38 protein-coding genes and 1 pseudogene (1 of these 39 running past the window's edge) are annotated in these 40,793 nt (G+C 36.0%); 18 read left to right on the top strand and 21 right to left on the bottom strand.

What is annotated here, in order from left to right; translation table 11 throughout:
• The 6 genes and pseudogenes from JO178_RS14290 to JO178_RS14265 all read left to right on the top strand — a co-directional run.
• Positions 1–1,468, top strand: a 1,468-nt coding sequence (locus JO178_RS14290; RefSeq protein ID WP_291937187.1) for an RHS repeat-associated core domain-containing protein, incomplete at its 5' end; no start/stop codon positions are given.
• 556 nt (positions 1,469–2,024) lie between these two features.
• Positions 2,025–2,995: pseudogene (locus JO178_RS14285) on the top strand (IS3 family transposase); the annotation flags it as partial.
• 127 nt (positions 2,996–3,122) lie between these two features.
• Complete coding sequence (locus JO178_RS14280; RefSeq protein WP_365866778.1) at positions 3,123–3,344, top strand: HNH/ENDO VII family nuclease; 222 nt, start codon at positions 3,123–3,125, stop codon at positions 3,342–3,344.
• Positions 3,331–3,819, top strand: coding sequence for an ankyrin repeat domain-containing protein (locus tag JO178_RS14275; protein WP_291937184.1), 489 nt, complete (start codon positions 3,331–3,333; stop codon positions 3,817–3,819). Before JO178_RS14280 ends, JO178_RS14275 begins: the two co-directional genes overlap by 14 nt.
• A 500-nt stretch (positions 3,820–4,319) precedes the next feature.
• Entirely contained in the window at positions 4,320–5,213 is an 894-nt protein-coding gene (locus tag JO178_RS14270) for an RHS repeat-associated core domain-containing protein (RefSeq protein WP_291937207.1), read from the top strand.
• Positions 5,213–5,659: a hypothetical protein gene (locus JO178_RS14265; RefSeq protein WP_291937181.1), complete on the top strand. Its 447-nt coding sequence runs from the start codon at positions 5,213–5,215 to the stop codon at positions 5,657–5,659. Before JO178_RS14270 ends, JO178_RS14265 begins: the two co-directional genes overlap by 1 nt.
• 476 nt (positions 5,660–6,135) lie before the next feature.
• Here JO178_RS14265 and JO178_RS14260 read toward each other — a convergent pair whose 3' ends face one another.
• The 7 genes from JO178_RS14260 to JO178_RS14230 all read right to left on the bottom strand — a co-directional run bounded on the left by JO178_RS14260 (position 6,136) and on the right by JO178_RS14230 (position 12,834).
• Entirely contained in the window at positions 6,136–7,230 is a 1,095-nt protein-coding gene (locus JO178_RS14260) for an ABC transporter substrate-binding protein (RefSeq protein WP_291937178.1), read from the bottom strand.
• A 265-nt stretch (positions 7,231–7,495) separates the two neighbouring features.
• Positions 7,496–8,662 (bottom strand): M28 family peptidase, encoded by a 1,167-nt coding sequence (locus JO178_RS14255; RefSeq protein ID WP_291937174.1) that lies wholly within the window; start codon positions 8,660–8,662, stop codon positions 7,496–7,498.
• Between the two features lie 199 nt (positions 8,663–8,861).
• The gene (locus JO178_RS14250; RefSeq protein ID WP_291937170.1) at positions 8,862–10,043 is read right to left on the bottom strand and encodes a M28 family peptidase; all 1,182 of its coding nucleotides are present in this window, start codon (positions 10,041–10,043) and stop codon (positions 8,862–8,864) included.
• A 180-nt stretch (positions 10,044–10,223) separates the two neighbouring features.
• The gene (gene rplT, locus JO178_RS14245) at positions 10,224–10,568 is read right to left on the bottom strand and encodes a 50S ribosomal protein L20 (RefSeq protein ID WP_034694451.1); all 345 of its coding nucleotides are present in this window, start codon (positions 10,566–10,568) and stop codon (positions 10,224–10,226) included.
• A gap of 118 nt (positions 10,569–10,686) precedes the next feature.
• Complete coding sequence (gene rpmI, locus JO178_RS14240) at positions 10,687–10,884, bottom strand: 50S ribosomal protein L35 (RefSeq protein ID WP_002979658.1); 198 nt, start codon at positions 10,882–10,884, stop codon at positions 10,687–10,689.
• Between the two features lie 373 nt (positions 10,885–11,257).
• The gene (locus JO178_RS14235; protein WP_291937110.1) at positions 11,258–11,824 is read right to left on the bottom strand and encodes a hypothetical protein; all 567 of its coding nucleotides are present in this window, start codon (positions 11,822–11,824) and stop codon (positions 11,258–11,260) included.
• 188 nt (positions 11,825–12,012) lie between these two features.
• The gene (locus JO178_RS14230; protein ID WP_291937107.1) at positions 12,013–12,834 is read right to left on the bottom strand and encodes an alpha/beta hydrolase; all 822 of its coding nucleotides are present in this window, start codon (positions 12,832–12,834) and stop codon (positions 12,013–12,015) included.
• 278 nt (positions 12,835–13,112) lie between these two features.
• On the opposite strand from JO178_RS14230, the gene JO178_RS14225 reads away from it, so the two are divergent.
• From JO178_RS14225 to JO178_RS14210, 4 genes are all read left to right on the top strand, one after another.
• Complete coding sequence (locus JO178_RS14225) at positions 13,113–14,597, top strand: hypothetical protein (protein ID WP_291937103.1); 1,485 nt, start codon at positions 13,113–13,115, stop codon at positions 14,595–14,597.
• A gap of 28 nt (positions 14,598–14,625) precedes the next feature.
• Complete coding sequence (locus JO178_RS14220; protein ID WP_291937204.1) at positions 14,626–15,255, top strand: hypothetical protein; 630 nt, start codon at positions 14,626–14,628, stop codon at positions 15,253–15,255.
• 537 nt (positions 15,256–15,792) lie between these two features.
• The gene (locus tag JO178_RS14215) at positions 15,793–18,000 is read left to right on the top strand and encodes an ATP-binding protein (protein WP_291937102.1); all 2,208 of its coding nucleotides are present in this window, start codon (positions 15,793–15,795) and stop codon (positions 17,998–18,000) included.
• A gap of 2 nt (positions 18,001–18,002) precedes the next feature.
• A complete protein-coding gene (locus JO178_RS14210; protein ID WP_291937098.1) occupies positions 18,003–18,632 on the top strand; it encodes a response regulator transcription factor in 630 nt (209 codons plus the stop codon).
• An 83-nt stretch (positions 18,633–18,715) separates the two neighbouring features.
• On the opposite strand, the gene JO178_RS14205 is transcribed toward JO178_RS14210, so the two are convergent.
• Both JO178_RS14205 and JO178_RS14200 read right to left on the bottom strand, forming a co-directional pair.
• Entirely contained in the window at positions 18,716–19,282 is a 567-nt protein-coding gene (locus tag JO178_RS14205) for a hypothetical protein (protein WP_291937095.1), read from the bottom strand.
• A 77-nt stretch (positions 19,283–19,359) separates the two neighbouring features.
• The gene (locus tag JO178_RS14200) at positions 19,360–20,433 is read right to left on the bottom strand and encodes a resolvase (RefSeq protein WP_291937092.1); all 1,074 of its coding nucleotides are present in this window, start codon (positions 20,431–20,433) and stop codon (positions 19,360–19,362) included.
• Between the two features lie 158 nt (positions 20,434–20,591).
• Between JO178_RS14200 and JO178_RS14195 the strand changes: the two genes are divergently transcribed.
• On the top strand, positions 20,592–21,158 hold the full coding sequence (locus JO178_RS14195; protein WP_291937090.1) for a hypothetical protein: 567 nt from the start codon (positions 20,592–20,594) through the stop codon (positions 21,156–21,158).
• A 140-nt stretch (positions 21,159–21,298) separates the two neighbouring features.
• Here JO178_RS14195 and JO178_RS14190 read toward each other — a convergent pair whose 3' ends face one another.
• From JO178_RS14190 to thrS, 3 genes are all read right to left on the bottom strand, one after another.
• Positions 21,299–22,870, bottom strand: coding sequence for a T9SS type A sorting domain-containing protein (locus JO178_RS14190; protein WP_291937087.1), 1,572 nt, complete (start codon positions 22,868–22,870; stop codon positions 21,299–21,301).
• A 341-nt stretch (positions 22,871–23,211) separates the two neighbouring features.
• On the bottom strand, positions 23,212–23,712 hold the full coding sequence (gene infC / locus JO178_RS14185; RefSeq protein WP_185097810.1) for a translation initiation factor IF-3: 501 nt from the start codon (positions 23,710–23,712) through the stop codon (positions 23,212–23,214).
• Positions 23,713–23,877: 165 nt separating this feature from the next.
• Positions 23,878–25,797 (bottom strand): threonine--tRNA ligase, encoded by a 1,920-nt coding sequence (thrS, locus tag JO178_RS14180; protein ID WP_291937078.1) that lies wholly within the window; start codon positions 25,795–25,797, stop codon positions 23,878–23,880.
• A gap of 92 nt (positions 25,798–25,889) precedes the next feature.
• On the opposite strand from thrS, the gene JO178_RS14175 reads away from it, so the two are divergent.
• Genes JO178_RS14175 through JO178_RS14165 form a run of 3 tightly spaced genes read left to right on the top strand, consistent with a single transcriptional unit; the run spans position 25,890 to position 28,061 of the window.
• Positions 25,890–26,102, top strand: a complete 213-nt coding sequence (locus tag JO178_RS14175; protein ID WP_291937075.1) for a hypothetical protein — start codon at positions 25,890–25,892, stop codon at positions 26,100–26,102.
• Positions 26,069–27,073, top strand: coding sequence for a DUF4932 domain-containing protein (locus tag JO178_RS14170; protein WP_291937070.1), 1,005 nt, complete (start codon positions 26,069–26,071; stop codon positions 27,071–27,073). The genes JO178_RS14175 and JO178_RS14170 overlap by 34 nt, the downstream gene beginning before the upstream one ends.
• Positions 27,048–28,061: a membrane dipeptidase gene (locus JO178_RS14165; RefSeq protein ID WP_291937066.1), complete on the top strand. Its 1,014-nt coding sequence runs from the start codon at positions 27,048–27,050 to the stop codon at positions 28,059–28,061. Before JO178_RS14170 ends, JO178_RS14165 begins: the two co-directional genes overlap by 26 nt.
• 59 nt (positions 28,062–28,120) lie before the next feature.
• On the opposite strand, the gene JO178_RS14160 is transcribed toward JO178_RS14165, so the two are convergent.
• A complete protein-coding gene (locus tag JO178_RS14160) occupies positions 28,121–29,665 on the bottom strand; it encodes a hypothetical protein (protein ID WP_291937063.1) in 1,545 nt (514 codons plus the stop codon).
• A 148-nt stretch (positions 29,666–29,813) separates the two neighbouring features.
• Here JO178_RS14160 and JO178_RS14155 point away from each other — a divergent pair, with 148 nt between their 5' ends.
• The 4 genes from JO178_RS14155 to leuB are packed head-to-tail and all read left to right on the top strand — an operon-like array spanning position 29,814 to position 34,126.
• Entirely contained in the window at positions 29,814–30,977 is a 1,164-nt protein-coding gene (locus tag JO178_RS14155; protein WP_291937060.1) for a 2-isopropylmalate synthase, read from the top strand.
• A 30-nt stretch (positions 30,978–31,007) separates the two neighbouring features.
• Positions 31,008–32,396 (top strand): 3-isopropylmalate dehydratase large subunit, encoded by a 1,389-nt coding sequence (gene leuC, locus JO178_RS14150; protein ID WP_291937057.1) that lies wholly within the window; start codon positions 31,008–31,010, stop codon positions 32,394–32,396.
• A gap of 16 nt (positions 32,397–32,412) precedes the next feature.
• The gene (gene leuD, locus JO178_RS14145; protein ID WP_291937055.1) at positions 32,413–33,021 is read left to right on the top strand and encodes a 3-isopropylmalate dehydratase small subunit; all 609 of its coding nucleotides are present in this window, start codon (positions 32,413–32,415) and stop codon (positions 33,019–33,021) included.
• Positions 33,002–34,126, top strand: a complete 1,125-nt coding sequence (leuB, locus tag JO178_RS14140; protein ID WP_291937054.1) for a 3-isopropylmalate dehydrogenase — start codon at positions 33,002–33,004, stop codon at positions 34,124–34,126. Before leuD ends, leuB begins: the two co-directional genes overlap by 20 nt.
• A gap of 95 nt (positions 34,127–34,221) precedes the next feature.
• On the opposite strand, the gene JO178_RS14135 is transcribed toward leuB, so the two are convergent.
• The 8 genes from JO178_RS14135 to JO178_RS14100 form a co-directional block, all read right to left on the bottom strand.
• The gene (locus tag JO178_RS14135; protein ID WP_291937047.1) at positions 34,222–34,407 is read right to left on the bottom strand and encodes a hypothetical protein; all 186 of its coding nucleotides are present in this window, start codon (positions 34,405–34,407) and stop codon (positions 34,222–34,224) included.
• A 73-nt stretch (positions 34,408–34,480) separates the two neighbouring features.
• Positions 34,481–34,621, bottom strand: a complete 141-nt coding sequence (locus JO178_RS14130; protein WP_291937043.1) for a hypothetical protein — start codon at positions 34,619–34,621, stop codon at positions 34,481–34,483.
• A 17-nt stretch (positions 34,622–34,638) separates the two neighbouring features.
• Positions 34,639–35,244 (bottom strand): DUF4230 domain-containing protein, encoded by a 606-nt coding sequence (locus JO178_RS14125; RefSeq protein ID WP_291937041.1) that lies wholly within the window; start codon positions 35,242–35,244, stop codon positions 34,639–34,641.
• 3 nt (positions 35,245–35,247) lie between these two features.
• Positions 35,248–35,811, bottom strand: coding sequence for a thioredoxin family protein (locus JO178_RS14120; protein WP_291937038.1), 564 nt, complete (start codon positions 35,809–35,811; stop codon positions 35,248–35,250).
• A 3-nt stretch (positions 35,812–35,814) separates the two neighbouring features.
• Positions 35,815–36,282: a nucleoside triphosphate pyrophosphohydrolase family protein gene (locus JO178_RS14115; protein ID WP_291937035.1), complete on the bottom strand. Its 468-nt coding sequence runs from the start codon at positions 36,280–36,282 to the stop codon at positions 35,815–35,817.
• A gap of 183 nt (positions 36,283–36,465) precedes the next feature.
• Positions 36,466–36,822: a hypothetical protein gene (locus tag JO178_RS14110; protein ID WP_291937032.1), complete on the bottom strand. Its 357-nt coding sequence runs from the start codon at positions 36,820–36,822 to the stop codon at positions 36,466–36,468.
• 76 nt (positions 36,823–36,898) lie between these two features.
• Positions 36,899–37,603, bottom strand: coding sequence for a glycohydrolase toxin TNT-related protein (locus JO178_RS14105; protein WP_291937030.1), 705 nt, complete (start codon positions 37,601–37,603; stop codon positions 36,899–36,901).
• 418 nt (positions 37,604–38,021) lie between these two features.
• Positions 38,022–40,793: the 3' portion of a reprolysin-like metallopeptidase gene (locus JO178_RS14100; protein WP_291937027.1), read on the bottom strand. It continues 159 nt past the right edge of the window; the window shows 2,772 of its 2,931 coding nt (coding positions 160–2,931); its start codon lies beyond the right edge, outside the window; the stop codon is at positions 38,022–38,024.

Raw genomic sequence — 40,793 nt, 5'->3', positions numbered from 1 at the left:
CCGCTTTAAGCAATTGCAGAACAGCCTTGTTGCTGAACAGATTGATGCCTTAACCTATACCTATGCCAACGCCAATACCAGCAACCGCCTGATCAGGGTCAATGATGCTTCCGGAAACCCGACAGGTTATCCCGTAGGTGGAAATGCCATCCCGTATGATGCCAATGGCAATATGATTTCCCAGATGGATAAAGGAATCAGCAGTATGGCTTATAACTTTCTGAATTTACCAACTCAGATCATCCGGAATACAGGAAATACAGGCTATCTCTACCGTGCAGACGGAACCAAACAAAGAAAAACCTACGGCAACACCGTTACCGATTATATAGACGGCTTTCAGTATGTTAACGGGAAATTGCAGTTTGTACCTACCGATGAAGGTTATTATGATTTTGTACAAAATAAGTATATTTACAACTATACAGATCACCTTGGAAATGTAAGATTAAGTTTCCTCAGGGGAGCCAGTGGCGGCGCAGAGATCATTGAAGAAAACAACTATTATCCTTTTGGATTAAAGTACGGGGGCTACAACAGTATCGGCTTAGGAAATCCTAATTATCAGTATAAGTATAACGGGAAGGAACTGCAGGAGACTGGAATGTATGATTATGGAGCGAGGATGTATATGAGTGATATTGGAAGATGGGGAGTAGTGGATCCGTTGGCGGAACAGTATCGTAGACACTCTACTTATAATTACGCAGTAAATAATCCTATTCGTTTTATAGATCCGGATGGACGAGGAGTAAATGATTTTGTTAAAAGAGAAGATGGGAGTATTTATTGGGATAAAAACGCAAACTCTCAGGCTACGACAAAAACTGGAGAAACTTATTTAGGAAAAACACTGAGCTTTAATTTTACAAGTTACATTGATGGAAAAAGTTGGGATGGACCTTTAAATGGCATTGTGGATGCATCAGGTGTTAAATTAACAAGTACATTAACATTGACCGGAAGAGAAAATGATGCTGGTGAATTAACAAGTTTGGTTGGAAATTTTAAGTCTGAACCTGGTGAAACTCCGGTAGGTGAACCAAGAATGTACTATCCTGGGGAGGGAGGAAGCAATAATGTATTCGATATGAAAACTATTTCAACAGGAATTAATGTAAATTTTGAACAACATGCAAGTGTATCTCGAATTGAAGAAGTTGGTTTAAATGCAGCTGGGTTTAAAATAGTTGATGTTGCTCAAAAACTAAATATTAATTATAACAGCAGTAATGGTAATCTTTCTGTAGATGCATACACTAATATATTCCCCTCAGCAAGTTTAACAGTTTCTGGTAATGGCAATACTTCTAAATTAATGCAATATAATCAACCATCTTTTCCTGGAACTCATGCAGCTCCTCTAAAGGGATATTCATCTACATTTGTAGGTTCAGGAACTGTTTCTACAAAGCAGGCTGTGTATGATTACTCTTACTACCCATCAAGATTTTACAAAAGAAATTAATATGTTTAAAATTACCCTTACCAATAGTTTTTTGTATCTAATAATAAAATACATTATTTTCTTTTCTCTGCTTGCTTTTATAGGGGATAGATTTAAGAATATTGTATTAAATAATGCAGAAACATCAACCGAAATGTTTAAACTTACGTTAAATTATATTTTATATGTGTTGATATATATGATACCATTAATATTAGTTTTTATTTTTCCTCTATACTTTACATTGAAAATAAAAAAAGGAATATTTTTTTTATTTTCTATAGTATTGCTTTTTATAGCTGAATATTGTTTTTATACATATTTGTATGCTTCTTCCAATAAAATTTTAGGAATCTACAATATCATAATAAGCGTAATTTTATTATGGATATTTTTCTATAAATCTATACGGTTAAAATTTACAAGAATATAAAACAAAAAACCCACTGCAATTGCGGTGGGTTTTTATTTCTTTGTCTCGTCCTGAAAAAGGTTGACTAAAAAGCTATAAAAACAGTCATCCTAATGAAATTTAAAAAAACGTCATCTCCTGTACAAGAATACAGCGAGGCATTCCAGAAAGTTTATAGAAATCGCGGAACGTGAGCTTAAGATCGATATTGTAAAAAAGTCTGGTTCCAATCAATCCAGGAAATAAGGACAGATACAGCTCTTTCACTGGAAACTATCTGTCGATTGTTTGGATATAGCAAGCAAGCTTATTATAAAAGGAAAAAACAATCCACTTTAAATAATAATGATGCTAGAATTATAGAACTGATAGTATCAATTCGTAAAAAGATGCCTAAAATAGGTACCCGAAAGCTTTATTTTTTACTTAAAAATGATTTTGAAAAAGAGAAAATTCATGTAGGAAGAGATGGGTTGTTTAAGCTTTTGCGAGCAAATTATCTTTTAATTCCCAGAAGACACAGCTACTTTAAAACAACGAATTCCAGACATTGGATGAGGAAATATCCCAATATTATCAAAGAAAAAGAGCTGAAATATTCAGAGAAAGTTTGGGTTGCAGACATTACTTATCTGAAGACTAAAGAGAAGAACTATTATCTTCATTTAATTACTGATGCGTATTCTAAGAAAATTGTAGGATATGAATTGAGTGATAATTTACAGACTAGTACCACATTGAAAGCATTACAGCAAGCTATAAAAAATCGTTTGTATAAACATTCACTAATTCATCATTCAGATAGAGGACTACAATATTGTAGTAAAGAATATACTGAAATACTAAAGAAAAATGATATTCTTATAAGCATGACCGAAAACTCGAATCCTTATGAAAATGCTGTAGCAGAAAGAGTAAATGGCATTCTGAAATATGAGTTTGGATTGATTAATACTTTTGAAAACTTTAAAAATCTCTCACAACAACTTGAACAATCAATTTACTGCTACAATAACTTAAGACCTCATTTTTCATTGAATTATAATATCCCAAGTCAAGTACACATGAAAAATAATGTGAAATTAAAAACTTATAAAAAGCAAAATCAGAATAGGAAAAGCCCTACTCTGATTTAACTATATTTGAACTATTAAACTAGTCAACCTTTTTCAGGACTAGTCATATACTAAAAGTCGACCTTCTTATGGAAAAGACCAAGTAGAAAATACTTGGGAGAGTGCTAAAGGGAAAAATGACAAAGTAATAGACCCAAATACAGGTGAAGAGATTATTTGGGATAAATCAGTAAAACCTAGATCGTGGGATATGGGACATAAACCAGGAAAGGAATATAGAAAATTACATGAAAAATATATGAATGGTGATATTACAAAAGAAGAATTTTTAGAAGAATATAGAAATCCCAATAATTATCAACCGGAATCAAAATCATCAAATAGAAGTCATAAATATGAACAAAACTAATACAAGAGGGGTTTTTAGGTATGTAACCTGTAAAGACTTAGATAATTTAAAAATTGAAGTTAATGATGGGAATGTTAATTCTTTTACTGAAGAATATGGAAGAAATCTTTTGCAAGAGGCTATTGTTGACGAATCCTTTGAAATTTTTGATTATCTATTGACCTGTGGTATAGATGTTAACCATTCGGATAAAAATGGTCAAACACCACTACATTTTAGTGTGGTCTATAATAATTATGAGATAACCAAGAAGTTATTAAGTATTAAAATAATTGAGATAAATAAAAAAGATAAATATGGTAATAATCCATTGTGGACGGCTGTTTTCAATTCTAAAGGTTATTATGAGATTGTCAAACTGATGATGCAACATGGAGCAGACCCTGCTTCAAAAAATAATAATAATAAATCTCCTTTAGATTTAGCAAGATTAATTAAAGATGAAGAACTGGAGAGGATTTTGTTTTCTGAATAAAACTTTTGAATAAAAAGATTACTCCAATATAGTGCACTGGATTGGGAGTAAAATAAAGTAAATAACTATTCACGCGAAAAAGACGGGCAAGGACCAAGATTTCAAAATAGAAACTCCAGAGGGCATTTTTTATACCATCAAAAATATTGGAGACGGAGATTATTTAGCTGTCAATACAAAAGGAGAAGTCTATGAGCTTTTACATGATCCGTATAGTATAAGAAAAAAGGCATCCAACATACGGGAGTTATTACAATCTATAATTTAGTAGAAATGGAACCCGTTATAAAAATACGGGTTCTTTTCTTTCAGTTATGATTGTATCTGTTTTTTTTAACGTGGAAATATCCGCTTATACTACTTTAAAGGAAACAGCGGTGGCGCGGAGATCATTGAAGAAACTGACGAAGGAAGTTCGACGATTCCTATAAAATAATAAGCAGGGACAGAGTCAAAACAATTATTATCCTTTTGGGCTCAAGCATCAGGGGTATAATACTATAGGACTTGCAAACCCTGCCTATAAGTATGGTTATCAGGGACAGGAGCTTCAGGAAACTGGCTGGTACTCCTTTACATGGAGGAATTATATGCCGGATGTTGGTAGGTTTTTTAATATTGATCCACTTGCAACTAAATATCCCTACAATAGCCCTTATGCTTTTCAGGAGAATAAATTAGGAATGGGTGTTGAATTAGAAGGTTTAGAGTTGCTGAAAAATCATACTGGATTTTTTGCCATTCACGGAAATGAAATGCAAGTAAAAAGAGCCCCTATATCACAAACCAGAGTAGGGCAAGATGGCAATAGATTTGCTACATTTACAGCAGGAGATATTGGTTTGTCAACAAGTGGTTACAATCCTAACGGAGCAAGAATTTCCACAGGAACTACTGGATTAAGACAAGATTCATATAAATATGATGGACCAACACCTTCTGGAGAAAAAATGGAAAGCATTCGTGGGAATGACCGTCCAACAAATATCTGGACAAAAATATATGATAAAGGAATAGATAATGCAGGTAAATTATCTAGTGGTATAAAAGAGTTGTACAAATTAGGAGATTTGACTGTTAATATTCCTGATGCTATGAAAAGCCTTAAAGAATATCCACAAGCTATAAATGATGTTAATGCTGTAAAATCTCAAGCAATGACTATGGATCAGGCAATTAAATATGTTGATGGAAGTGGAATTGAAATGACCCAGCAGACGCGAAACGACGTGGTAAATTATGTAAATGATGGAACATTACCAAATCCTGGCGCAGGTTTAATGCCAAATTCTTTAATAATCCAAAATGGTGATCAAATTATGAAAGACAATGGAATACAGATACAACCTCTTGATCAACAGTTACAAACAGAAAACAAAAAATTATCTCAATAATGAGAACAACATTAATCTATTTAGTTATTATTTTTTCTTGCATTGGTTGTGTATCACAAGACCAGAAAGATAAAGAACAAATAAAAAAAACTGTTATTAACTATTGGAACGCTGTTAAAAATAATAATTTGCAGACATATAATAGCTTAATTTATGATTCAGAAAACTACCCAGGAGTAACATCTTCGGAATTGTTTTTTTTGAACAAACATTATAATGAGATTAACTCTAAGAAAGACTTATTGAATAACATTAAGATAAAGGATACAACAGATATTATTCCAAGTGTTAAAATGAAATACGTTCAATATGTCTATAAAAAAGAAAATGACATTAATAATTTAAAAAAACCTTTAATTATAACTTTGATGTTTTATAAACCCAATGGACTTGATAAGATATACACGCCTGTTATTTTACAAAACCATATAGGTTGGGATAAATAGAAAACCATCCCGCTGCGCAAAATCTCCCCTCGCTGGCGCGAGCTTCTAGCTCGTGTCCTAAATGACAAATAACAATAAGCAAAGCTAACTTTTATGTGTTAGCTTTGTTATTTACTCCCATTCTTTAATTTTATACTATGGGCAGAAAATATAAATTTCATGAAAAGGAGGGAGCATATTTTATAAGTTTTGCCCCGGTATTCCGGATTGATATTTTTACCAGAATAGAGTATTTTGATATTGTCATTAAGTCGCCTTTAAATTGTTGTGATGATTATCAGGAGATATTGGAAATAGATGTAAATTTATAAAAGGATGTTTGATGAGCACGAGCAAGATGCTTGCGCCAGCGAGGGAGACAATAATGTAAAATGGGTTATAATCACGAAAATAAATTAATAAAAAACAGGTAATTTCAAATGATTGCCTGTTTTTTATACTGATCAGCGTTATGATAATTTTGAAAAACTATTCTTTTACAGTAAGTCCAGAATAGCAGGATCTGTTAATGGAGAACCACCTTGTACAGGACCTATTTTAGCTTCTATCTGTTTAGAAAAAGCATTCAGTGAATTTCTGTCGAGCATAAACTTAATAAATTCTTCAGGTGAGGTATTGGGATATGTTTTATAGCTGTTATAGCCGGCTTTAGTAGGAAGATCATCTCTTACAGACCATTCTACCCATTGGTTTTGCATTTTTTTAGAAAGCATCCAGGTTACATATAGCTTTGCTGCGGCTTTATGTCTGGTTGCTTTAAAGATAGCGGCTGTCTGTGCCCAGGTAAGAAAAGGATCTTCAGAGGGGAGCACTACTTGTGCTCCGCCATCTATAGAAGTGTCGAATACCCCGGCGGATGCTATAGTGGCTAATTTATTTCCTTTTCTTACCTGAGCTTCGGGAGCTGCTGTTCCTCTGATCCATTGGGGATTTTGCTTGATAAGCTGATCAATATAATTCCAGCCATACTTATCCACAATTTTTTTATAAAGATACAATACGGCATCATCGTCATGCGGATATGTGAGGATTATTTTGTTTTTATATAGCGGGGTCAGCAGGTCAGTATACGATTGTGGAAGATGCTGTACCTGCTCCCTGTTGGCCAGCATAGCAAAAGTTACCATATAAACAGGGGTAAATGCACCTTCAGGATCTTTAAGACCGGCCGGAATATGATCCCAGCCTTCAGGTTTAAAATTTTCCAGCAGCCCTCTGGCTTTCCATCGATGAAAATCATGAATGGTCTGAAGATGAGTGATATCCGGAGTCAGATTGTTATCAGCAAGCTGTTGATCTATTTCCGCATCTAAAACTTTAGAGAGATCTACTCTGATTTTTATACTGATATCCGGAAAATCCTTTTCCCATTCATTTTTTATCCAGTCCATTTGTCCCGGAGCATCACCACCACTCCAAATGATGATTTCATTTCCTTCAGCTTTTGCTTCATGGTACAAACGCTGAATTTCATCCTGTTCTTTTTGAACAGAATCTGCAGAAGTATGGTCATCATTACAAGACAATGCCATACAGGAAACTGCTGTGATTACGAAAAAAATTCTGATCATTGTGTTCGTTTTATATTAATCAATTATAATAATAACGTTTTGTATTGTAATTGATTGTTTTTAAGTGTGTTAAATTTTTGTAAACTCAAGGGGCAGCTTTTTGTTGTACAAAGCTGTGATCAGTTTTACCGGATGATTTTATATTTAAGAAGAAAAATTCGCTGAGACATCCAAACAATATAAAATTGATGACTGAAGTATAAAAATAACCAGACTGCATCAAAGAAGATACAGTCTGGCTTAAAAAAAATATGAGGTTTCGGGTTTATCTGTCGATCAGAATATTCTTCACAAGCGTCTGATCTCCGCTTTTTAAAATTCCTATATACATTCCTTTTTCCAGACCGGACACATTGATTTTGGTTTCATTGTTTACTTTAAGGAAAGTTCTTCCTGTCGGGTTGGTGATTTCAAAACTGAAACGGGTGGTTGTGTCGGGTAATTCAATATTCAGAATACTGCTGGCAGGATTAGGGTAGATTTTTACTCCTTCTAAAGTAGCAGCAGATTTATTGACAGTTAAGGCTACAGAAGCTGTGGCAAAATGTTGTAAAGCCCCTACAGCTGCTTTTCCGATATTATATACATATACAGGATCTACGTTGGCAAAAGTATCTTTTGAAGTATGTGGAAAACTGCTTTCTATCCTTTCATAGAAACCGGTAATCACATCGCCTTTTTGCTCGAAAGGGATATAATCCGTTCTTTCAGCAGGGTCTACTTCTGTCTGTAGAGGAGAGTAGAGCGCGGTACAGTTTCTGAGCTGTTGGGTGATCGCAGCAGAAGCCGCATTATTGGAAGTAAGGCCACCCTGATCTTCATCACAGTACACGGTATTATTATTGTTCCCTTTGACACCACCTACCTGATCAAGGTTAAAGACAAGCTTGATATCCAGCTTGCGGACACCTCCCTGATAGACTACATTATTTACATAATGAGTGCTTCCGATAAGACCTTGTTCTTCTCCGGAGAAATGAATAAACTTAATGGAGTATTCTGTAGGAACATCTTTTAATATTCTTGCCGCCTCGAGAATAATAGATGTGCCGCTGCCATTATCGTTGACTCCGGGTCCGTTTATCGTATCAAAGTGTCCGCAGATAATCACAAATTTATTAGGATAAAGAGTACCTGTCTTAGTAATGATCAGGTTTTTGGAAGTCTTTGAACCATAGGTAAAAGGACTTTCTACCATCTGGCTTGCCGAATAGCCGTAGGAAAGGTATTTGTTTTTAATCCAGGTTAATGTATTGGCATTGGCCTGAGATCCTGTGGTTTTGATTCCTAAATTACCAAACTCCTGAAGATTGGTGGTAATATTGGCCTGGGTCACCATATCCGCTCTGTTTTTGTAAGCCTGGATAAAACTTTGTGCAGCAATGCTCTGAATCATGAATGCTGTACACAAAAATGTTGTCATTCTTTTCATATAATTTATTTTGGTTGTGGATTACGAATATAATAAATAAATCACATCATTGTGTTTAATAATTACAAAAAACTGCTGAATTTTTTAATTATTGCTATTGTATGCATTTTATCCGTGCACCTTTGGCCGGTAAAGAAGTTGGGGATAAAAAAAGCCTTCGAAACTGTTTTCGAAGGCAGATATATTTTTGTAATTCCTGTTATTTGTGGATCAGAATCTTTCTTACAACAGTCTGATCACCGGTTTTTAAAACCCCCAGATAAGCGCCGTTTTCCAGTTTTGAAACATTGATTTGGGTTTCGTTGGTGGTTTTCAAAACAGAACGTCCCGGAAAATCTGTGATTTCAAAGCTGAAATTTCGGGTATTAGGATCAGGAAGTTCTATCGTAAGAATATCTTTTACCGGATTGGGATATATTTTTACAGACTCCAGAGTCTTTATCTGATTTTCTTTGGTACCCAATGCTGAGTTGGCTGTAGTGGCTACTGCGTAATGTTGTAGCGCTCCTAAAGTTGCTTTCCCTATATTATAAATATACACGGGATCAGTATTGGCAAAAGTATCACTGCTTGTATGCGGATAATTACTTTCTATTCTTTCAAAGAATCCGGTAATCACTTCTCCTTTTTCTTCAAATGGCATATAGTCTGATCTTTCTGCGGGATCTACAGCGGTTAATAGAGGAGAGTAGAGTGCTGTACAATTTCTAAGCTGTTGGGTGATATCAGCAGAGGCTGCATCATTGGTGGTAGTTCCGCCCATATCCTGATCACAATAAACTGTATTGTTGTTGTTCCCACTTTTTCCGCCTACCTGATCAAGGTTAAAAACCAGCTTAATATCTAACACACGGGTATTTCCCTGATAAGCTACATTATAGGCATAATGATCACTGCCGATTAACCCCTGTTCTTCTCCGGAGAAGTGAATAAACTTAATGGAGTATTCTGTAGGAACATCTTTTAATATTCTTGCCGCTTCGAGAATAATAGATGTGCCGCTGCCATTATCGTTGACTCCGGGTCCGTTTATCGTATCAAAGTGTCCGCAGATAATCACATATTTATTCGGGTATAAGGTACCTGTTTTAGTAATAACCAGATTTTTAGAAGTTGAGCTGCCGTAAACAAAAGGATCCTCTATAATCTGCCCGCTGGTATAACCATAAGAAAGATATTTGTCTTTAAGCCAGTTCAGGGCATTGGTATTTTGTATGGTGCCTGTTTTCTTGATTCCGAAACTGGCGAATTCCTGAAGATTATTGATGATATTGGTCTGGGTTACCATTTCTGCTCTATCCTTATAAGCTTGGATAAAACTTTGGGCTCCAATACTTTGTGCAATGGCAGAGACCAATAAAAGAGTGGCGATTTTCTTCATGAGTATAATAGACTTTTTTTTTTGCTAATATAATTAAAAAAAGCGTCTTTTATTATAAAATTCAGACTGTTATTGGTGTTTTACTAATTGTTTTGGGGTGATAATAAGAATGGTATTCTAAAATAAAAAAATCCCGGGAAATCCCGGGACTTATATTGATAACAAAAATAGTATTCTACATTATTTTACTTGATCTACAACTGCTTTGAAAGCTTCAGGGTGATTCATTGCTAAATCGGCTAAAACTTTTCTGTTAAGCTCAATGTTGTTCTTTTTAAGAGCTCCCATAAACTGAGAGTAAGACATTCCGTGCTCTCTAGTTCCCGCGTTGATACGAGTGATCCAAAGTGCTCTGAAGTTTCTCTTTTTCTCTTTTCTACCACGGTAAGCATATTGCATTGCTTTTTCTACCGCGTTTTTAGCTACAGTCCAAACATTCTTTCTTCTTCCGAAAAAACCTTTAGCTTGCTTAAAAATTTTCTTTCTGCGAGCTCTTGAAGCTACCGCATTTACTGATCTTGGCATAATTTAAATTGTTTTTTTGAAAAGGGCGGCAATATAATTGCACTTATTAGCACCGTTTCAGGGTTAAAATTTTGAATTTGTTTTGAATTCTTATAAACCGAATATAGATTTATAAAAACTACTTAATTGCTAATTGACGTTGAACGCTTTTTTCGTCCACTTTAGCTACGTAAGAAGTAGTAGTAAGATTTCTCTTCTGCTTAGTTTCTTTCTTAGTTAAGATGTGGCTTTTGTAAGCGTTTTTTCTTTTGATCTTACCAGATCCGGTAAGAGCAAAACGTTTCTTAGCACCTGATTTCGTTTTTAATTTTGGCATTGTTTTGCTTTTTTATTGTTTTTGTTATCAATATCTGTTTTGGATACCCCTAAGGACATTAGGAATAATAGTGTGCAAAGGTACAAAAAAATGTGGACAAATCATCTGTTTTTTTCAGATGGTTCTATTTTATGTTAATCATAAGGATATTCGTTAACGTTCACACGTGTTATCAGTGCTCTTTCTTCGTTGTTACCTCTCCAATCACTTTTATTCTGAAACCGGCCTGAATAAACGGACTCTATTTTCTAAAGACTTTATTTTAACAGGCGGATTGGGAATACTCCAGTTAACAGCGGTATTGGAAGACTTTAGGAATATGTAAAAACCGATTTCCGTTTATCGTATAGAAACGGAAATCGGTTAGATGATATTAATAGAAATCTTCCACAATTATATCATTCCTTTCTTCATTATTTCCACCCAGAATAACTTTAATTCTGTATCCCGTAGGAATGGCAGCTCCCGCTCTTGAATAAAGCTGAAGTTTAAAGTGCGGGTTGTTCACATAATAGTTGACGGCGGTATTAGAATTCCAAATTGGAATATTGTTATTGGTGTAAATTACAAGATTCCCATCGGTCTGTGCAACAAGTCTTGAGCCTCCCACATCAGTTCTATGGGTATTAGAATGCCATAATACAGTTCTGTATCCCTGTCTTTCTCTGTAAAGAACCAGGTTGTTGTCATTCTGCATGATCAATCGATAAACATTATTATCGTGTTCTAATACAAGAGACTGCTCTGTGTTGAGTACCTGTGGATGAATAGGACCGGATTCTTTGAGGAGTTTAAGAGTTGTAAGACCAATACGAGAAGTGGTATTCCCCTTTACTACAGTCTGCTTTTCAGTTGGCATTACCTCATCACGGGTTTCATCCTGAGCACAAGATGCCAAAAGCATTGAAAGACTTAAAAAAGTCATTAATTTTAATTTCATGGTTATTTTTTTTGACGGTACAAATATATGAAATTTTAAATTAATTCACTGTATTACGATTTTTTAATTTTCATAAATGTAATGTTTATAGGCTTTAACAAATGTTTTTAAGACACTATTTGGTGTCATTGATTAAAAAAACCGCAACGAATAAAGTTGCGGTTTCGTAATTATGTGGGATTAATTAATTATGATTTAAAAAAAGCTAAAAGATCTTTATTGATGGTTTCTGCTTCGGTGGTTGGCATTCCGTGCGGGAAACCGGGATAAGAAATCAGTTTTCCGTTTTTGAGCAGGGTAGCAGCTACCTTACCGGTCGTTTCAAAAGGAACTATCTGATCATCCTCACCATGCATTACCAGTACGGGAACATCTACGCTTTTAAGATCTTCAGTAAAATCTGTTTCAGAAAAAGCTTTCACACAGTCATAATGTGCCTTGATAGAACCGCTCATTCCCTGTCGCCACCAGTTTCTCTGAATGCCTTCAGAAACTTTTGCTCCTTCTCTGTTGTATCCGTAGAAAGGGAAGGTGATATCTATGAAAAACTGCTGTCTGTGCTTAGCCGTATTATTACGGATATCATCAAAAACAGAGATAGGAACACCATTCGGGTTATTTTCATTCTGTACCATGATCGGCGTTACCGCACTTACCAGAACAGCCTTGGAAACTCTTCCTTTACCGTGCTTAGCAACATATCGGATAACTTCACCACCCCCGGTAGAGTGACCTACGTGAATTACATCTTTTAAATCCAGTGCTTCAACGATTTCTGCAACATCAGCAGCATATGTATCCATATCATGCCCGTAAGGAGTCTGCTCTGATCTTCCGTGCCCTCTTCTGTCATGAGCAATGACTCTGTACCCCTGCTCCAGGAAGAAAAACATCTGAGCATCCCAGTCATCGCTGGAAAGCGGCCATCCGTGGTGAAAGAAGACAGTCTGTCCTTTTCCCCAGTCTTTGTAATAAATTTCTGTTCCGTCTTTTAATTTTAGTGTGCTCATAGGTTCTTTTTTTAAGGATTAATGAATAGTGTATTTGATTTTTATATAATCACAAATGTAGATGGAAAATCTTCCCCAGATCTTGATCTAAGATAATATTTTGATAACAATATAAAGGCGAACGAATGTATGATTAACGTTAATTTAACAATGCAGATACAGAATCTGACATTGGATGAAAAGGATCATATTCATCACACAATCTAGCTGATAATCGGGATTGTTTTATTGTTCAATTCTCTCTAATATTGATTTTTAAGATCCATAAATTTGAAAATTTGAAAACAACAGTATTGAGTGTCCTTTTTATGGCAGCTTCGGCCATAGCCTGCACTCAGGAAAAACAAGAGATTTCCCCGATATTTCCTTCAAAAATAAAAGCAATAAACAGTATTCCGTTTTTAACGCTACAGCATGAATTTATCTATGTGGATAAAACAAGTCTGAAAGCTGTTACCAATCAAAAATTCCGAAATGCATCCGTATTTACGTCTACGGGGTTTGCTGTTGTTGAAAATGAAAAAAAAGAATATGCCGTTATAAACGAAAACGGGAAATTTGTTTCGGGTTTTTCAGCAGACAGCATGAGTTTAAATGTGGTAAACGGGCTTACATTTTATAAAAAAGCCATTGAATACGAAAAGAAAATGCCCGTCTGGAAATGGGACTGGAATATTTTGGGAAGCGGTATCAAAAAAGAACAAACCTATCATAGAATTGAGATCGGAGTGCTGGAAACCGGGCAGATTTTACTCAATGATGATGTTCCGTATCTGGAAGATCAGTATGATCTGAATTTTATTTCTGCAGATAAAAACCACATCTTCTGGAACGGAATACTTTACGAAATCAAAAAAGACCGTTTACATATCATTGAAAAAGGGATTGCGGAATTGCTGGAAAATCAACGTTTTATCAAAGGTTCCTATGCAGGTTTTTCCATATACGGACTGAATCAGAAAACAGCAATTCACAACGAATTAAAAGGGAGTGAAAGACTTTCCATCCGGTTTGGAAAAGAAAATATAATATTGAATGAAGTGAATAAAGAACGCTATGAGCCGGAAGTTCCTAAACTTTTAACAGACAGCAAAACCCATGATGCTTATCCTTTCCCACAATATGAAAAGGTATTTCCAAAGGAAATTACAAACGCAACCGCTTCACAAATTGATTTCATAAAAAAAACTTCATTAGTATATTCTATAACCAATTCCCCTTATTTCCTGCTGGGTGTTTTTAATGATGATCATGATGTATGGGCGTTCGACTGGTTGTATATCGATACCAAAGGTAATGTTACCGATTCGGTTTCTTTTTACAACTTTAAAGTGCTGGATCAGCTCGGAGACGTGATCTGGCCAGACCGAAAAATGATTTTACCCAATCAGTTCATTAACAAAAACTGGAAATTCGGAAAAATAAATTCTTATAAAGGAATGAATGATTTATATCTTATTCCCATTGAAGACGAAAAACAGGTGAGAACAAAGGGTTTGTGGAATGCCGGGAAAATGAACTGGGAAATCAAGCCGGAATATAATGATATCTCGGTTTTGGATCCGGAAAAAGGAATCTATGCTTTGCAGAAAGAAAAAGAAGGATTATACACACTTTATGACAATAAGAGTAAAAAAATGATAGGATCAAATGCCTATCAATCCATTAATTCGGATGGTATGGTGACTGTAAAACTAAACTCAGGGAAAACTATTTATTACTATATTGATATGTATTCCGGAAAAGAATACAAAGAAAATTAAATAATACATTGAAAATATTAAAACTATGATGTTGAGAAAGCTATTACCTGTGGCCACAGGTATTGTAAGTGCATTATCCTTTGCCCAGATAAGGACAGCGGCGTATTTTTCTTCAGATAAAAAATACAGGGAGATTATTGAGGAGGTCGGAAATCCATTACCCGGAAGTCCGGTGATGATTGTACAATCATTTGTCCCTAATCATGGAAGCTATGTTTGGTTTCTGAATGAAAGCAAAGCTAAGAAACCTACTTATTTAGGTGGGAGTCCAAAAGATTTACATTCGGCTATTTTTCTGGAGGATCATGGCGGGCTGCTTTCCAAAATAACCTTTAAAGACTTTGCAGAAGGCTTGGCGCAGCCAAAGTATATGATAAACTTCTGTGAAATTGGAGACGCAGACCGCAATGGGTTCCCGGAATTTTACCTTACTTATTTTGAAGAATCGGACGGATTGGATGCCAAACCATTGAAAGTGATTGTATATACAAGCTCAGATGGAAAATCATTTTCGAAATCAAAAATTACCGGATGGATTCCATTTCAGGAAGAAGATCAGTATCGTGACATAAAGGATGAGAATTTTAAATTATTACCTAAGGAAATAAAGCTGAAAGCAGAGAAAATATTAAAAGAAGCCAAAAAGGGAATCCAATAAAATATTAAAAATCACTATTATCAGGGATATTTCCATCAGGTTTCTTTTATTATCTTTATTTCAGAAAATTAGAGAAAAATAAAACAGCATATATGGCGAAGTTACAGAAAGTCTGTATTCTGATTTCATGGTAAAAGGATTACCAGACATACACTGAGTAAAATAATGCTTGAAAAATTTAAAAACTGATTCAGAAAATATAAAACCGGACCGGAAACCGGAAAAATTTATAATTATGGGCTGCCATGCTCTTATTGAAAATATTAAAAACAGCTGTAGTTATTCTCCATTATAATGATCAGCTGCCTTTTACAGCTTTCTTTTTCATACCCAATAAATGATAAAATTCTTATTTCGAACAAACACAATAAAAAATAGGGGTAAAAACAGTAGCCAAATGAATTTGAGTGAAGAAGAAGCTGTAAAAGTAATAATAGATTTTGATCGGATTGCCGTTTCAGCTATTTTTGAACTTTCCGATATTTATCTATATTTACGGTCTTTACTACCATATAATTTAATAAAGATAAGAATTTGATGTACAGGTTATTATTGGTGTCTGCTTTACTTGTTTTTCCATTTTTTGTTCAGGCGCAGGATGTTTTAAGCAAATTAGAAAAGGAATACGACCATGCTTCAAACAATTTGACAGAACACTTAAACCTGGCTCCCAAATATGCTACCGCCTTATTTTTCCATAACGATAAACACAAATCCTATCAGATTTTAGAGGCCAATATTTCCATCGCAACAAAACAGGCTGATGGAAAATATGCCACTATACTATATGCGGTACAAGCCATGAATTATCGGCTTGATAATAAAGCCGCTGAATCGTCAAAAAGCCTTGATATGGCAAAACGGTATAGCCTAAAAACGAATAATAACGAGGCGAAAGGCTACTTTCAATATGCGAAAGGCTGGATTCTTACACGTAATAATAAAACAACGGATGCCGTTGCTGCTTACCTTAAAGCTATTGATTACTATGAAAATTCATCAACGACTTCTACACTGTACGGAAGATTTGGTAATGCAGCCAAAGAATTATCTGCTATTTACTCCAACCTCAATGAATACCAGCTGGAAGAAAAATACAGCAAACAGTTTTTATTACTGGCATCCAGACAAAATGACCCTAACCTGATTTTCGATGCCTATATGCGGATGGGCTATGTATATGAACAGAAACACACTCAAAACCCATCCAATGAAGTATTTAGAAATAAAGCTGAACAGTATTACCTGCAGGCTATTACGACTTTCAACAAAAATAATGAAGCAATGTTCAACAGGAGCAGCCTTTCGTATGCTGCTATCAATTTAGCGAATCTGTATACTGATTTTGATCGTGATAAGGCAATGAAATATGCCCGGTTAGCCAATAAAGTGAGCCTGGAAACCGGTGATGCCATTCATATTGCTTCTTCATTCGGAATCCTGGCAGAACTGGCCATACAGGATAAAAATTATGATCTGGCGAAGGCCTACTTTCTCAAAGCTTCCGTGGAAATCGGGAAAAGCCCCGTCAGAGATCATAATATAGAATTGTCTATTCTGGAATCTCTATCAAGAATTAGTGAGGAACAGGGTAACTACAAAGAAGCTCTTACTTATTATAAAAGTTATGTTGATCAATATAAAAGTGTTTACGATCAGGAAAAACTGGATATCACCAAAAGGTTAGAATCACAGTTTGATAAGGAACGTCAGGAGCAGAAATATATAAAATTGCAGCTGGAAAGTGATAAGAAGGCACAGGAAATTAAGTTGATTAATATGTTGCGGGGACAACGTGAACAGGTGTACAATAACTTAAAGCTGGTAGAAGAAAATCAACGGGAACGGCTGAAATTCTCAGAGCTCGAATCAGAGAAAAAAGAACAGAAGCTTCGCTTGGCAAAGCTCGAAACAAAACAAAAAAATGATGATATCAACAACTATAAAAAGCTGTTGGCATTTAAGGAAAAGATCAATACATACTATGTTTTTTTTATTATTTTTTTCATCGTTTTAATTCTTTTATTGCTTTATGCTTTTAAACAGCGTGCTAAATCTATGAAGCAAAGAGATGAACTGCATGCCCTGGCTCTGGAAAAAGAGAAGCAAAATTCAAAAATTTCCACACTTACAGCATTACTTGAAGGACAGGAGCAGGAACGAGGCCGTTTAGCCCGCGATCTTCACGACGGATTGGGAGGTTTGCTTTCAGGCACCAAACATCAGTTATCTTATTTGGACCTTCATCATTCTGAAAATATAGAAGAAGGAATTTCAAAATCGATTGACCAGCTGGATGGTGCCGTAGAAGAGCTGAGACGTGTAGCACATAATTTAATGCCTGATTTATTAATGAAATATGGTTTGAAAGTGGCCATTCAGGATTTTGCCTCCCGTATTTCCAATAATGCATTAGATATTCATACCGAATTCATTAGTTACAGCAATTCCATATCACAGGAAAAGCAACTGATCCTGTACAGAATCATTCAGGAACTGGTCAACAACGCCATAAAACATGCCAATGCTTCTGAAATTATTATTCAGATAAGTGAAGAAGAAAATACATTAAACCTTACGGTAGAGGACAACGGCGATGGGTTTGATCCTGCAAACCTTAACATTAGAAAAACAGCTGGTTTTCATAATATAGAATTGAGAATCCAATTTTTAAAAGGAACGATGAATATTACTTCCGAACTGAATATTGGTACCAGTATAGAACTTCAAATTCCTATTCATTAAACATGATAAAAGTAGCCATCACAGACGATCACCCACTTCTATTAGAAGGGCTGAAAAATATTTTAGGCAATAGTGATACGATAGATGTTGTAGATTGTTTCAGAAACGTTTCTGAAATGAACACAGGCCTCGCAAAACAAGCCATTGATATTTTATTGCTGGATATCAATCTGGCAGATATCAACAGCATTGAACTCATCAGGCCTCTCAGAAAAAAATATGAAAATCTCCAGATTGTCATCCTTAGTGTTCACAATGAACTCCCCGTAATTAATAGTACGCTGGCTGAAGGTGCATTAGGATATATTCAAAAAAACGCTTCGGTTTCTGAAATTCTTGAAGGTATAGCCAGTGTATATGAAGGTAAACGTTTCCTATGCTCACAAACCAGATCTGTTCTGGAGAAAAAATCAGCGGATGGTTTACATCAGGTTCCGAAACTGACACGCAGGGAAAAGGAAATTCTGGCAGAAGCCGCGAAAGGACTTACTACCAACCAGATGGCGGAAAAGCTTTTTATCAGCCCGCATACCGTGGAAAGCCACAGAAAAAATCTGATTGAAAAATTTCAGACCTCAAATCTGAGTTCGGCCATTAAACTGGCAATAGAATACGGCTTGATTATTGAATAAAATATTCACCATGCAAAAAGGCCCGCTTACATCGTAAAAGCAGGCCTTTTCTATATATAATCAAATAATTAGGTGTGTAAAAATTAATCTCTGAATCTCAACGCAGCCTGGAACAGGTTTTTCTTTCCTGTTAAATCGTAATCGCTGTTATACTCAGGTTTATACATTAAAATATAGACCCTTCCGTCAAAATCTTTTAAATTGATAGGGTAATCTGCCATGATGTCATAAAACCTTGTAATAGTACGTGTTGCAATCCATTGTTTAGCATTGCCCTTTGGGTTTTTATCGAATCTGTGATCTTTTACATCAGTATAATACCAATAGGATGGTGCCGAATCCATTAAAAACAATTCTTTGTCTTTGTTATACATTTCCTCTGCCATACCTGTATTCTGAAACCAGGGAACTTCTGCATTGAAAAGGCCCAGGGCTCCTGCATAAATATCTTTATCTGTAGTGGCTCCTACTAAAAAACCTTCCAGATTGGCTGAAGTAATCTCAAATTGAAAAGTTGATTTTTTCAGATCATAAACATCATTAACAGGTTCAATTACTTTTCCGTTTTGTTTAATCACTACTTTTATTGATTGCGCGAAAGTCATACAACTTAGTAAACAAAAAAGGATTGCTACACTTAATTTTTTCATAGGATCTCTTTACATAATTGCTGCAAAGATATTGGACTTTATTTCCATATACACTGGCTGATTTCAGGGGTTTTTGACTATAATATATCCTCTTTTAACTGGATTTTTATAAAAGCAGTCTTTCGCTTTTTACCATTAGCAGGAGCTGAATTTAGCGGATAGACTTCTGCATAAAAAGTATCATTATCTGCCCAGAATGCCTTTTTATCATCTGCTATTTTGAAGTTCGTAAAATTTACATATAAAAGATAGTCCTGTTTATTTGTTTTCGGGGAGTAGGTAGAGATCGTAAAATTACTTCCCACATCATGATTGGATGAGATATAGGTAATCCAGCCTTTAGCAGGAAGGATCTGCGGATAACCTTCTGTACCCAGTTCAGACATACCTGCATTTTTTATACTGTAAAAAGAATGGAAAGAATCTACAACTTCGTTAGAGTTTTCTTTGAAAACCTCCAGATTTAAATAGCGTGATTGTCCCACATATTCATAAGAGAGCGGTCCTGTTTCAGTAGGTATATTTTCATGCTGTGTAATGATCGCTTTACTATCATTTTCTGTGTATACCCACTGATTATTCTGTAGCTGTATATTCGGATTTTTCACCAATTCTTCATCGATTCTTTTTTTTGAATGGGTGTTAAATTCCTGTTCTGAAATCTCTGTGATCATACCCCATTTTTTAAAAGATTTGTTCTTAAAATCTGTTGATCCTTTAAATGTACTGCTTCTGATCTCATACAGGTTAACATCTTTTAAGGTCAGTTCAAATGCGGCAGTGAATTCTGATTTTAAAACAAAAGCCTCAATACTGTTTGAAATATTGTTCTTAATGCTGTAATGGATAGAGTAGAAGTCCTTAAATTCTTCAAATCCATAATAATTATCGAATCTATTATAAGCCATTTTCAGGTGGGCCGCATCTTTATCCGGGCTTACAAAAAACTGCACAGAATCAAGCTTGGTAAATAACTGATACGGGACCTCCTGAATATTATCCACCCCTTTTATTTTTTTGAAATCGGCAAGGGTTATTGTTTTTTGCTTAACTTTAGTTTCTGTCTTGTTGGTTTCTGACGTTTTATTCTGTTGATTACATCCCACAAATACAATCATGGATGATATAACGATTTGATTTAATAATTTCATTTTTTATATTTTGGACAAATGTATCTGTATTCAGACCAGTAGCCAACAAAACCGCCTGATATAGGTGATAAATGGCTGAAAACAGGGATATATTGAACGGTAGAATTTGGACAATTTTACAAAACGATAAACCAATTATTATAAATTATTTTAAAATGATGAAAAACGTAATAACCAGCTTTTCCATTGCGATAACATTGTTAACTTCCTGTTCACCCGCTACAGAAAAAAAAGGGGATAAAACTGCTTCTCCAGATGTAAAAACAGTTCCGGTTCCGGTTTCTAAAACTGATCAAGAAAAGAAAAGTGTATCAGAATTAGAAATACCCAATGATTTTACATCGCTAGTTCCTATTGATATATTGAATGGTAAAAGCACAAATGTGTATGATAAATATGGGACAGAGTTCTCCGGAAACTGTTATTCATGCGATCTGGCAAGCCTGTCTATAACAAAGAAGCAAATCAGATGGAGCAATGTCTGTGATGAAAAAGATACCTTTGAAATTCGTGATTTTTCATATTCTACAGAAGGAAATAAAACTATTTTCAAAACACCGGAAAGAACTTATATTTTAACCCGGATTGAGAAAACTCCTGTTTACGAATTGGCTATAGAAGGCCAGGATCTGAAGTTGAATAATAAAAGAATCTCCAAGTATTTCACCACCAAAAAAGCATTGCCTCTTTTCAAAGAGCATGACTGTGGGGATTTTGAGGGGTAAAACTTTTCCGCGAAAATACACCATGTCATTAGTTAAAATGAGATGGTTTTCCGCATAGTAAATTGTAAGGTATATCCAAAACGAAAAAAGTTCTCTACAATGTGTAGAGAACTTTTTTCGTTTAACTTTATTTTGAGTTATCAGTTTTTAATAAACTTAGAACTATGTGTTTCTTTTGTATTTTTTACCTGGATAATGTAGTTTCCGTGTATCAATTCAGAAACATCAATACCTTTTTTCCCATCTACATTATCTTTTGATAATAACAGTTTCCCGTTAGTATCATAGATCATTACTTTTCCTTCGGAATTGAATTTTAAAATATCCTTTACAGGATTAGGATAGAATAATAAATCCTGTTGAGTAAGAGCAGCTTCTTTAGTAGATAAGTTGCTGGAAGTATTTTTAAACTTTACAATAGCCGTTTTGATAAATGAATTGGTTGCAGCGTTTTTAAGAGTTGCACTTACATAGATTTGTGTCATATCAGAATTGGTTCCTGCATCTACAAAGGTCTCAAAAGCTGTAGGGTCAATATCATGTATGACATAGCCGTTTGTTCCAAATGTGCTGTCTAAGGTTCCATCGGTATTAAAACGTGCTAAAAATAATTCTTTATCCTGAGTGGTCGTAGAATTTATGATATAAGTTGTGTTCCCCACCAGTAAGATTTTACCATCCGGCTGTATAAACATTTTTCTAAAAGTAATTTTATAATTGGTGATAGATGAAAAAGCGGCAGAAACATCCAAATACCCCGTAAAATTAGTATTGCCGAAAGAGTAGTCTAAATTACCAAATTTATCTGTTTTATAGATTCGGTAGTAGTACAATGACGATCCATTATTATAAGAATTGTCTACAGCCATTGCATAAAGGTTATCCTGTGCATCCAGCTGATAGTCTACACCGGCGTTACTGCCACTATCTGAGCCCTGAGAAGCATAAAAATTAAAATTGTTATGCTGACCGCCCTGAGAAGTATACTTTGCTACAAATGCCTTTGAACCCTCCCTATGACTAACACCTGAATTATTATTAATTTTATATAAACCACCACCAACAAAGTAACTTCCGTCAGAAGCTTTAAGGACTTTTGCTGCGCCTGTACCCATATGAACTCCCGTACTACCCGTTATTGCTGGGATATACACCGGTGAAATGGAAAAGCCTGAGGTACCTGTTTCATTTTTTAAAACGACAACACCACGACCTCCCATATAATACCCGTCACTTGCCAGAATGAAAAAAGAATTATTGTCGTTGTTGTTGGAAAGGTGAATACTTGGCTTCTCCAGACAAGGAGAACACCCTGAATTGTTAAAGTCAATACCATTATTTGCTGAAGTGCCAAAAGTAGTATCCGTAGTGCCGTCTGAATTTAGCCTTTTTACTCTGGTAGTATATAAGCTGTTGGCTTCCTGTGTTAGCAACTTTCCATTAGAGTAGAGAAATATGCTGTTATAAGGGTTTGGATTTGAAAAAACACCCATTGTGCCAAAAGTAGGGTCTAACGCACCGGTATTCGTTAGCTTTTTTATTTGGTTATTAACCATTAAAAAAACTTTGCCATCATTTGTGACCTGGATATTAGGGGCGCCACTCGGTGCATCATAACGTACTCCGTTGTTGCCAAAAGTTAGATCTACCTGACCACTTTGTCCATAGAATGAGCCAGCTGAAAAAAATGCTAGAAATAGTAAATGTCTCATGAATTTTATAAAATTTTAGTTTTCGGGTTATTAGTTGGATGCAAAAATATGATTTTTTTTTGAGTAAAATGATGACTATAAAACAAATATTTGCAAGAAAAAACTAAAATAAAAAGTAAATAAGTAGAATTCTATTGATAGAAAAATAAATGACTTCAAAGGGAAAACCTGTAATTGGAGAATATCACGATTTCTGTCTCATCGGAGATACTTTGGAAAAGATTTCAACTAATTTTCATCGTATGGCAGGTTATATGGTTTTTTTAGCTTTTTCAGGACGAGAAAAATGCATAAAAAAACCTCAAATTGCTTTGAGGTTTGTATGTAAAATAATGACTTAATTATTTTGCTGGTTTTTTAGGACTCATCATCATAATCATCCTTTTTCCTTCAAGTTTAGGAAGCTGGTCTACTTTACCCACATGCTCAAGTTCCTGAGCCAGTTTTAAAAGCAAAATTTCTCCCTGGTCCTTAAAGATAATCGAACGTCCTTTAAAAAATACGTAGGTTTTTAATTTAGAACCTTCTTCCAGAAATTTTTCAGCATGCTTCTTTTTGAATTCATAATCGTGATCATCAGTCTGAGGTCCGAAACGGATCTCTTTTACAACCACTTTTACTTGCTTAGCTTTAAGTTCCTTCTGTTTTTTCTTTTGCTCATATAAGAATTTTTTATATTCTAATATCCTTGCAATAAAAGGTTCTGCCTTATCAGAAATTACTACTAAATCCAATTCCTGATCCGCAGCAATTTGTCTTGCTTTGTCAATTGGATAAATTCCTGGCTCTACGTTATCGCCCACCAAACGAAGCTCTCTCACACGAATTTTATCGTTGATCAAGTGTAAGTCCTCTTGTACCGGACGTCTTTGTGGGCCCCTGTTGTTAAATCTTTGTGCTATTGTATTATAATTTTATGGGTTAATTACTTAATTAAATTGATTTAAAGATTGAAAAATTGAAAGATTCCTATAATTTTTAAAATCCTTCAGTCTTTTAATTTTAAATTAAATTGCCGCTTCTTTTTTAAAGTAGGCAACGAAATCTTCCAGTTTCATTACTCCAAGATCTCCTTCACCACGTCTTCTTACAGAAATCGTGCCTTCTTTTTCTTCATTTTCTCCTACGACAAGCATGAAAGGAATCTTCTTCAATTCAGCATCACGGATCTTTTTACCTGTCTTCTCGTTTCTGTCATCAATCTGACCGCTAATATCGTGATTTTCCAAAAATTGTGAAACTTTTTTTGAATAATCTACATATTTTTCACTGATCGGTAGAATAATAAACTGATCGGGGCTTAACCATAACGGGAAATCACCTGCTGTATTTTCCAACAGAATCGCAATGAAACGCTCCATAGAACCGAAAGGTGCTCTGTGAATCATTACCGGTCTGTGCTTTTCGTTATCATTTCCGATATAATGAAGATCGAATCTTTCCGGAAGGTTATAATCCACCTGGATGGTTCCCAGCTGCCATTTTCTTCCTAAAGCATCCTTCACCATAAAGTCTAGTTTAGGACCATAGAATGCCGCTTCACCGTATTCGATAACTGTTTTTAATCCTTTTTTCTCTGCTGCATTGATGATCGCACTTTCGGCTTTCTCCCAGTTTTCATCAGAACCGATATACTTTTGTTTGTTGTCAGGATCTCTTAATGATACCTGAGTTACAAAGTCTTCAAATCCTAACGATTTAAATACATAAAGTGTAAGGTCAATTACCTTTTCAAATTCTTCCGAAAGCTGATCCGGAGTACAGAATAAGTGAGCATCATCCTGAGTAAATCCACGAACCCTTGTCAATCCGTGAAGTTCTCCGCTTTGCTCATATCTGTAAACAGTTCCGAATTCTGCATATCTTTTCGGCAGGTCTCTGTAGCTCCATTGTGAAGTTTTGTAAATTTCACAGTGGTGAGGACAGTTCATAGGTTTCAGTAAGAATTCTTCTCCTTCATTCGGAGTTTTAATCGGCTGAAAGCTGTCTTCTCCATACTTATCCCAGTGTCCTGAAGTTACATATAATTCTTTGGCCCCGATGTGCGGAGACATTACAAATTCATAACCTCCCTTTTTCTGAGCATCGGAAAGGAAATTTTCAAGTTTTCTTCTGAGAGCCGTTCCTTTTGGCAACCAAAGCGGTAAACCGGCACCTACTTTTTCAGAGAATGCAAATATTCCAAGTTCTTTACCTAATTTTCTGTGGTCTCTTCTTTTTGCTTCTTCCAGTCTTTCAAGATATTCAGTAAGATCTTTCTGTTTAGGGAAAGAAATACCATAGACTCTTGTCAACTGAGGGTTCTTTTCATTACCTCTCCAATAAGCTCCTGCTGCATTTAATATCTTAACCGCTTTCACGATTCCTGTATTCGGAATATGACCACCACGGCATAAATCTGTAAAGTTATCATGCGTTACAAAAGTGATTTCTCCATCATTAAGATTAGAGATCAATTCAACTTTGTACGGATTGTCCGCATAAGTCTTTAAAGCATCTTCTTTAGAAACCGGATATAGTGAGAATGTAGAGCCTTTCTTTGCATTTTCCAAGATCTTTTTCTCAATCTTTTCAAAATCTTTTTCAGATAAACTTTCATCCCCGAAATCTACATCATAATAGAATCCGCTTTCAATAGCAGGACCGATGGTCAACTTAGCATTCGGATAAAATTCAAGGATTGCCTGCGCCAACAAGTGGGCAGAAGAGTGCCAGAAAGCCTTCTTTCCAAGATCATCATTCCAGGTCAAAAGCTGTACCGTAGAATCCGTGGTTATAGGTGTGGTCGTTTCTACTTGTTTGTCATTAACAATTGCAGAGATGGTATTTCTAGCCAATCCCTCGCTTATAGATTTTGCCACATCTAGGGGAGTAACTGCTCCCTCGAATTCTTTGACACTATTGTCTGGAAGTGTAATTTTTATCATTGTTTACTAAGAAATTTTAAGATGCAAAAATACGCATTTTTTAGATAATATACTATATTAGTACCTATTTATAATGATAATTAATATTAAACATGAGAAAGATATTTATTGTTTTTGCTTCACTGGCTTTTACATCAGGCTTTACACAAGAAAAAAAGGCTAAATTTTCAGTGTCTTACAATAGAAATATTGAAACCTATTTCCTTGCAGAAATACTTTCAGCAGATCATAGAAAAAACAATAAAGATTTTGAACTTTATAAAATAAAAGAATGCTCTATCAGCCTGTTGTTAAGGAAGCTTTAGAGACCTTCGGATATTTGAAAAACTTTGATATTGCTGTTTCAACAGCCAGGCTTAATGATATTTTACTGGAAAAATATGGTTCCGGAAATGACATTCTGATGAAACCCCTAATGTACCACCGGGAATTTCCGTCCACAGAATGGATTAATGATTATCAGTATGAAAACAATAATCTGACAAAAGAGCAAAATAAAGAGGCAACCTTATTAATCAGAAATTATCTCTCAGAGCTTTCAAAATTTTATATAAAAGAAAATATCGGCGAGTTTTTTAAAAAGAAAAATAACTTTTATACAGGAGCTGTTAATGAATATAATAAACAAATCCCGTCCGGTTTCATCAATGCTATGGAAATGTTTTATGGTGAAGGTTTTAACGGGTATACGATTCTTGTATCTCCTATAATGATGTGGCTTATTTCGGAAAATGAAGGCCGGGGAATCGCCACGGAAGTTATTTTAAAATCAGGAAAGAAAAATATTTATGAGATTGCAAGCCCTTTCGTAAAAGTCGAAAAACCAGGACAATTTGGATATGACAACCAGTTTCAGGCCAGATTTTTAAGTGTTCATGAATTTGGACATTCTTTTGTTAACAGGCAAGTATATAAACATACAGATCAACTTCATAAATTTAAAGACCTATTTGAAAAATCAAATCTAAAGGAAACAATGATTAAAACAGGTGGATATGAAGATTATCAGACTTGTGTGGCAGAACATCTGGTGAGGCTCGGGGAAATTCAGACCGCAAAGATTCAGAAAGATTTTGAAAGAGCTAAACGTTTAAAGGATTATCATATCAAAAATAACTTTATATTTCTGCCACAATTAAATGAGAAAATAAAAGAATACAATGCGAACAGAACAAAATATAAAACGTTTGCAGACTTTGTTCCCCGGCTTCTGGAAATCTTTGAAAACAGCAGCGTTAGATTTATAAACAATGAACTCGATACAATCCAAAAATAACACCCCAAATTATCATATGAGCACTATGAATATTGATTTACACTGTGACTTATTGTACTATTTACTTGATCCCAATGCTACCATTGACGATCTGGAGATAGGCTGTTCGCTCCCTTATTTAAAAGAAGGGCAGGTGAAACTGCAGATTATGGCCATATACGCAGGAACTGGTGCAGAAAGTACCAGATACGGATTAAAGCAGAGTCAGTTATTTTCAGAACTGATTAAAAACGATAATTTTTTTCTTTTTAATAAAGACAATTACCAGTCATCTGAACATAAAAATCAGGTGGGGATCCTGGCGGCGATTGAAAATGCATCCGCATTTTGTGATGAAAATGAAAGTCTGGATTCCGGATTTAAAAAGCTGGAAAATATCATACAAAATACACAGCATGTACTTTATCTGGGGATTACCCATCATTCGGAAAATCGTTTTGGTGGCGGAAATCATGCTGAAGTAGGGCTAAAAGAAGATGGAAAAGTGCTGATTGATTATATTTCAGATAAGAAAATGGCTATTGATCTGGCTCATACAAGTGATCAGCTGGCTTATGATATTTTCACTTATATAGATCAGAAAAATTATGCTGTTCCTATTGTAGCCAGTCATTCCAATTACAGAACAGTTTATAAAAACAACAGGAATCTTCCTGATGAACTGGCGCAGGAGGTGATTAAAAGAAATGGTCTGATAGGTCTTAACTTTATCAAAGATTACGTGGATGCTGATCATCCTGAAAAGTTGTATGAGCATATTCAGTACGGATTGGAGCTTGGAGCAGAAAATAATATAGCATACGGAGCAGATTACTTTTACTGGAAAAACCATCCGGATTTATCCCGTCATCCGTTCTTCTTTCCGGAGCATGCCAATGCATCCGTATATCCTGCTGTTAATAAGGAGATTGAGGAGAGGTTTTCGCCGGAGCTGGAAGAGAAAATCAGTCATAAAAATGCATTGCGTTTTATTGAAAGTGTGTTGTAAACCGGCTTAAAGTACCGGTTCCAAAAACAAATAAGAGGTAAAAAGCCAGCCGGATCCGGCTAGCTTTTTCTTTTATATTTTACTTTCTGTTTAATAATTTCAATCACGTCTACATGCCGGACTTTAGACTTTATCCACCCATGAATATCAATATAGAATAATGATCTTCTGTAATATTCATTGTTAGAAAACTCTTCCAGTTTTTTATCAAATGCGGCAAATGCCTTTTGCTGCTGATCCGGAACCTGATTATTCAGATTCTTGAAAAACTGAATACTTTCAAAGTGAAATTCTTCCGGCTTTTTCATTTTTTTGGCAAACTTAAGGGTAGAAGCGATAAATTCATCATAATCTTCATCATTCCCGGATTCATACTTCGCCATGAGTATCAGAATACGCGTATGGAAAAGCAGATCTTCCTGTACATTTCCTTTCGACTCAATCACCCGCATTGAATATTCAATTGACTTTTTAAACATTTTACTGCCAAAAAACATGGCCGCCATTTTAAGATAAAGTATCATAAAATGGTGTTCATCAATTCTTTCTCTAAGCTTTTCCATCTTAAGTTCAATCTCCGGAATAAGCTTCGTACCCGTAAAAAACTCACCTTTTACAAAATGAATATTCATCAGGGTATTGTAATGTGTAAGGAAAATAAGCGACTGAAGATTTTCATTCTGGGCAAAATTTTCAGCAGTAACTCTTTGATTAAAATTGGCGAAATTTTCTTCCAGAATATCTATATTTCCATATAAAAACAGAATTTTCAGCAGGTAAGTATTCCCTTTAATATACCAGACCGGGTGGCTATAGATCATTTCCGGATTCTGATGAAATAAATCTACCCATTGGTAAGCATATTTCAGGGTGTATTTATAATCCTGTAAAAGCTGGTTTTTCCAGACATGGGCCTTGAAAAACCAGAGCTTCTCCGTAAAGTTCAGTTTATCAAGTCTAATATTCTTGATTTGGGAATTGAATATTTCTAAAACCTCTTCTCTGTCTGTATCATTTTTAACATAGCCATGGGTGAGCATTTCACTGTATAATTTCAGAGAAAGATTTGATAATTTATTGGTGTAGCGGTTCTGTCTGCTTATTTCCTGAGATTGTCGGATCAGCTCATCTGCACGTCCTTCGATACTCCTTGTAATAAATTGGGATTCAATGACTTTCTCGAGGTCTATAATTTCGGAAGCAATACTTTTCTCATCCAGTTCCAACGCTGTCTGTTTGGTTTTATCGAGTATTTTTAAAGCCTGCTTATAAAGACCTTTCTGATAAAGAATATTGGCAAAGTCCAGTTGTTCTCTAAGCTGGATTCTGTAATTCTGATGACTGGGGTTCATGCGGAGGCTGACCAGGATCTGTTTGTATAGATGGGCTTTCAGATTAGAAAGCTGTTGCTTCGTTGAAATTTTCTTTTCAATAATAACATTTTCATCATACTCTTTCATCTTATCCATTTCTGAAAATAATAAAAGAAATTTAGCATCTACATTAATTCCGAGACGGTTTACGTACAGTTTAAACTGACGTTTTTCTGAAGTAGTCAATGACTTTACCAGGACAAACAAAAAATCTTTCTGCAATTCTGCCATTGTAAATTTTTATAATTTAAAAGTTTAATAATCAAGCAAATATATCTTGTTTTTCAAATGTTGAGTATTGTAATTTTTAGGGAAACTGAAACAATGAAAATCTTACAAGCCGTAGTTTTGAGTCAAAATTAAGTAAAAAACTTTATTTATGAATTCCGAAAAAATTGAAATTTTTGATACCACACTGAGGGATGGGGAACAGGTTCCGGGATGTAAACTGAATACGGAACAAAAACTGATTATTGCAGAAAGGCTTGATGAGCTAGGGATTGATATCATTGAAGCAGGATTTCCAATTTCCAGTCCGGGAGATTTTGAATCTGTTTCAGAAATTTCAAAACTCGTAAAGAATGCAAAAGTTTGCGGGCTGACGAGAGCCCATAAAAAAGATATAGATACCGCAGCAGAAGCATTGAAGGCTGCCAGAAGACCAAGAATTCATACAGGAATCGGAACTTCTGATTCGCATATTAAATATAAATTCAATTCTACAAGAGAACATATTATTGAACGTGCTGCGGATGCAGTTAAATATGCTAAAACATATGTAGAGGATGTAGAATTTTATGCAGAAGATGCAGGAAGAACAGATAATGAATATTTGGCCAGAGTATGCGAAGCAGTCATCAAAGCAGGAGCTACTGTGCTGAATATCCCTGATACAACAGGATATTGCCTGCCGGAAGAATATGGCCGGAAAATAAAATATCTTAGAGAGAATGTAAAAGGAATTGAAAAAGCGGTTCTGTCATGCCATTGTCATAATGATCTGGGATTGGCTACGGCGAATTCTATTGCAGGGGCTATCAACGGAGCGCGCCAGATAGAATGCACCATAAACGGATTAGGAGAGAGAGCGGGAAATACCGCATTGGAAGAAGTGGTCATGATTTTAAAACAACACAAAGATCTGCACCTTCATACGAATGTGAATTCCAGAATGCTGAATGAAATGAGTATAATGGTTTCTGATCTTATGGGAATGACTGTGCAGCCTAATAAAGCAATCGTAGGAGCAAATGCATTTGCACACAGTTCAGGAATCCATCAGGACGGGGTGATTAAAAACAGAGAAACATATGAAATCATTGATCCGGAGGAAGTAGGAGTCAATGCATCTTCCATTATTCTTACAGCCAGAAGCGGACGCTCAGCTCTTGCTTATAGATTTAAACATATCGGCTATGAAGTGACGAAAAATGAACTCGATTATTTATATCAGGAGTTTTTAAAAATTGCGGATCTTAAAAAAGAGGTTTGTAATGAGGATTTAAGCCAGATGATAGGGACTTACAGCCGAAAGATAGGATAGGTTGATTTACAATCAAGATACAATTAAAAAATGAAGAACGATAGAAAGACACTTTTTGACAAAGTCTGGGATGCTCACGTAGTGGAAAAAATTCCGGACGGTCCACAGATTATATATATTGACAAACATTTGATTCATGAGGTAACAAGCCCTCAGGCTTTTGCAGAACTGGAAGCCAGAAAGCTGGAAGTATTCAGACCTGAACAGATTATAGCAACGGCAGATCATAATGTACCGACTCTTAATCAGGAAAAGCCAATCAGAGACGAACTTTCAAGAAACCAGGTTCATCAGCTGACTGAAAACTGCCGGAAAAATAATATTGAACTATTCGGATTAGGACATCAGTATCAGGGTATCGTTCACATTATTGCTCCTGAACTGGGAATTACCCAGCCCGGAATGAGTATTGTTTGCGGAGACAGCCATACCTCTACCCATGGAGCCTTTGGTGCCATTGCTTTTGGAATAGGAACCAGCCAGGTAGCACAGGTCTTTGCAAGCCAGTGCCTGCTGTTGAATAAACCTAAATCGATGAGAATTACCGTTAATGGAGTCTTGAATGAGAATGTACAACCTAAGGATGTCATTCTGTATATTATTTCAAAAATAGGTACCGACGGCGGAACGGGATATTTCTGTGAATATGCCGGAAATGTATTTGAGGAAATGTCTATGGAGGGAAGAATGACGGTCTGCAATATGAGTATTGAGATGGGAGCGAGGGGCGGAATGATAGCTCCTGACGAGACTACTTTTGAATATGTAAAAGGGAAAACCTTTGCTCCTAAAGGTGAGGGATGGGATGAAAAAGTGGCGTACTGGAAAACCTTACCAACCGATGAAGAGGCTGTTTTTGATAAAGAACTGTTTTTTGATGCCGGAGATATTTACCCTATGATTACCTATGGTACAAATCCCGGAATGGGTATTTCTATCCGTGAAGTTATTCCTGCACCACAAAATGAATCGGAGGAAAAAGCACTGAAATATATGGGGCTGGAAGCAGGTCAGACGCCATCGAATATTAAAGTTAATTATGTCTTTATTGGAAGCTGTACGAATGCCAGAATAGAGGATTTCCGTTCTGCAGCTCAATATATAAAAGGAAAAAGTAAATCTGAAGCAGTAAAAGCATTAATTGTTCCGGGGTCTCAGCAGGTGGTCAAGCAGATTTATGAAGAGGGACTGGACAAAATTTTCAGTGATGCGGGATTCCAGATTCGCCAGCCCGGTTGTTCGGCTTGCCTTGCTATGAATGATGATAAAATTCCTGAAGGTGAATATTGTGTTTCTACTTCAAACAGGAATTTTGAAGGCAGACAGGGACAGGGAGCGAGAACAATTCTGGCAAGCCCTCTTACTGCAGCCAAAGCTGCAATTGAAGGCAGAATTTCAGCTTTTGAAAACGTAAACTAAACAGATTTAAAAGGACATGCAAAAATTAGTTATTATTAAATCCCGTGCAATACCCTTGCCGGCAGAAAATATAGATACCGATCAGATTATTCCGGCCAGATTTCTTAAAAGTATAGACCGCAATGGTTTTGGTGAAAACTTGTTCAGAGACTGGCGGTATAATATCCACTCAGGAGAGCCTAACTCCGGTTTTGTACTGAATAATCCGAGATTCGAAGGAGAAATTTTAGTAGCAGGAAACAATTTCGGTTGTGGAAGCAGCCGTGAACATGCAGCATGGGCGTTGACAGATTACGGTTTTAAAGTCATCATTTCCAGTTATTTCGCTGATATTTTTAAAGGAAACGCCTTAAATAACGGTCTTCTGCCTGTTAAGGTTTCAGAAGAATTCTTACAGGAAATTTTAGAAGGAATCCACGAAAACCCCAATAATGAAATTGCTATTGATGTAGAATTACAATCCATTAGTTTTAAAGATACCACTGAAACTTTTGAGCTTGATTCTTATAAAAAAATATGCCTTTTGAACGGCTATGACGATATTGATTTTTTAATCAGTAAAAAGCAGGCGATTCAAGAGTTTGAATTAAAAACACAAAAAACAAATGAGCGACAATTATTTTAAAATTGCAGTCCTTCCGGGAGACGGAATCGGACCAGAGATCATCAGTGAGAGTATTAAAATACTGGATGTTATTGCTGAAGCCTTTCAGTATCAGTTTCAATTCGAATATGGACTGATAGGTGCAGAAGCCATCTTTAAAACCGGAGAACCATTACCTGAAGAGACTTTGAAAATCTGTAAAAACTCTGATGCCGTTCTTTTTGGAGCTATCGGAGATCCTGCATTTGATAATAATCCCGAAGCCAAAGTAAGACCTGAACAGGGACTTCTAAAGCTTCGTAAAGAATTGGGGCTGTTTGCCAATATCAGACCTTTGAAAACATATTCTTCTTTAATTGAGAAGAGCCCGCTTAAAAGGGAAATTATAGAAGGAGCGGATATTCAGATCTTCAGAGAACTGGTAAGCGGAATTTATTTCGGTGAGAAATTTACGGATCCTGATGGCGAATATGCATATGATATATGCAAATACAGCAGAGAAGATATTCTTCCGATTGCCCATATGGCATTTCAGGAAGCTCAGAAAAGAAGTAAGAAACTGACTCTTATTGATAAAGCCAACGTATTGGATACGTCAAGACTATGGAGAAAAATATGCCAGGAAATCACTTCTGAATATCCTGATGTACAGCTTGATTTCATGTTTGTAGATAATGCCGCTATGCAGTTGATTCTTAATCCGAAACAGTTTGATGTTATTGTCACTGAAAATATGTTCGGAGATATTATTTCTGATGAAGCCAGTGTAATCGGAGGGTCAATCGGACTGCTGCCGTCTGCTTCTATAGGAGAAAAAAATGCATTGTTTGAGCCAATTCATGGTTCTTATCCACAGGCAAAAGGAAAGGGGATAGCCAATCCTATTGCGTCTATTCTTAGTGTCGCGATGATGCTTGATCATCTTAATCTGAAGCCTGCAGCGGAAAAGCTGAGACAATCTGTGGAGCATGCTATTGAAAATAAATATGTTACTATTGATCTTAATACCGAGCAATATTATTCTACGGGTGAAGTAGGAAGTTTTATTGCAGATCATATCAGGTATTCCGAAAAGTCTTATTACAATTTTGAAAATGTGAAAATCGGTAAATCAACCATTGTTTAGAATATTTAATCGTCCACTTAAATAGATAGTTAGAAGAAAAGTTCTGCCTCATATGAGACAGAACTTTTCAATTTTTTATGCCTTATGGGCTAATTTTACTTTTTTGTATTATCTGTTTTTCCAGATTTGTTCTTAGAGGCACGCTGAATGTCTTCCTTATCTATATCAGGCGGGTTGGTTTTTCCTGATGAAGCGGGGATATTCTGAAAATCCTCGTTCTGTTTTTTGGTTTCTGCAGCATTGGCAGATTCCTTTTTCTTGCTGTTTTTTTCTGAATCCATAACTTTAAATTTTTTAATGTCAAGAATATTGAGATAGTATTCAAAGTTTTTGCCAAAAAAATAAAACAGTCAGCTAACCGCCGTTTTTTCCGGATTTATTCGTTGATGATCCGGGAAGATCTTCTTTATCATTCTTTTTAGGTAAAGAATTATTTTCCGGATCCTGAATGTTTAATTCTTCGCCGGAAGTTTTCTTATTGTCCTTTGTGTCCATAGTTTAGGTATTAGTATTTAGAGACCTAATATACCAATTTTTCCCGTTTTATCTTCTATGGTATAGTTTAAAGCTTTTGCCAGAACAAAAATATGGTCAAGATTTTCCATTAGCTGTTTACGGCCTTCTGTTCTCAACTGATTCTGATCAACAGATTTAATCGCAGTTTCTTTAGCTTTTTCCGTTACACCCTTAATGTCTTTTTCTGTGATTCTATTGAAAAAAGAATCGTCAAGAGACTGAATTTCAACGCTGGGAGTAATTCTTATGTCCGCATCAGGAAGTTCCGTAATCACCAGCTTCTTATTGATGGAATCTACCTCAATCTTCATTTTATTCAGATCATAAGAAACCTGGGCATTCGTTTTTGTATAAGTGATAATACTGTTGTTAGACACTTCTTTCCCAAATACTTCATACCCCATTTTGGTTTTCTGCATACTGGAAGTATTCTGCTCAATGACGACCATTTTATTCATTTTAGAAATCTGATTGGTCAGGATATAATAATCCGTCTTTTCAGTTTTACTTCCAAGATTAAAACAGGATTTAACGCCGAAAAACAAAAGCACCATCACACCGGCGCCGGCTACAAACGATAAAATTGTTCTATTATTTTTCAAAATCTATTTAAAAATTTCTTTTATTACAGAAGAATCATTTTTTTTCAAAATCTCAACTAAATCTCTTTCAATATATCCTGTTGTAGGCATTTCCACAATTCTTCCCACCTCTTTTCCGTATCTCTTAAGAATAATGGTAGGAACCTTTTGTATATTGTAAAGACCTTCATCTCCGGTAGGAGATTCCTTTTTACGATTGACTGCTATAATAGTCAGTTTAGACTCCGGATAGCCTGTTTCTTCCAGGATTTTCATCAGTCTTGGGAAATCTCTGTGGCTGTCTTCGCACCATGTTCCCATAAACACAATAATATCGTATGAACCCAGTCTTTCCTTTTTCAGTTCACTGACTGCTTTCTGATCCAGAGCGTACTCATCATGTTCTTTTACATACCAGTCTGCATAAGGCGCTTTTAAGAACTGTTCTTTTAGCTGATGGCCTAAAAGCATTTTACCATCTTTTTGCGTATCAACTTCACGGTTTACCACTACTTTCTGAGCACTAAACTGCTGAACCGCAAAAAAAAGACTTGAAAAGGCAACAATATTTGTAATAAATTTTTTCATATTTTATTCCTCAATAATGGATTTTAAATCAGCAGGGGAGTAGTATTTGTTTTTTAATACTTTATGATCCGCCTGTCTGTAAACATTGAATTTTTCTCCGGACTTTTCGTAAAAAGATTCTACGTCCTTTTCTTTATAAAATTCAACAGTTTCTTTAGCCTGTTCTTCGTTGTCACAAGCTTTAGACATATTAGAACGCTGAACTTCGTTGAATAGCTCTACAAATTTGTTGCCAAGCCCGAATTCAAGCACTGCACCGCTTAATACATACTGAAGATCACAAAGAGCATCAGCAATTTCTATAATATTATTATCTGCAATCGCTTGTTTAAGTTCATTTAATTCTTCCTGTAGAAGTTCTACTCTAAGATTACATCTTTCAGGAGAAGGAATTTGTGGGGTATCTAAAATAGGGGCTTTGAAAGTAGTATGGAATTCTGCTACTTGGTTCAGACTATCAATTTTATCCATGAAATTTTTTATTTATGACAAAGATAGAAAACGATTTGCAAAATGCAGAATGTAGAGTGTAAAATGTAGCAACAGATAGGAGAAAAGAGCGCTGCCAGACTATTTTTTGTACAGAATAGCAAAAGATCCACAACCTTAAAGTTATGGATCTTATAGTATGTTGAGCAGCTATGTATTCAAAAATCATTTTGATTCCTCATATTTCCATATTCCGGAAATGTTCAGTACTGTTAAGCCGGGCTGTTTTTCTCCATAACCAAATATACAAAGGTATTTTGAATAGCAGGTTTTACAGCTGGTTCCGAAATATAACGTTGGCAGCTGATTAACCGTTAATGCCCCCAAATGTTGCATTCCGGGAGAAGTTTCTGTAAGCATAGCGTTTTTTAATAATTCATTCTTAGACAATACCTGCTCATCCTGATAGAGCTGAAGAATAGGAAATCCCGACTGATAAGGAATTATTTCAATAGTGTTTTGGTGGCTGCAATCGCAACAGATGAACTTAGTGACTGCAGAGGGAATGATTTCGTCATTCATGAAAGTACTCTTTTCAACAAGAACTTTTTTATTAATGTTTATTTTTTTTGATATTGAATACATCTGAGTTTATTTATTACTGAATAACCGTACCTACTAAGTTATTATATTTTCCGCTTGGGCTCTTTTTAATGGTTACTTTAATATATCCCTCTTCTGCGAGCTTATTCCATGTTTTTGGATACCCGGTTGTCACGTCAACCGGAATTTTCCACATGGTCTGTTTACCATTACCGGCCTGATTAAACCAAGGAATAATGTCTGCTGTTTGAGATTTGAAAGATAGTAAATTATTCAAGACATCAATCTCATAATAAAAATCATATTTATTTTCAGGCTGGTTTAATGCTCTCTGCGTAAAGGTATACGTATATCCGTTGATAATAGGGCTCGTAAAATTTCCCCCTAAAGTAGGAATTCCGGTTCCGTCGTAGTTTCCAACGGCTCCGCTGTATCTGTCAAATTTTTGTCCGGCAAGAATCGGAACATCATCTACGATATTATATCCACCGTTTGCAGGAGGCCATCCGCCGTTGAGTTTATTGGCATTAAAAAGCGCTTCCAATTCACTCCATCTGCCCAGCTTATAGAGGTCGAAGGCTTGGGTTCTGATGGTAGAACTGACAGTTCCTGCGGGATCATAAGTTAACGCAAATTCGTCGGCATTTTTGTAGAAAACAATTTTTACCGGGTTTTCAGTTTCGTATTCTCTGTCTGAGCTACATGCCATTGAAAAAAAGGTAATGGCAAATAATGAGATGTACTTAAATAAATGTTTCATATAAAAAATTTTAATTATGTAGGATTTATTAAGTATTATCAGGAGTAAATGGCCGTAGTTTTTCTTTGAAAAGATTTTGTTTCCGCGGGGGCATTTTAGATAAATAATAGAAGATGTCTGTAATGTAAAAGTGGCTTCCGGTAAAGAAACAACAGGTGCCATTAGTCAGGCTCCTTCAATACCAATGGGTAAACAGTACAATACAAATAATAGTATTGTGGTAAATTTAAATTAAAAAAATTAAATATTGAATTTATTTTCTTAAATAAAACAATATTAATATAAATAATACATTAATAATCTGTTTTTCAGTATTATTTTATATCGGAAAAGATTGCAGAAATGAAGAATGAACATGTGCAGCAAAAAAAGGCTGCTCAATAAGAGCAGCCTTCACATCGTTTAATTTAAAAAGGTTTTAATTTTTAATGAATCTCTTGCTTGATTCTCCAACCTGAAGCATATAAGCGCCTTTGATAAGACCGCTTACATTGACAGAGCCTCTTTGAAGTTTTCCTGAGTCAATGAGTTTTCCACCCATATCGAAGATTTTATAGTCTTCAGATGTCGTATTTGAAATATATAGGATATCTTTTACAGGGTTAGGATAAAGTTTGATGTCCGTAATCAGCTCTTTTGTATTGGATAATTCTCCTTTTCCTGATGACATGATATTCACGGTATAGTCTTCAACCTGTCCGTAAGTGTAAGCTTCACAAGAAGAAGTAGGGATAGAACTGTATTTCATCATTACTCTCATTCTTGTTGATCCGAGTGTTGCGGTAGCAGGAATAGTAACAGATCCTGTAACCGGAGTCGTTGTAGATCCGGCTTTTGACCATACCAGTTCACCGCTGTCTGCGAAGCTTCCGTTTCCGTTATAATCAATATAAACAGCATATGCTTCACTGTAAACAGTGGATGTCCAAACCGGAGTGATAGAAATCGTGTAAGCATTTCCTCTGGTAACATTGGTGGAAATAGAAGTGAAGTCTTCATATCCTGCGGTTCCTGTTGATGTATTGTTAATCGTTCCGAATTTTACATTTCCGATTCTTTCATCAGCAGTATTAGAAGCGGATGAAGAGCAATACGTAACAGTACTCCCTGCAAGAGTTGTAACGTTTACGGTATTGCTTGACACTGAAGCGTTTCCGGCTGCATCTTTTGCTTTAACGGAGAATGTATAGTTCGTTGATGGTGTTAATCCTGTTACGGTATAAGTGGTAGATGCGGTATTTCCAATTAATGAAGTTCCCTGATATACATCATAACCTGTAACGCCTACATTATCTGTAGCTCCGGACCATGAAAGATTGGTTGTGGTGGCAGTAGTGCCTGAAGCAGCAAGGGTAGGAGCTGTAGGAGCGGTGGTGTCAGGTGTTCCTGAACCTGCATTTACGGTAATATTAGCTTTGTTTACATTAAAGAAAACATGATTGCTACCTTTTACCATGATTCTTCCGGTGCTTGTAGAAGTATTAGGGATTGTTACAGCCTGTGAGCCGTCATTTGGAGTTCCTGCCAGCAGGGTAGTCCAGGTATTTCCGCTATCTGTTGACCAGAGAATATCTACATTGGCTGCATTTACCCCATTGGCTGTAGTTCCCGCTACGTCCCAGGTGATTGTCTGAGCGCTTCCTCCGCTATAGGTTGTTGCTGTACTTTGTGAAGTCACGTTAAACGGACCTGCTGTTCCGTTCACGGTAATAACAGCATCGGCGGAATTGTTTCCTGATCCTCCGGCTCTGTTATCGCGGACTGTGAATCTGAAGTTTAATGTTCTGGCTACTGAAGAAAGAGCTTCAACATTAATTGCTGTACCTGCTGTTGTTGTTGATCCGGCCAAAACAGAAGACATTCTTGGGAAGTATCTTATTGGCGAAGTTGTTGGAGTCCACGATCTGAAATTAGGTCCTGAAGCTTTTGTCGCGCTGGCTGCAGAGCTTGCTCCTGTCTGGGAAGATGAAGCATTGTCCATCTGTTCCCAGATATAAGTTAAAGAATCTCCATCCGCATCTGTTCCGCTTCCTGTCAATACAAACGGGGTCCCTTTCGGAATGGTATAATTTGATCCCGCATTAGCTGTTGGAATAGAATTTCCGGTGCTGGTGTTTACAGAACAGGTTTTTGCTTTGATATTATTAGTGATCTGTTCAATGCTTTTTGCATGGAAAAATGCGTCGGAATGAGGCTGAACATCCTGACTGGTGATTCCGGCATATCCCATAATAGTAGATCCTGAACCGGGTTCAACATTTGCGCCTGTTCCTTCGTTACTCATAGAGAAAGTGTGATTTCCACCAAACTGATGTCCCATTTCGTGAGCTACATAGTCGATGTCGAAATTATCTCCTGAAGGAATGGCATCTGCCGGAGAGGTATAGCCGCTTCCTTTGGAGCCGTTCGTACAGATACAGCCAATACAGCCGGCATTTCCACCGCCACCGGTTGCACCGAATAGGTGGCCGATATCGTAATTGGCATCTCCGATAACGGAAGTTAAAGTACTTTGAAGCTGGGAATTCCAGTTGCTCATACTTGAAGCAGGAGAGTAAGGATCTGTGGAGGCATTGGTGTAAACTACAGCGTCATTGTTGGCAATCAGTACCATTCTTGCTGCAAAATCTTTTTCAAAAACTCCGTTTACACGAGTCATTGTGTTGTTCATTGCTGCCAGAGCCTGAGCTTTTGTACCTCCGAAATACGTTGTATATTCTCCGGTACAGGACAATGCCAGTCTGAATGTTCTTAATTTGGCGTCATCAGCGTTCGGTCTTGCGGCAAGACCTGCATTTGTGGCTCCTTTTTTTGCAACATCAATTACTGTACATTCGAATTTGTTGAGATTGTCTTTCTTGTCTGATTTTTTGTAAACAACATAAGTAGACAGGTCTTTAGAATAAGGCTCGATGAATACGGCGGATTTGTCACCATATATCTCCATAGAGGAAAGACCTAGTGATGAAATGCTGAAATATACTGTTGAGCGGGAGTCGCCAAGTCCTTCTCCGACGTAGGACTTGATGTCCGGATATTTCGCTGCCAGTTCAGGAGCAAAATTGGAATTCTCTCTCACCTTAAAATTTTCCATTTTTCCTTCAGAATTAGGAAAAGAAATGATGAGTTCTGATTTTTCGCCAGCAGCGACTCTTTTGGGAGCTCTTGCAAGAACACTTTTTAATCCGTT

The organism is Chryseobacterium sp. (genome assembly GCF_019236175.1).
Lineage (GTDB): Bacteria > Bacteroidota > Bacteroidia > Flavobacteriales > Weeksellaceae > Chryseobacterium.
This window is presented reverse-complemented; position numbering and strand designations above follow the sequence as displayed.

Excerpts from the sequence above, each read along its gene's own strand:
- JO178_RS14105 (WP_291937030.1), bottom strand. The coding sequence starts at position 37,603 with ATGAAACATTTATTTAAGTACATCTCATTATTTGCCATTACCTTTTTT.
- thrS (WP_291937078.1), bottom strand. The coding sequence starts at position 25,797 with ATGATAAAAATTACACTTCCAGACAATAGTGTCAAAGAATTCGAGGGA.
- JO178_RS14235 (WP_291937110.1), bottom strand. The coding sequence starts at position 11,824 with ATGAAATTAAAATTAATGACTTTTTTAAGTCTTTCAATGCTTTTGGCA.
- JO178_RS14175 (WP_291937075.1), top strand. The coding sequence starts at position 25,890 with ATGAGAAAGATATTTATTGTTTTTGCTTCACTGGCTTTTACATCAGGC.
- JO178_RS14160 (WP_291937063.1), bottom strand. The coding sequence starts at position 29,665 with ATGGCAGAATTGCAGAAAGATTTTTTGTTTGTCCTGGTAAAGTCATTG.
- JO178_RS14255 (WP_291937174.1), bottom strand. The coding sequence starts at position 8,662 with ATGAAAAGAATGACAACATTTTTGTGTACAGCATTCATGATTCAGAGC.
- JO178_RS14200 (WP_291937092.1), bottom strand. The coding sequence starts at position 20,433 with ATGAAATTATTAAATCAAATCGTTATATCATCCATGATTGTATTTGTG.
- rplT (WP_034694451.1), bottom strand. The coding sequence starts at position 10,568 with ATGCCAAGATCAGTAAATGCGGTAGCTTCAAGAGCTCGCAGAAAGAAA.
- JO178_RS14215 (WP_291937102.1), top strand. The coding sequence starts at position 15,793 with ATGTACAGGTTATTATTGGTGTCTGCTTTACTTGTTTTTCCATTTTTT.
- JO178_RS14250 (WP_291937170.1), bottom strand. The coding sequence starts at position 10,043 with ATGAAGAAAATCGCCACTCTTTTATTGGTCTCTGCCATTGCACAAAGT.
- JO178_RS14210 (WP_291937098.1), top strand. The coding sequence starts at position 18,003 with ATGATAAAAGTAGCCATCACAGACGATCACCCACTTCTATTAGAAGGG.
- JO178_RS14230 (WP_291937107.1), bottom strand. The coding sequence starts at position 12,834 with ATGAGCACACTAAAATTAAAAGACGGAACAGAAATTTATTACAAAGAC.
- JO178_RS14130 (WP_291937043.1), bottom strand. The coding sequence starts at position 34,621 with ATGGACACAAAGGACAATAAGAAAACTTCCGGCGAAGAATTAAACATT.
- JO178_RS14205 (WP_291937095.1), bottom strand. The coding sequence starts at position 19,282 with ATGAAAAAATTAAGTGTAGCAATCCTTTTTTGTTTACTAAGTTGTATG.
- JO178_RS14170 (WP_291937070.1), top strand. The coding sequence starts at position 26,069 with ATGCTCTATCAGCCTGTTGTTAAGGAAGCTTTAGAGACCTTCGGATAT.
- leuB (WP_291937054.1), top strand. The coding sequence starts at position 33,002 with ATGAGCGACAATTATTTTAAAATTGCAGTCCTTCCGGGAGACGGAATC.
- JO178_RS14220 (WP_291937204.1), top strand. The coding sequence starts at position 14,626 with ATGTTGAGAAAGCTATTACCTGTGGCCACAGGTATTGTAAGTGCATTA.
- JO178_RS14195 (WP_291937090.1), top strand. The coding sequence starts at position 20,592 with ATGAAAAACGTAATAACCAGCTTTTCCATTGCGATAACATTGTTAACT.
- JO178_RS14120 (WP_291937038.1), bottom strand. The coding sequence starts at position 35,811 with ATGAAAAAATTTATTACAAATATTGTTGCCTTTTCAAGTCTTTTTTTT.
- rpmI (WP_002979658.1), bottom strand. The coding sequence starts at position 10,884 with ATGCCAAAATTAAAAACGAAATCAGGTGCTAAGAAACGTTTTGCTCTT.
- JO178_RS14275 (WP_291937184.1), top strand. The coding sequence starts at position 3,331 with ATGAACAAAACTAATACAAGAGGGGTTTTTAGGTATGTAACCTGTAAA.
- JO178_RS14260 (WP_291937178.1), bottom strand. The coding sequence starts at position 7,230 with ATGATCAGAATTTTTTTCGTAATCACAGCAGTTTCCTGTATGGCATTG.
- JO178_RS14135 (WP_291937047.1), bottom strand. The coding sequence starts at position 34,407 with ATGGATTCAGAAAAAAACAGCAAGAAAAAGGAATCTGCCAATGCTGCA.
- JO178_RS14110 (WP_291937032.1), bottom strand. The coding sequence starts at position 36,822 with ATGAATGACGAAATCATTCCCTCTGCAGTCACTAAGTTCATCTGTTGC.
- JO178_RS14165 (WP_291937066.1), top strand. The coding sequence starts at position 27,048 with ATGAACTCGATACAATCCAAAAATAACACCCCAAATTATCATATGAGC.
- JO178_RS14155 (WP_291937060.1), top strand. The coding sequence starts at position 29,814 with ATGAATTCCGAAAAAATTGAAATTTTTGATACCACACTGAGGGATGGG.
- leuD (WP_291937055.1), top strand. The coding sequence starts at position 32,413 with ATGCAAAAATTAGTTATTATTAAATCCCGTGCAATACCCTTGCCGGCA.
- JO178_RS14190 (WP_291937087.1), bottom strand. The coding sequence starts at position 22,870 with ATGAGACATTTACTATTTCTAGCATTTTTTTCAGCTGGCTCATTCTAT.
- JO178_RS14265 (WP_291937181.1), top strand. The coding sequence starts at position 5,213 with ATGAGAACAACATTAATCTATTTAGTTATTATTTTTTCTTGCATTGGT.
- leuC (WP_291937057.1), top strand. The coding sequence starts at position 31,008 with ATGAAGAACGATAGAAAGACACTTTTTGACAAAGTCTGGGATGCTCAC.
- JO178_RS14115 (WP_291937035.1), bottom strand. The coding sequence starts at position 36,282 with ATGGATAAAATTGATAGTCTGAACCAAGTAGCAGAATTCCATACTACT.